Raw genomic sequence first — 55,613 nt, 5'->3', positions numbered from 1 at the left:
GTGCAGACCATCGATCTGCCGCAGGCGGTGCAGGAGGCCTGGCGCATCCATCCGATCATTCAGGACTTCGAGGCGCATCGCGCGCTCGCCTGGGAATTTTCCGAACGCCACGACGAGATCGCGCCGATGCTGCGCGCCAGTCTCGATGCGACGGTCGGTCTCACACCCAAGGACTATGACGACGCACGCCGGGTCAGCCGTCGCGGGCGCCGCGAGCTTGGCGAATTGTTCGAGCGGTTCGACGTGCTGCTGACCTATTCGGCGCCGGGCACGCCGCCGGCCAAGGAGCTCGCGAGCACCGGCGACCCCCGCTACAACAGGCTCTGGACGCTGATGGGCAACCCTTGCGTCAACGTGCCGGTGCTCAAGGCCAATGGCCTGCCGATCGGCGTGCAGGTGATTGCGCGCTTCGGCAACGACGCGCATGCGCTGGCGACGGCGTGGTTCCTGGAGCAGGCGCTGGCGAAATCAGGCTAGCACAGGTTCGAGGGCGACGATGCGCTGGCCGGATGCGGCCGGCGCTGCGCTGTGATCGGTACCTTGCTTGAGCCAGCGCCCGGCGGCCTCGCGGCCGCTCCGGTGCAGCGCGCGAATGAAGCCGCGGCCGAGATCGGTGGACGAGCGCTGCGCCAGGCCGTCGACGAAATCTTCCGCGGCGATCCTGGAGAGCCGCAACGACGATCCGGTCTGCGATTGCGCCCATTCCATCGCCGCGATCTCGGCATTGAGGGCGGCGTTGGCCGCGATCTGATCCAGCCTGCGGTCGATCGCGGCGAGCGTGATCGGCACGTAGCTGTCGCGCGCCGGCGTGACCTGGACGAGCAGGATTTCGGTGCTCGCCGTGTCCTGCACGAGCCGCAGCAGGGGCGGATTGCCGCCGAGGCCGCCGTCCCAATAAGCCTCGCCGTCGATCTCCACCGCGCAATGAACCAGCGGTGGACAGGTCGAGGCCAGCGCGACGTCTGCGGTGATCATGTCGTTGCGGAAGATCTGCTGCTGCCCGTCGCGGATCCGGGTCGCCGCGATCAGGAGCTTCGGGCAGCGCGGATCGCGCAAGGCGGAAAAGTTGATGTCGCGCGACAGCGCCTGCCGCAGCGGATCGAGATCGAACGGATCGAACTGGCCGGAGCGCAGCGTCGGACCGAACGCGACCGAGCTTCCCGCCGGCGAGAAGCCGCCGATCAGCATCAGCGATCGGAACGAGGCCTCGTGCATCAGCCGGATCCAGAACCGGTTGAGCCGCGCGCGCGCGCCTTCACGGCCGCCCTCGGCGAAACCGGAGGCGAGCAGCAGCGCGTTGATGGCGCCGGCGCTGGCGCCGCTGATGGTGTCGATCGCGATGGACGGCTCTTCCAGCAGCCGCTCCAGCACGCCCCAGGTGAAGGCGGCGAAGGTGCCGCCGCCCTGAAGCGCCAGCGACAGTTTTTGCGGCGGCCATTGCCCCGGCGCCCGATCCTGCGCGATGGGCGCTGCGACAGCTACAATTTCGACTGGTGTCCGCGCTTGCACGATCGGGTCGGGCTCGCGCGATGGTGGCGAGACGGAAGCAGCCTCCGGTGTGACAAGCGGGAAGGGCCCAGCGGACCAGATGTCCGTCGTCGAGAGCATCCGGCTTGCCGCAGTGCCCTGCAAGCCACCTTCAACATGCGCGCCGACAATCTTCTCGCTCATTCTGAGCAACCGCGTAGAGCCATGCCCACGATCAGGGCCAAGCCAGGAACCCGTTCGTCCATACAGCCGTGATTCGGCTGCAAGTTGCGAACACCATTTGGATATAATGCAGAAGGGGTGCCGCGGTATCCGTGGATTCCCGGCTTATGCCTTCTCGCCGATCCGGCTTTCCTTGCCCGATTGCAGTCGCTTGATGTTCTCGCGATGTGCGAAGAACAGCAGCAGCGTCAGCACTGCCGCCAGCGCCGCGAGTGCGGGTTGGCCGAACCACAGCAGGAACAGCGGGGTGATGAACGAGGCCACCAGGGCCGAGAGCGAGGAATAGCGGGCGGTAAAGGCAGTCGCCAACCAGAGCAGGCAGAACACCAGCGCGGCCGGCCAGAACAGCCCGAGCATGACGCCGATATAGACGGCGACACCCTTGCCGCCGCGGAACTTGAGCCAGACCGGGAAGAGATGGCCGAGGAAGGCGCCGAGTCCGGCCAGCATCGCGGCATTGGGACCGGCGATGTAGCCGGCGATCACCACCGCGACGGTGCCCTTGAGCGCGTCGAGCAGCAGGGTCCCCGCGGCAAGGCTCTTGCGTCCCGTGCGCAGCACGTTGGTGGCGCCGATGCTGCCGGAGCCGATCGAGCGGATATCCTGTGTGCCGCCGAGTCTCGTCAGGATCAATCCGAACGGAATCGAGCCGAGCAGGTAGCCGATGGCGAAAGCCACCGGCAGGAACAATTCAAGTGCCATGTCTGCAAATTCCCTGGCTGCAGCTCCGCACGTCAGACATGCTCGTACACGGTCCGTCCGCCGACAATGGTGCGCACCACGCGGCCTGTAAAGCGGGCCTCGTCGAACGGCGTGTTCTTGCAGGGCGATTTGAGGTCGGCGGGATCGACCACCCAGGGGACATCGGGGTCAATCACGATGACGTCGGCGGGGCTGCCCGGACGCAAGGTTCCGCCAGGCAATCCCAAAATCTCGGCCGGCCGGGTCGACATCGCCCGGATCAGCGTCTTGAGGCCCAGCTCGTCATTATGCACGAGCCGAAGGCCCGCCGGGAGCATGGTCTCCAGTCCGATCGCGCCGGGGGCTGCTTCCGCGAAAGGCAGGCGCTTGACCTCAACGTCCTGCGGATTGTGGTCGGACATGATGACGTCGACGAGGCCGGAGGCGACGGCGGCGACCAGCGCGCGGCGGTCGTCCTCGGTGCGCAGCGGCGGCGACAGCTTGAGGAATGAACGGTAAGGGCCGATGTCGTTCTCGTTCAGCGCAAGGTGGTTGATCGAGGCCGAGGCGGTCACGGCGAGGCCGGCGTCGCGGGCGCGCTTGAGCACGTCGAGCGACTCGATGCAGGTCAGCGACGCCGCGTGATAACGGCCGCCGGTGAGCGCGACCAGGCGCATGTCGCGCTCCAGCATCACGGCTTCCGCCGCGTTCGGGATGCCCATCAGGCCGAGCCGCGACGCGAACTCGCCCTCGTTCATCACGCCTTCGCCGACGAGATCGCGATCCTCGGTGTAGTGCACGATCAGCGCGTCGAAATCGCGCGCATAGGTCAAGGCGCGGCGCATCACCTGCGCATTGATCACGCTTTTGTCACAGTCGCTGAAGGCGATCGCGCCGGCTGCCTTGAGGAGGCCGAACTCGGTCATCTCCTCGCCGCGCATGCCCTTGGTCAGCGCCGCCATCGGCTGAATGTTGACGATGGCAGTGTCGCGGGCGCGACGCATCACGAAGTCCACCGTCGCCGAGTTGTCGATGACGGGCGAAGTGTCGGGCTGGCAGATGATGGTGGTGATGCCGCCGGTCGCAGCCGCCTGGCTTGCGGAGGCAAAGGTCTCGCGATGGCTGAAGCCGGGCTCTCCGACGAAGGCGCGCATGTCGATCAGGCCGGGCGCGACGATCTTGCCGGCGCAGTTGACGACGTCGGTGCCCTCGGGGACGCCGGCAGCGCCGATGCCGCGGCGGGTCTCCCGGATGATGCCGTCGGCAATCAGGACATCGCCGGGGCCATCAAAATCCCGGGAGGGGTCGACGACGCGGGCATTGGCAAGCAGGATGGGTCGGCGGTCGGTCAACATGAGCATCACGCGTTCGGCAGGTTGCGGGCGAGCGCTTCCAGCACCGCCATGCGCACGGCCACGCCCATTTCCACCTGTTCGCGGATCAGGGACTGGGCGCCGTCAGCGACCGCAGTGTCGATCTCGACGCCGCGGTTCATGGGGCCGGGATGCATGACGAGAGCGTCGGGCTTGGCGTAGGCGAGCTTCTTCTGGTCCAGCCCGAAATAATGGAAATACTCGGAGGTGGACGGCACGAAGGAGCCGTTCATGCGCTCGCGCTGGAGCCGCAACATCATGACGATGTCGGCGCCGTTGAGCCCCTCGCGCATGTCGCGCGCGACCTCGACGCCCATTCGCTCGATGCCGGGCGGCAGCAGCGTGGAGGGGCCGACGACGCGGACGCGGGCGCCCATCGCGTTGAGCAGGATGATGTTGGAGCGGGCGACGCGCGAATGCAGCACGTCGCCGCAGATCGCGACCACGAGGCCCTCGAGCCGGCCCTTGTTGCGGCGGATGGTCAGCGCGTCGAGCAGGGCCTGGGTCGGATGTTCATGCGCGCCGTCGCCGGCATTGATTACGGAACCGTCGACCTTGCGGGCCAGCAGTTCCACCGCGCCGGAGGCGTGATGGCGCACCACCAGGATATCCGGGTGCATGGCGTTGAGCGTCATTGCCGTGTCGACCAGCGTCTCGCCTTTTTTGATGGACGAGGAGGACACCGACATGTTCATGACGTCGGCGCCCAGCCGTTTGCCGGCGAGCTCGAACGAGGATTGGGTCCGGGTGGAAGCCTCGAAGAAGAGGTTCACCTGCGTCCGTCCACGCAGGACGGTGCGCTTCTTGTCAACCTGGCGGTTGAGCTCGACATATTCTTCGGACAGGTCGAGGAGGCCGGTGATGTCGGCCGCGGAAAGGCCCTCGATGCCCAGCAAATGCCGGTGGCCGAGGACGAAGGTCGATTTCGATGTCATTAAAGCGAGAGCTATAGGCGGGGATGGCCGGGGGGGCAAGGGCCAAAGCCCGGGCGGGGAGTTATCCCCCGATCTGTACCTTGTCGTCATTCCGGGGCGATGCGAAGCATCGAACCCGGAATCTCGAGATTCTCTGGTGCGGGAGCCCGCACCATAGTTCGGCTCTTCGAGCCGCCCCGGAATGACGCCGGAGGACGGGGAGGCATCGTGAAAACAGGTCTTACCGCATTTGTAGCAATCGGCTTCATCTCATCCGCCCATGCCCAGTCGCTTCCCGGCGGCTTCGTCTATCTGCGCGACATCGACCCCAGCATCGTCCAGGACATCCGCTACGCCACCTCGAACAATTTCGTCGGCCGTCCGCTCGCCGGCTACGGCGCTGGCGAATGCGTGGTGAAGCGGGAGGTGGGGCTGCGGCTGAAGGCGGTGCAGCAGGAACTGGCGGCGCAAAATCTCTCGCTGAAGATGTTCGACTGCTACCGGCCGGCGCGGGCCTCGCTCGATATGGTCAGGTGGTCGCAGAACGGCCACGAGACGGCCGCCGAGCGGCGCTACAATCCCAAAATTCCCAAGACCGAGTTGTTCCGCCTCGGCTACATCGCAAGCCGCTCGCAGCATTCGACGGGCGCCGCGCTCGATCTCACGCTGGTCGATCTCAAGGCCGACAATTCAGGCAAATACGACCCGTCAAAGGCCTACGCTGACTGTACCGCGCCGGTCGAGGCTCGCCCGCCAGAGGGCAGCGTCGACATGGGCACCGGCTATGACTGCACCGACGTGAAAGGGCACACCGCCGCACCGTCGATCAGTCCGGACCAGCGCGCCTGGCGCAAGCGGCTCGTGGCAGCGATGGCGAGGCAAGGCTTTGTGAACTATGCGAAGGAGTGGTGGCATTTTTCCCTGCCGGGGGCGGGCGGGGCGGCCTATGATTTCCCGATTCCGCCGCGGACGAAGTAGATCGCAATCCGACCAGCCCGGAATGCTCCCCAATGAAAGCGCCTTGATGGACTCGCTCAATCCCGATCATCCGCCGCTGACTGCGACGCCAGCGCACGAGGCGACGCGCGTCTGGAAATTCTGGGGCACGGCGATATGGGGCGTCGTCATTTTCGCTGCAATGTTCGTCGGACAGATCGGCGCCATCGTTCTGCTGGCGGTACAGCGTGGCCTGCCGATGGACCTCGCGTCGCTTCAGCTCGTCGGCGGCGAGCCGCAGGCGCTCGCGCTGTCGGTGATATTGGGCCTGCCGGCGACACTGGCCGCGGTGTGGCTTGCCATCCGCATCAAGAAGACCTCCTTCGTCGACTATCTCGCGCTGCATTGGCCGTCCTGGAAGCAACTCCTGTTTGGCGCCGTTGGCCTCATCCTGATCGTCGTGGCCTGGGAGACGATGTCGCGGAGCCTCGGCCGCGAGGCCACGCCGGGCTTCATGACCGATCTGTTGAAATCTGGCCGCGATAAGGGCGCAGCCTTCTTCCTGTTGTTCGCATTCAGCGTGGCAGCGCCGATGTCGGAAGAGATTTTGGCGCGCGGCTTCCTTTATCGCGGCTGGTCGGCGAGTTTCCTGCGCGTGCCCGGCGCGATCATCCTGTCGTCGCTGCTGTGGACGGTCGTGCACCTGCAATACGACCTGTACTTCCTCGCCGAGGTCTTCTCCATCGGCCTGTGGTTCGGCTACATGCGCTACCGCAGCAACTCGCTCTGGCTCACGATCGTGCTGCACGCGCTGAACAATCTGACGGCGGTGGTGCTGACGATGTGGCTGGGGAGCTGAGGTTTCATACTCCGTCATTGCGAGCGCAGCGAAGCAATCCAGACTTCTTCCACGGAGACAGTCTGGATTGCTTCGTCGCAAGAGCTCCTCGCAATGACGGAGGTCTAGGCCACCAGCGCGATCACGATCGGCATGGTGATCGCCGCCAAAATCGTCTGCAGCGTGATGATCTGCGCCAGCAGCGGGGCGTCGCCGCCCATCTGGCGGGCCAGCACATAGGCGCTGGTCGAGGTCGGCACTGCGGCGCAGATCGCGACGATGGCGAGGCTGTCGCCGGACAGTCCGAACCAGACGGCAAGCACCAGCGCGACCATCGGCATCAACACCAGCTTGAACACCACGCCGATAGCGGCGCCCGCGCTGGGGCGGAGCAGGCCTTTTAGATGCAGTCCGGCGCCGGTGACGAGCAGGCCGATGGCGAGGGAGGAGCGGCCGAGTGCGTCTGCCACCTCATGCCAGATCCTAGGCAGCGGCAGATGAATGACATTGATGACGAGGCCGATCGCGCAGGCCCAGATCAGGGGATTGCGGACAACAGTCATGACGATCGCGCGCGCGGATTGCTTCTCCGGCGCGGCGAAGTGCGCGAGCACCGCGACGCTGAGGACGTTGACCAGCGGAATGATCGCCACCATCGCGACCGAGGCGAGCGCCAGCCCGACCTCGCCGAACATGTTGGCGGAGACGGACAGCGCCACATAGGTCTGCCAGCGGATCGCGCCCTGGAAGATCGAGGTGAAGGCGGGACCGTCGATGTCGAGCCGTGCGAGAGCCGGGCGGAGCGCGAGGCAGAGCAGCGACATCGCGAGCGCCGACAGCAGCAGAGCGCCGCCGACGCCGGCGACCGGCACGCTGGACAGGTCGGCCTTTACCAGCGTCTGGACCAGCAGCATCGGAAACAGGACGAAATAAGTTAGCCGCTCCAGCCCGTTCCATTGCGTGTCGAGCCGCATCAGGGTGCGCCTCAGCACCACGCCGAGCACGATCAGGATGAAGACGGGGAGGAGCGCCGCGATCACGACGGCCATGGATCAGCCTGGCCCCGGAGCTGCGCGCAGATTGGCGAGGCGGTCGAGCGCGCCTTGCAGGATGAAGATCGCGGCGTGCTCGTCGATCACTTCGGCGCGCTTGGCGCGGCTGACGTCCATGCCGATCAGCTCGCGCTCGACCGCAGCGGTCGACAGGCGCTCGTCCCAGAGACCGATCGGCAGCACGGTCAGGCCGGCGAGGTTGCGGGCAAACGCCCGGGTCGATTGCGCGCGCGGGCCCTCGCTGCCGTCCATGTTGATGGGCAGGCCGAGCACGAAGCCGACGGCCTTGCGTTCACCGGCAATCGCGAGCAGCCGGGCGGCATCCTGCTTGAACGCCTTGCGCTGGATCGTCTCGACGCCGGTCGCTAACCGGCGGTCCGGATTGGACACGGCAACGCCAATGGTCTTGGTACCCAGATCAAGGCCGACCAACCCGCCGCGTTCGGGCCAGTGGATTGCAGCATCGACGAGAGGCAGGATAAGAGCCGGCATGGTGTTAGCGCATATCACGCGTCGCGCTGCGGAGTGAACCCGGAACATGGATGCGCTGACACTATTTGGCCTGTTCGCCGTGACGGCGATGCTGGTCACTTACGCCCTGGAAGACCGCAGCCACTGGTTCGTGCTGCTGTTCGCAATGTCCTGCGTGCTCGGTTCGGCCTACGGCTTCCTGCAAGGGGCCTGGCCGTTCGGCGTGGTCGAGGCGATCTGGGCCGTCGTGGCGCTGCGGCGCTGGCGTCTCAGGCCGTAGATCGTCCGGCGGCACCACGACGCGCGAAATCGTGATGCGCAGGTGCATCGACCATTTGTGGCAAATCTCACACGGGTGACGTCGCGGACGATGGCATGATGTCGCGTCTCCGGCCGCGCGCATCGATTGACGCTCTGGTTGCGGTAGATTAAATATATAGTCTAAAGTAGTGCGGGGCGAAGCCTCCGATTCCAGAACGATGGGCAGCACCCGACAGTCCGGCGGCGCTGCAACCTTCGCGCAAATTTTCAATGCGCTCCCGACAACGTCCAGATTCGTCCAGTCATTTTTGAGAGGTCATCATGCTCATCAAGCCAAGCCTGATCGCGGGCTCAGAAAGGCGATTTAAGCAGGCCGAGTTTTCACCTGAAGCCCTGAACCGAAATTTAGGCGATGGCCCGATCCAGATAAGCTCCGACAAGAAAATCCTGCGCCAGCGCCAGCTGTTCGCGGAGACGGGGAACGTGCAGGCGGCAGAGATTGGCCTGGAGCGGATCATCCAGGGCAATGATCTCGACAGCATCAACTATCTCGCCAAGGGCACCGCGGCCTCGCGCTCGGTGTGTCGCATTCAGCTCAGGGACATGAAGTCGAATCTGCTCGGCTATGGTTCGGGCTTTCTGATCGGGCCGGGCCTGCTGATGACGAACCATCACGTTTTCGGCAAGCCGGTCGACGCAGCCAATTCGATCGCCGATTTCGATTATGAGCTGGACATTTCGGGAGAAGAGCGGGTGCCGATCCGGTTCGGATTCGAACCGGCCAAATTCTTCTACACCAACGACAGACTCGATTTCTCAATCGTCGCGATGGCGCCGACCTCGCTGTCAGGTCACGAGGAGCTCGAGAATTGGGGTTGGTTGCCGCTCAGCGGTGCGCCCGGCAAGGCGGACCCCGGCGAGTACCTCACCATCATCCAGCATCCCAGCGGACAGATGAAGCAGGTCTGCGTCCGCGAGAACAAGCTGCTTAAATATGTCGGAGACTTCCTCTGGTATAACACCGATACGACGGCCGGGTCGTCTGGTTCGCCGGCGTTCAACCGCTTCTGGCAGGTGGTCGCGCTGCACCACAGCGGTATTCCAAAGAAAAATGCGCAGGGCCGCACTCTCACCAAGGACGGCAAGGTTTGGGATCCATCGATGGATGAAATCTCGATCGACTGGATCGCCAACGAAGGCATCCGGATCAGTGCAATCGTTGCCGATCTCAAGATTGCCGTTGGTTCCCATGCCCTGATCAGACCGGTTCTTGACGAGGTTGAGCCGCCGACCCGGCACGAGGTCCAGAGAGCCCAGCCGCCTTCGATCGTGACAGCGCCGTACGGCACCAACGTCTGGGTCGAGCAATCCGTCGACGGCACGTCGCTGGTGGTCCCGTTTCGCGTGCCGCTGCCCATGTTCAGGAAGGATGTTTCTTTGCCTCCGTTGGCTCGCCTGCCAGTCCCGGCCGGAGGCAACGGAGGGGCACCGAATGGCGGCAAGCAGAACGGCAGCAGGCCTTTGGTCGCTCCGCCGGTCGGCTTGTTGCCTCACATCAGCGCGAACAACGGTCTGCCCATGGAGGCAGTGCATATCGACCAGAGCACGCTTAAATCCCGTCCGGGATTCAAGGCTAATTTTCTCGGCAGCGGCAAATTCTCCGTCGCCTTGCCGAAGATTCCCGCTGAACTTAAACCCGAGATTGCGATGTTGAAGGGGAAGTCCAAACAGTTCGAGCTGAAGTATTTCAACTATAGCGTCGTCATGAACAAGCAGCGCAGGCTTGCCTTCTTCAGCTGCGTCAATATCGACGGCGGAAAGCAGCAGGACGTCGGCAAGCGCGAGGGTGATTCCTGGCTGCGCGATCCGCGCATCGACGAGGACGCCCAGATCGGCGACGAGTTCTACCGCAAGCAGGCCACTTTCGAGGCGGATCGCAGCAAGAATCCGTTCGACCGCGGGCATCTCGTGCGCCGCCTGGATGCGACCTGGGGCGATACGGTCGCCAAGGCCAAGCAACACGGCGACGATTCCTTCCATTTCACCAATTGCTCGCCGCAGTTCTTCTCGTTCAACCAGGGCAAGCAGCTTTGGGCAGGGTTGGAGGATTACACGCGTAATGTTCTGCTTGAAGGCAAGGAGAAGGGCATCGTGATGAACGGACCGGTCTTCAACGGAGCGGACGCCGATGGATCCAACCTGCCCAATCCGTCCGGTCGGCCGCACAAGGATCCGAGCTTCGGTGGTATCCAGATTCCGAAGTATTTCTGGAAGATACTGATCCGGCGCGACCGCGAAGACGATGTCCTCAAGGCGGCGGCATTCCTGATGAGCCAGAGAGAGCTGGTCATGGGGATCGACCGGATCGAGGAGGCGGATCTGCTCGAGCGCATGTCCGAGGAAGATGTCAGCGTATTTCAGGTCTCGATTGCGGATCTTGCGAAGCTGACCAAGCTCGGCTTCGGCAATCTTGCCGACGCGGACTCGCACGAGGAGACCTCGGTCGGCCCGCGTCTCATCGAGTCCTACGAGGAGATCCGAATCTAGGCGGACGCGGTCGGGTATGCTGCGGAGGGGTGTTGCGAGACCCCAGGCGATCCGGGCCGTCGTCGCGCTGCGGCGTAGGCATCTCAGGCCGCGATGACGGGCGGGACAAACGAAAAGCGGGCGAGGCGGCCTGCCGGGCGGCAGGCCATCCTCGCCCGTGATGGGCAGCTCCCGATCAACGGATCGCGATCGGGTTGATCATCGCCTGCACGCCGCCGGTCCAGCGCGGCTGGCCGAGCACGAACAGGAATTCGTAGCCCTTGTCCCGGGCGAGCGCGGCCGTGTCCATATTCTCGAGGATGTAGGTCCCGTTCATCGCGAGCAGGATCTGGTGCACCTCGAACACGTTCTTGGACTCGAACGGCAGCACCTCGAGCGCCCAGGTGTCGGCACCGATCGCGACGACGCCCTTGCTGGTCAGGTATTTTGCGCCTTCCACGCCGAGACCGGGCTCGCCTGCCGAATAACGCTTGTCGTCCTTGCCGATCAGGCTGAGCCAGCCGGTGTGGAAGATGACGACGTCGCCCTGTCGGATCTCGACGCCCTGCTTCTTGGCGACTTCGTCGATCTCCTTGGCGTTGAAGGCGGTGCCTTCCTTCACGATATCAGTGTTGTAATACGCCGCCATGTCGAGCAGCACGCCGCGGGTGACGATCGGAGGGACCTTCTCGATACCGAGCTTCTTCAACCCGGTGGGATCGGCGAAGTCGGCGAGCTTGTTGCCATTGTAGTAGACGTGCTCGACGCCGAGATGGCCGAGGCCGTCGAGCTGGCTGCCGATGCCGACCCATGTGTCCAGGATGTCGTCGTTATAGGTCGCCTTGTTCGGTCCGAGACCTGCGCTGCCCGCCTGTCCCGGCTGCACCACGGTGATCTTGAAGCTGCGCGGCGGATAGGCCGGCGTGCTGGACGTAACGGGAATGCCGAGTGCGTAGGTCTTTCCGGTCTTCACCAGAGATGCGGCCTTCAGCACGAGTTCGGGCGTCATGTAGTTGGCAGCACCGATCTCGTCGTTCGGCCCCCATTTCGATTTGGTCCAGTCTTGGGCGCTTGCTGTTTCGATCGTCGCAGACAACGCGGCGACACAGCACAACACGAGCGTATTGCGCATCAATAGTCCTCCCGATGTTTTTGCCGGTGTTTGGCTTCGTTATGATTTCGCGCTGGCCAGTCGCTCATCCTAACGTAGAAAAGCCGCGGGCTTCAAAACTTTTCGCGGTGCCATGCTGCGGCGGCTGAACGCAGCACTCGCTGCGCCCAGCGTCGATCGGATCAAGTGCGACAGATTTGTGACGGTGAATTTCGCGCGGTGGAACGCGCTGGCATCTCAGGCTGCGATGACTTCGTCGTCTTGCTTCAGGCAGCCGGCAAACCCGCTCAGCGCACTGGTTTGATGTCCGGCACGACGCTGGATGAAGAGCGTCTCGACCTGCGCGTGCGAATGGCTCAGTGCGTGGATCGACACGCTGCCGTTGATCGCGCTACGTTCGACGACGGCGCGCGGCAGCAGCGTCACGCCCATGTCGGCGGCGACACAGCCGATCATGCCGTCGAGCGTGCCGAGCTCGAAGCGTGCGGCTGACGGCCAGCCGAACTCGACAAAGATCTGTTCCAGCCGCTGCCGGTAGGTGCAGCCGGTGCGGAACGCCAGCGCGGTCGGGCCGGATTCCGGCGTGCCGGCGCGCAGCTCGGCCAGCGTGGCCCAGCGCCGCGCGCTGACCAGCACCAGCTCTTCGCGGAACGCGCTTGTCGCGATGAGATCGGCATGCGCGATCGGACCTGCGACGAAGGCGCCGTCGAGCGTGCCTTCGAGCACGGAAGCGACGAGGTCGGCGGTGGGCGCGGTGCGCAGGCTCAGCCGGACGGCTGGAAAGCGGTGATGAAAGTCCGCGAGCAATGGCGGCAGCCGTACCGCCGCGGTCGTTTCCATCGAGCCGATCGCGAGCGGTCCCTTGGGCTCGCCGTCGTCGCAGGCCGCGAGCACGGCCTCGCGCGCCAGTGCGGACATCCGTTGCGCGTAAGGTAACAGCCTTTTGCCCGCGCCGGTCAGGGTCATGCCGCGGCTATGGCGTTCGAACAGCGGCGTACCGATCTCCGCCTCCAGCGCCTTCACGCGCTGGGTCACGTTGGACTGCACCGTGTTGAGCTCTTCGGCCGCGCGGGTGATGCCCCCGGTACGGGCGACGGCGGCGAAGGTCTGGATGTCGTGGAGTTCCATAATATCGTTTCTCTTTTGAGATGGCAGCGTTCGCAAGATTTCAATTTTAGAGAATGGTATTCGCGCCTAGTCTCACTGTCCAGACCTGGGAGGTGCCATGCCGATCGCGACGTCGCTGACCACGCTATTGGAGATTGAGCATCCGATCCTGCTGGCGCCGATGGACGTCGTGGCAGGCAGCCGCCTCGTGGCGGCGGTAAGCCGCGCCGGCGGCTTCGGCATCCTGGGCGGCGGCTACGGCGAGAGGATTTGGCTGGAGCAGGAGATTGCCAAGCTCGCCGGCATGAAGGCGCCGTTCGGGATCGGCTTTATAACTTGGAGCCTCGCCAAGCGGCCCGAACTTCTCGACATTGCGCTCGCCGCAAACCCATCCGCGATCATGTTGTCGTTCGGCGATCCCGCACCCTTCGCGGCGAGCATCAAATGCGCCGGTGCACGCCTGATCTGCCAGGTGCAGGACGAGACGATGGCGCGGCAAGCGCTCGATGCGGGCGCTGATATCCTGATCGCACAGGGGACGGAGGCCGGCGGTCACGGCGCTTCGCGCACCACGATGGATCTCGTGCCGGCAATCGTCGATCTTGCCGCGGGTCGTGTGCCGGTGGTCGCGGCCGGCGGCATTGCCGATGGGCGGGGACTTGCGGCCATGATGATGCTCGGTGCAAGCGGCGTGCTGCTCGGCACGCGCTTCTACGCGAGCCAGGAGGCCGATGGTGCGGAAGAGGCCAAGCGGCGCATCTGCGCGGCAGATAGTGGCGCAACGGTGCGGGGAATCATTTTCGATCTCTCCCGCAACAATGTCTGGCCCGCGCCGTTTACCGGCCGGTGCCTTGTCAACGATCACGCCAGACGCTGGATCGGCCGCGAGGTCGAACTGATGCAGAATGTCGCCGCGGTCGGGGCCGACTATGCGGCCGCGAAGGCAGCCGGCAATTTCGACATCGCCGCGGTGATCGCGGGCGAGGCGGTCGGCCTGATCCATGATATTCCGTCTGCCGCCGAAATCGTCGAACGGATTGCGACCGAGGCCGAGCAACTGCTAACCGGTCGGCGCAATTCCAGCGTGTCCGCCTAAAGTGCGAGAGAACAACCATGTGGCCGAACCGTCGACTGATCGATCTCTTCAAGACCGAATTCCCGATCGTGCTGGCGCCGATGGCCGGCGTAATGGACGCGGAGTTGGTGATCGCCGTTGCGCAAGGCGGCGGGCTCGGCTCGCTGCCGAGCGCAATGCTGTCGCCGGAGAAGGCGCGCGAGCAGGTCAACATCATCCGGCAGCGCGTCTCCGCGCCGGTGAACATGAATTTCTTTTGCCACACACCGGTCGAGCTCACGGCCGAGGCGGAGGCGCGCTGGAAACAGCGCCTCGCGGGCTACTACAATGAGCATGGCCTCGATCCCGCCGCACCCATCAATGCCGCGAACCGCGCGCCGTTCGACGCCGGCTTCTGCGAGGTCGTGGAGGAGCTGAAGCCGGAGATCGTCAGCTTCCATTTCGGCTTGCCGGAGGACGCGCTGCTCAAGCGGGTCAAGGCGGCTGGATGTCTCGTCATCTCCTCGGCGACGACGGTGAAGGAAGCGGTCTGGCTCGAGCAGCACGGCGCTGATGCGGTGATCGCACAAGGTGCGGAGGCCGGCGGCCATCGTGGCATGTTCCTGACCGACAAGATCTCGGAACAGCCCGGCACCTTTGCGCTGGTACCGCAGGTGGTCGACGCGGTGAAGGTCCCGGTGATTGCGGCCGGCGGCCTTGCGGACGGCCGCGGCATCGCAGCCGCCTTCGCGCTCGGTGCGGCCGGCGTGCAGATCGGAAGTGCCTATCTGCGCTGTCCGGAATCCAAGGTCGGTGCGGCGGCACGCGCGGCGCTCGCCGAGGGGCGGGATGATTCAACCGTCATCACCAATGTCATGACCGGGCGGCCGGCGCGCGGCGTCCAGAACCGCCTGATGCGCGAGGCGGGCCCGATTTCGCCGGACGCGCCGCCATTTCCCCATGCCGCAACGGCGCTGGGACCGCTGAAGGCGGCTGCCGAAAAGCAGGGCAGGGTGGATTTCACCAATCTCTGGGCCGGGCAGGCGATCGCCCTGGGCCGCGAGGTCCCGGCAGCGGAATTGACGCGGGATCTCGCCAAATCGGCGCTTGCCCGGATGAAGGCCCTCGCCGGATAGGTCCCGCGGCCGGTTGCGGCGCAAAAGCGGCCTCTGCTATACGGCACATAGGTTTTGCCGTGAGAGGCCTTATATAATGTCCGTCGACGCCGCTACCGTCCGCCGCATCGCGCATCTGGCGCGCATTGCGGTTTCAGAGGGCGAGGTTCCGCATCTGCAGGGCGAGCTCAACGCCATGCTCGCTTTTGTCGAGCAGCTCTCGGAGGTCGATGTCGAGGGTGTGGAGCCCATGACCTCGGTCACCCCGATGCAGATGAAGAAGCGGCAGGATTTGGTCAATGACGGCGAGATCGCCGACGATATCGTTGCCAACGCGCCTGCGACCGAAGGTCACTTCTATCTTGTACCCAAGGTCGTCGAGTAATTTACATAGCGTTTTCGAGCGAAGTGGAAACCGGTTCGCATAAAGAAAACGCGTCAAACTAAAGAGTCTTAGGACGCTGTCGATGTGCATGCTTTGCGACGACGAGAAGGCCTATCAGGCCTACATGAACTATCTCGACAAGATGGAGCGGCAGGGCAAGGCTGCCGACCCCAACGTCGCCGTCAATGCCGTGCTCGACGAGATCGAGGCGGCTGCGAAAGCGGCCGCCAAGAAAGACGACCCGGCCAACGACAAGTCCCTGTCTCCGTTCTTCTGCAGCCCGATCAATAAATGACCGATTTGACATCGCTGACGCTCGCGGAGGCCCGCAAGGGCCTCGCGGCCAAGACTTTTACGTCCCTTGAGCTGACCGACGCGCATCTGAACGCGATCGAAGCCGCGCGCGTGCTCAATGCTTTCGTCATGGAGACGCCCGACCGCGCGCGTGACATGGCGAAGGCCGTCGACGAGAAGATCGCCAAGGGTGATGCGGGACCGCTCGCCGGCATTCCGCTCGGCATCAAGGACCTGTTTGCGACCAAGGGCGTCCGCACCACCGCGTGCTCGAAAATCCTCGGCAATTTCGTGCCGACTTACGAGTCCACCATCACCTCGCAGCTCTGGCGCGACGGCGCGGTGATGCTGGGCAAGCTCAACAATGACGAGTTCGCGATGGGCTCGGCGAACGAGACCTCGTGCTTCGGCCCCGTCGGCAATCCCTGGCGGCGTGATGGCTCCAACACGACGCTGGTGCCGGGCGGCTCGTCCGGCGGCTCGGCCTCGGCCGTTGCGGCGCTGCTGTGCATGGGTGCGACCGCGACCGATACTGGCGGCTCGATCCGTCAGCCGGCGGCGTTCACCGCGACCGTCGGCATCAAGCCGACCTACGGCCGCTGTTCGCGCTGGGGCATCGTCGCTTTTGCCTCCTCGCTCGACCAGGCCGGTCCGATCGCGCGCAGCACGCGCGATGCCGCGATACTGCTGCGCTCGATGGCCGGCCACGATCCGAAGGACACGACCTCGGTCGACATGCCCGTGCCGGATTACGAGGCTGCGATCGGCAAGTCCGTGAAGGGCATCCGGATCGGCATTCCCAAGGAGTATCGTCTCGACGGCATGCCGGCCGAGATCGAAAAGCTCTGGAGCGAGGGCGCGGCCTGGCTGAAAGCGGCCGGCGCCGAGCTCGTCGAGGTGTCGCTGCCGCACACCAAATACGCGTTGCCGGCCTATTACATTGTGGCGCCGGCGGAGGCGTCCTCCAACCTCGCCCGCTACGACGGCGTGCGCTTCGGCCTGCGCGAGCAGGGCCGAAACATCAACGAACTCTACGAGAACACCCGCGCAGAAGGTTTTGGCGCCGAGGTGAAGCGCCGCGTCATGATCGGCACCTACGTGCTCTCGGCCGGCTATTACGACGCCTATTATTTGCGTGCCCAGAAGGTGCGCACGCTGATCAAGAAGGACTTTGAGGATTGCTTCGCCAAGGGCGTCGACGCGATCCTGACGCCGGCGACGCCGTCGGCGGCGTTCGGCATCGGCGAGAAGGGCGGCGCGGACCCCGTCGAGATGTACCTCAACGACATCTTCACGGTGACCGTGAACATGGCGGGCCTGCCGGGCATCGCCGTGCCCGCCGGCAAGGATGCGCAGGGCCTGCCGCTCGGCCTGCAGCTGATCGGCCGGCCATTCGACGAGGAGACGCTGTTCTCGCTCGGCGAGGTGATCGAGCAGGCCGCCGGCCGCTTCACGCCGGCGAAATGGTGGTGAGCATGGCGGCGTATATCGCCAGCCTTGACGGCGCCGCGCCGCCGCCGGATCTCAGCGCGCCGCTCGCCGCACTGTGGTGGGCCGCCAAGGGTGACTGGGACCAGGCGCACAGAATCGTCCAGGACGAGAGCAGCCGCGAGGCCGCCTGGGTGCACGCCTATCTGCACCGGGTCGAGGGCGACCTCGGCAATGCCGGCTATTGGTACCGCCAGGCCGGCCAGCCCGTGGCAAGGGATTCATTACAAGCAGAGTGGGAGCGGATCGTCGCTGCCACGCTGCTCGGGAGCAAGACATGAGCACGGCCACGCACAAGCTTCTCAAGGGCTCAACCGGTGACTGGGAGATGGTCATCGGCCTGGAGGTCCACGCTCAGGTGACGTCGAACGCGAAGCTGTTCTCCGGTGCCTCCACCGCGTTCGGCGGCGAGCCGAACACGCATGTGTCGCTGGTCGACGCGGCGATGCCGGGCATGCTGCCGGTCATCAACGAGGAATGCGTCAGGCAGGCTGTCCGGACCGGACTCGGGCTGAACGCCCAGATCAATCTGCGCTCGGTGTTCGACCGCAAGAACTATTTCTATCCGGACTCGCCGCAGGGCTACCAGATCAGCCAGTACAAGTCGCCGATCGTCGGCGAGGGCGAGGTCGTGGTCGAACTGGACGGCGGCAAGACCGCCACGATCGGCATCGAGCGGCTGCATCTGGAACAGGATGCCGGCAAATTGCTGCACGATCAGTCGCCGACCATGTCCTATGTCGACCTCAACCGCTGCGGCGTGGCGCTGATGGAGATCGTGTCGAAACCCGACATCCGCGATGCCGAGCAGGCCAAGGCCTATGTGACCAAGCTGCGCTCGATCCTGCGCTATCTCGGCACCTGCGACGGCGACATGGAGAAGGGATCCTTGCGCGCCGACGTCAACGTCTCCGTGCGCAAGCCCGGCGCGCCGCTCGGCACCCGCTGCGAGATCAAGAACATGAACTCGATCACCTTCATCGGCCAGGCGATCGAGTACGAGGCCCGGCGCCAGATCGAAATCCTCGAGGAGGGCGGCGCGATCGACCAGGAGACCCGGCTCTACGACCCCAACAAGGGCGAGACGCGGTCGATGCGGTCCAAGGAAGAGGCGCACGACTACCGCTACTTCCCCGATCCCGACCTGCTGCCGCTGGAGTTCTCGCAAAGCTTCGTCGACGAACTGAAGGCTGGGCTGCCCGAGCTGCCGGACCAGAAGAAGACGCGCTTCGTCGCGGATCTCGGCCTGTCGGCCTACGACGCCGGCGTGCTGGTCGCCGAGCGCGAGAGCGCGGTGTTCTACGAGACCGTGCTGGAGAAGCTCGCCAACCGCGCGCGCGACGGCAAGGTCGCCGCCAACTGGGTGATCAACGAGCTGTTCGGTCGTCTCAACAAGGAAGGCCGGGACATTACGGACTCTCCGGTCGATGCCGCACAGCTCTCGGGCATCATCGACCTGATCGGCGAGGGTACGATCTCCGGCAAGATCGCCAAGGATCTGTTCGAGATCGTCTGGCAGGAGGGCGGCGATCCCCGCGCGCTGGTCGAAAGCCGCGGCATGAAGCAGGTCACGGATCTTTCGGCGATCGAAAAGGTTGTCGACGACATCATCGCAGCCAATCCCGACAAGGCGGCGCAGGTCAAGGACAAGCCGCAGTCACTCGGCTGGTTCGTCGGCCAAGTGATGAAGGCATCCGGCGGCAAGGCCAACCCGCAGAGCGTCAACGAGCTGCTCAAGTCCAAGCTCGGCATCTGACCTCGCGCGTTCGAACGAGGTGACGGACAGGCGTCGTCACCTCGCTTTCGGTTCGCGATGCGACGCTCGCGCGCATCCTCGGCGACGAACTTCATCCCGATCGAACGCGATACGCCGACCGAATCGCCGTCACGCGATTCGCGCAAAACGGCGACTTGCACACGCTCCGACGAGCCCGCGCGCCGTTAATCATGAAAATATTTTCGTTGCCAAAAGTCGCGACTCAGAGTCCGCGAAGCGCCTTCGCGAGGCGCTCGCGCGATCGGCGCGATAGGTCATGACATCGATCGCGCGCGATGTGCGCGTGCAAGAAAATACTTGCTGCATAGTGTTTTTCTGCAGTCGTATCTTTTGCAAACGTCGATGCCGCGGGCACTCTCTGCGATCGCAAGCACAACTCATGCAGTCCGCTTGCATCGCGTTCGCCAGCGCAGGCGCGTTTCGCCGTCAACACTTCTTTAAGCGAGACGCTGTTTTTTTCGTTGTGTTGGTGTATTCGGGATGAGTGTGCACTCGATCCCCGACTGCATGCAGCGATTAAGCCATCTCACACATCGGAGGGCAACATGGCCAAGAAAGCTAAGAAGGCAAAGAAGGCGAAGAAGGCGAAGAGCGCAGTGAAGAAGACTGCGAAGAAGACCCGCAAGGTCGCCAAGAAGAAGTAACTTCGCTTTTTGAAGTTGCCGGCTCCTAGAGAGCCGGCACGTCATCAGCGCCTCTCAAAAGGTTCTGGTCGACGATAGAGGGTGTCGGCGAGACATCAGGTCAACGGTCGGATCGTTCTCTTCGCGGGTTCGCTCGCTAAGCGCGGTCCGGCAGAAGAAACAGGTTTTCTTCGTTCGGTGCGGTTCTCCGTAAGGGGCTCCGCAATTTCACAAGCGGCCTTCGGGCCAACGTGGAATCTGGTCCTGACGTGTTCGCCGACGCCCTCGTTCTCTTGAGGCCGGGGTATTGCCGGCATTCCCATCTCCCGACATTGCTGGTCTGACCGCGACGTGGCTGTGCTGCCTTGAGCAGGCCGGGCTCTCGCATATGACGTCTCGGCGACGCCTGAGCGAGCGCCTCGTCTTGAGACGAACGCTTCGCGGCCTCCTCAGGATAAGGCTCGGCTGCGTCCATCTGCGTTGATGCTGCCGCATACTCATCCCCCATCCTGACGGCCCGCCGCAGGCGGGCGTCTCGAAGGATGGCCGCAGTCGAGCTTCCAGCCATATGTTTCTTCATATGCGCGCGCTTCTTGAGCAGGGAGGCTGCGGCGCTGTTGCACGCTGTTCACGCGCCGCTTCTCCATTCGCCGTGTCGTCGCCTGGCTCCGACCTGGCGATCCAGTTCGCCGCGGCTTCTCCTGGGACCATTGCTGTCTCTGGAATACCGGTGACGACAGCGGGCGGGGACACCACAGGACACGCGTCACCGTGCGCGATGGTTATCGTTCTCCCAAAATCCCAAGGTAAACCGAATCTGACGAATTGCAGAAGTGCCTGCAAAACCGGGACTTCTTGCATTTGTTGTGCGCCCCTGGGGCGGGCGCGTTTACGTCTGCTTCATCGCGATACTTAAACTGCCATTCAAATTTGCCCGCCATCATTACCTCCAACAAGCCGGCAAACGGCACGGGCAAGAAGCCCCGGGGATGAGTTGAACAGTTGATTGGACGGGAGCCGCGCTCGGGGGACGAGGCGGCATAAGAAAAAAGGGGATGCGTTATGTTTCAGGGTACTTTCGATCTGGAGACGGCGACGCCGATCGACGCAGGCGCGCTGTCGGACGTGCTGTTCGAGCGCGGCCTCTATTGGGCGAGCGGACGATCCGGTCTCGTCGATCTCGTCGCCGCGCACAAATGGTTCAACCTCGCCGCGCTCAAGGGCCGCAAGGACGCCGTGACGCTGCGCCAGGAAGTCGCCGGACAGATGTCGGACGCCGATATCTCGGCCGCGCAGCGCGACGCGAGGGCGTGGGTCTCCGCCCACTGAGCGGAGAATCAGGTCCCGGACGTCGTTTCGGAGGTGAACCTGGCTTTCGCTGAATCAGGTTCCCTTGTGGTCCTCCATCCGGTTCGGAGCGGCATGAGACCGCCGTCGGGTGTCAGGTGAAGGAACGCACAGATCTCAGATTCTGCTGAGGAGTGGCGGAGAGGGAGGGATTCGAACCCTCGATACAGCTTGAGACCGTATGACGCTTTAGCAAAGCGTTGCCTTCAGCCACTCGGCCACCTCTCCGGTGCGAGCCTTATGCATCTAATTACTTGGGCTGGTCAATTTGGAAGCGTGTGTTTTTGCTCGAATATTCCCAGCGAATTCCGAAACCAAGCGGTTTGCTCCCGGGGCGAGAACGTAACGCCGCGATAACGGACACAAAGCTGGAGGTTCTGGCGCCTGTATGATGAGCGGTTTTGGCGCGGACAAAGGCTCCCTTTATCCACGTAAACGACTGATTTTGCTATCAAATTAGATCGGATCACTCGCGCGGGGGACGACTGCCTTCGTCGCCGATCGCCTCTGTCGAGTGATGCATTTGCAAGTGATTGATTTGATTGCCTCTTTCCCCGATTCGCCACAAGCTGAGGAGCGGTGATCGCTCTCGGATCGGCCGACGGGTCCCGTGTCAGGCTGCGGGAAAGGCGCTCTCACTATTATAGTCGGGATAACTCGCTCGCCGGCCGAGGGAGCCGCCCGTCGCGCCAGGCGCCGCCGCAATGAAGGCCAATAGTTCTCCCTTTGCTTTGCCGCCAACGGACATCGCGAGAAAGCCCGCCTGACGATCGCACCCCAGCTCTTCGTCGGTGGCTCAAGTCCTGGCGACGATGGCCCCCGCCGCCAACGGACTCACCGCAGCGCGTCGAGGGAGGATGATCGCTACTCCACGCTGCCGGCGCCGCGGCGCAAATCGGCTTCGATCTGCAACCGCGTGCCGCCGCCGAAGCGGGCGCGGTAGACCTGAAGGTTCTCCATGATCCGCTGCACGTAGTTGCGCGTCTCGGAGAACGGGATCAGCTCGACCCAGTCGACCGCGTCGACCTTGGGGTCGCGCGGATCGCCGTAGCGATCGATCCACTTCTTCACACTGCCGCGGCCGGCATTGTAGGCGGCGAAGGTCATGATGTAGGAGCCGCGATAGTCCTCGAGCAGCCCACCGAGCTCGGCCGAGCCGAGCGTGGCGTTGTAGGCCGAATCGTTCTTCAGACGCCCCAGATCGTAGGTCCCCCCGTGCCGCTTGCAGACATAGCGCGCAGCGTCCGGCGTCACCTGCATCAGCCCATAGGCCTGCGCCGGCGAGACGACCGAAGGATTGAAGGCGCTCTCCTGCCGCGCAATGGCGTAGATGATGCTGCGTTCGACCTCGGGGCCGATCGGCGTGAACTGCGGAATGCCGTTGACGGGATAGGCATAGAAATCGAACGGCAGCCCGCGATTGAGCGCGGCCTTGCCGAGCAGCAGCATGCCGCGCGCGTCGCTGTAGCGCTGGGTGAGCTCGCCGAGGCCGGCAAGCGCTTCGGGATCGCCGTTCTCGCCCATGTCGGCGAGAACAGGTATCGCCATCTCACGCTCGTCGAGCTCGTAGAGCAGCTGCGCGGCGCGGACGATCTCCAGCCGTTCGGCACCGCGGCTGCGCGGCTGCGCGTTGAGCTCGATCTGCGGCAGGCCGAGCTTGGCGCGTGCGAGCTGGCCGTAATAGCTGGTGGATTGCTCGGCTGCTCGCGCGTAGGCGTTGCGCGCCTCCTGCTGGCGGCCCGCAGCTTCGGCGGCGCGGCCCTGCCAATAGCCGGCGCGCGCCAGCGCCGTCGGATTGACGCTGCCGATCCCGATGCGGGCAAAATGCTGGGTGGCGGCCGCGGGATCGTTGAGGAAGCGCAGCGCGATCCAGCCGGCGGTGAACTCCTGCTCGGTCTTGTAGATGTCGCGCGAGGGCAGGGCCGCATCGCGCGCGATCAGATAGGCGCTGCGAAATTCCTCGGTGTCGATCATCTTGCGCGCCAGGAGGCGCCGCTCGATCCACCATTCGTCGAGATTGTGGAGCCGGCCCGGATCCTTCGGTGCCGACAGCATGAGCTGGGCGGCTTCGGCAAATTTCTCCTCGCGGCGCAGCAGCTGGATCTTGCTGAAGATGAAGCCGGGATCGCCGTGCAGCTCGCGCGGCACGGCGTCGAGCAGCGCACGAGCGTTCGGCGCTTTCTTGAGGGAGGCGATGCGGGCCTTGGCGAGTGCGACATAGCCGGCCCCGAGGCGCTTCGCAGCACGCAGTGCGGCCTCGTTCTCGCTGCCGTAGAGCAGCGTGTCCATCCGCGCCTTCTGATCGCCGGGTGTCAGCAGCGCGCCGAACTGGTCGAGTGCGTTGTTCTCGGTGTCTTCCGACATCGGGTCGCTGCGCCAGGCATCGCGCACCAGACGTTCGGCGTTGGCGCGGTCGCCGCGCGCCAGCATCGCCTTGGCGAGCGTGAAGCGGCCCTTGGCGGACACGGGGGATTCGTTCTCGAACCACGACCACGCGACCTGGTCGTCGCGCCTGTCGTCCCACATCGCGGCTTCCAGGCGCCGGCGGAGGAAGGTCTGCGACGGCCAGCTCGGATTGGCGGATAGGAAGGCGCGGTAGCGCTCCACAGTCGCGCCATTGTCCTCGCTGCGAAGGATGATCCATTCCGCCAGTTTTCGCGCGACGGGATCGGAGATCGTAGCCGCGGCACTGCTGGCGTCGCCCGCCTTGCGCTTGCGCACGAGCTCGATCACGGTCTCCAGCGTGTCCTTGTCGGCTTGCGACGTCGAGGAGGTCGCGGCAACCGCAGCCGGTGTGACCGGCTTGCGCGGGGCGGCATGCTGGCGGGTCGCCGGGGCCAGGACAGGAGCCGCGAGGGGCTTGGCGGGGGCCGGGGCGGTCGGTCTGACGGTGGCCGTCGCAGCCGGCGCGGGTGCGGTCTTCGGGACCGAGCCGCCAGCGGTCGGCGTTGACTTTGGCGCGGCCGCCGTAGGCTTCAGCTTCTCCTTCGCAGGTTCCTTGCCTGCGTTCTTGCCAGCATCCTTGCCAGTATCCTTGGCAGGCTTCTTCGCGGCATCCTTGGCGGGGGCACTGGTCGCGCCGTTGGTTGCGCCCTTCGAAGTTTCCTTGCCGGTTCCCTTGGACGCCCCCTTCGTAGTGTCCTTGGCGGCTGGTTTGGCCGACGGTTTCGCGGTTTCCTTGACGGTCTCCGCGGTTGTCTCGTTGGATTTGGCCCAGGCGGCGCAGCCGGCCGACAGCCCTGCCATCAGGCACACGATCAGAGTAGTGGATCGCCATGCGGCGCGCGGAAAGGAGATCACGGCGTTTCGTCGCCCCGAATCAGTCAATTGGCTCAAGACCCAGCTGTACAAGATCTGGCTGTATTTGATTGAATATGCGGACAAAATACCAACAGCCGCTTACCTTTGCCGGGTTTGCACCACCACCGCGGCAAAATCGCGGCCTAAACGGTGCGTCACGCCGAGGCGGGTCTTTTACCGGCGGGATAGACCCGATATGAATGCGGCTTGCTCAAGATTGCCGCGTACGGAGGAAGTCCATGGCAGCCAAGACGAAATTCCGGGGATCGTTCACTGCCTTGGTCACGCCGTTCAAGAACGGCTCGCTGGACGAGGCGGCGTTCCGCTCCCTGGTCAACTGGCAGATTTCAGAGGGCACCAACGGCCTGGTCCCGGTCGGCACCACCGGCGAGAGCCCGACGCTGAGCCATGACGAGCACAAGAAGGTCGTCGAATGGTGCATCGAGGAAGCGAAAGGCCGCGTGCCTGTCGTCGCCGGCGCCGGCTCCAACTCGACCAAGGAGGCGATCGAGCTCGCCCAGCACGCCGAGAAGGCGGGCGCGAACGCGGTTCTGGTCGTGACGCCCTACTACAACAAGCCGACCCAGGAAGGCATGTACCAGCACTTCAAGGCGATCAACGACGCGATCGGGATTCCGATCATCATCTACAACATCCCGCCGCGCTCGGTGATCGACATGTCGGTCGACACCATGGCGCGGCTGTGGGAGCTGAAGAACATCGCCGGCGTCAAGGACGCCACCGCCAGCATGGTCCGCGTCTCGCAGCAACGCGCGGCGATGGGCGAGGACTTCAACCAGCTCTCGGGCGAGGATGCGACCATCCTCGGTTACATGGCCCATGGCGGCCATGGCTGCATCTCGGTCACCTCGAACGTCGCGCCGCGGCTGTGCTCCGAGTTCCAGGCCGCCTGGGCGAAGGGCGATCATGCCACCGCGCTGAAGCTGCACGACAAGCTGATGCCGCTGCACAACAACCTTTTCATCGAGAGCAATCCGGCGCCGATCAAGTACGCGCTGTCGCTGCTCGGCAAGCTGGACGAGACGTTGCGGCTGCCGATGGTGCCGGTCACCGAGCCGACCCGCGTTGCCGTGCGCAGCGCGATGGTTCATGCCGGCCTCATCAACTGACGCGCTAGCCGATCGGGGAGCTTTCATGGCGATTGAGGCAAGAGGCACGCGGATGCTCACGGAGTTCCGCGAGTTCGCCATGAAGGGCAACGTCGTCGACCTCGCAGTCGGCGTCATCATCGGCGCGGCCTTCGGCGCCATCGTGACGTCACTGGTGGGCGACGTGATCATGCCGATCATCGGCGCAGCGACCGGCGGCCTCGATTTCTCGAACTACTTCACGCCGCTTTCGGGCAAGGTCACCGCCGCAAATCTCGCGGACGCGAAAAAGCAGGGCGCCGTTTTGGCTTGGGGCAACTTCCTCACGCTGACAATCAACTTCATCATCATTGCCTTCGTGCTGTTCCTGGTGATCCGTGCCATGAACAAGTTGAAGCGCAAGGACGAGGCGCAGCCTGCCGCTCCACCAAAGCCGTCGGCCGAGGTCGAGCTGCTGACCGAGATCCGCGATCTCCTCAAGAAGTCTTGACGCGCGCGCTTCATCCAAACTGTTAGCGTCCTCGCGCATCCCGATCAGGTTTGTCATCCATGGCCGACAAGAACGAACGTCCGATCAAGGTCATGGCGGAAAACCGTAAGGCCCGCTTCAACTATGCGATCGAGGATACGATCGAGGTCGGCATTGCGTTGACCGGCACCGAGGTCAAGTCGATCCGCGGCGGCAAGAGCACCATCGCGGAATCCTACGCCGATTCCAAGGACGGCGAGATCTGGCTGATCAACGCCACCATTCCCGAATATCTCCAGGGCAACCGCTTCAATCACGAGCCCAAGCGGCCGCGAAAACTGCTGCTGCATCGCAAGCAGATCAACAAGCTGATGGGTGCGGTCGACCGCGAAGGCATGACGCTGATCCCGCTCAAGCTTTACTTCAACGAGCGTGGTCGCGCCAAATTGCAGCTCGCGGTTGCAAAAGGCAAGAAGCTGCACGACAAGCGCGAGTCCGAGAAGAAGCGCGACTGGAGCCGGGAGAAGGGCCGCCTGATGCGGGCGAGGGGATAGCGGGATGACTCAGAGAAACCTGCTCGAGGTTGATTGGACCCGGATTCCCGCACCAGCGGACGACGGCGGAGCCGCGCACCTGAAAGGAATGACGCTGCCGCCGGTCAGCCTGCTCGCCACCGACGACACGTCAGTCGCGCTGTCGGCGCTGCGTGGCCGGACCGTGGTGTTCGCCTATCCGCGTACCGGCGAGCCCGGCAAGATCGCGCTGGTCGATGATTGGGACATGATCCCGGGCGCGCGCGGCTGCACGCCGCAGACTTGCGCATTTCGCGATCTGTTCGCCGAGCTGAAGGCCGCCGGCGCCGCGCAGGTGTACGGCCTCTCGACCCAAAGCAACGCGTACCAGACCGAGATGGCCTCGCGGCTGCATCTGCCGTTCCCGGTGCTCTCGGACGAGAAGCTGGCGCTTACGAGCGCCCTGAATTTGCCGACGATGGACGTCGCGGGCCTGACGCTGATCAAGCGCCTTGCGCTGATCGTCGACGACGCCAGGATCACGCATGTGTTCTATCCGGTGTTTCCGCCCGACCGGAACGCCGGCGATGTCCTGGACTGGCTGAAGGCCAATCCGGCCAAGGGCTTGTCTAAGGATTAGTCGAGGTCGGCCTTCACCTTCGCGAACACGGAGCGGAACATGTCCGGCGTCAGCACGCGGGTGTTCGTGTTGTAGCGGGAGCAGTGATAGCTGTCGTAGAGCCTGAATGCGCCGGCCTGATGCACGGCGCCGTGGCCGAAGGGGGCTTGCGATCCCTTCAGGTTCAGCGGCTTGAGCACGGTATCGTGCGCAATGCGCCCGAGGGCGACGATCGCGCGCAGGTTCGGCATCGTTGCGAGATTCGCCGCGAGAAACTTCCGGCAGGTGTTGATCTCGATCGGCAGCGGCTTGTTCTGCGGCGGCACGCAATGCACCGCATTGGCGATCCGACAGTCGACCAGCTTCAGGCCGTCGTCGGGACGCGCCTGATATTGGCCCTTGGCGAAGCCGTATTCGAGCAGCGTGGCGTAGAGCAGGTCGCCGGCATAATCGCCGGTGAAGGGACGGCCGGTGCGGTTGGCGCCCTGCATCCCCGGCGCAAGGCCGACGATCAGCAGGCGCGCCTTGATGTCGCCGAAAGGCGCAACCGGTGCATTGTGCCACAAGGGCTCGCGCGCGCGGTTCGCCTCGCGAAAGGCGACCAGGCGCGGACAGAGCGGACAGTCACGGTCGGGGACGAGGCTGAGAGGCTGGCGGCTTGACCGGGCCGCCTCACTCCTCGAAGTCGTCATCGCCCCTCGCCGGCGCCATCGTGGTCGCGCGCTGGAGGAACTGCGGGGCGTGGTGGCGCGCCTCGCGGTCGCCGCGGTCACGAGGGGCGGGGCGTTCGGACGGGTCGCGGCCGAGCTTGGACTGCAGCTCGACGAGGTCGGTGAAGACGTCGGCCTGGCGGCGCAGCTCGTCGGCGATCATCGGCGGCTGGCTTGCGATTGTGGAAATCACGGTGACCCGCACGCCGCGGCGCTGAACGGCTTCGACCAAGGAGCGGAAGTCGCCGTCACCCGAGAACAGCACCATCTGGTCGATGTGCTCGGCGAGCTCCATGGCGTTCACGGCGAGCTCGATGTCCATGTTGCCCTTGACCTTGCGGCGGCCGGAGGCGTCGATGAACTCCTTGGTCGCCTTGGTGACCACGGTGTAGCCGTTGTAGTCGAGCCAGTCGATCAGCGGCCGGATCGAGGAGTACTCCTGATCCTCGATGATCGCGGTGTAGTAGAACGCCCTAAGTAGCGTCCCGCGGCTCTGAAACTCCTTCAGCAGGCGCTTGTAATCGATGTCGAAGCCCAGAGTTTTCGCCGTCGCGTAGAGATTGGCTCCATCGATGAAGAGCGCGATCTTGTCGGTAGAGGAAGGTGACATTCAGTTTGCTCGCGTAGAGTTCGTGATTGATCGTTTATTGTTGGCGCGGCGACAGCAAGCCGCGCACTTCTAAAGTCCCGCCGAAACCCGTCGAAACCGCAAATCCGGAGAAGTCGGGGCAATCAAGGTATAGTTATGGCCAACTTGCATAGACCCGGCGCTGCCGTCGCCAACAACCCGGGAAACCACCCATCCCAGCCCCAATGTGGGGGTAGCAGAGCCGTTTGGCGAGGCCAAATCACAAATTGGCCTTGCGAAACCCTCCCGGCCCCTATAACTAGCGGCATTCATCCACATATTTCGTCCCACCCACAACGGAGCGACAGTCGATGGCTCGCGTCACCGTAGAAGATTGTATCGACAAGGTCGACAACCGGTTTGACCTGGTCCTGCTGGCCGCCCACCGTGCCCGCATGATTTCGTCTGGTTCACAACTAACGGTTGACCGCGATAACGACAAGAACCCTGTTGTGTCTTTGCGCGAAATTGCAGAGACCACCATTTCGCCGGAGGACCTCCGCGAGGAGCTGGTGCATTCGCTGCAGAAGTTCGTCGAGGTCGACGAGCCCGAGCCGGACACTGTGCCGCTGATCGGTTCCGCCGGTGCAAGCGTGGATGCAGACGATACCGAAGTCGCCGTGGAGCGCATGACGGAAGAAGAGCTCCTGAAGGGTCTCGAAGGCCTCGCGCCGCCCGAGGAGCAGCCCGAGGAAGACGAGTAAATCGTCCCGTCGCGCTCATCGACTTCTTTGTGATCTGATAAGGCCCGAACCGTCGTTCGGGCCTTTGCTTTTGTTGGCGTTTTCGTGGTTACCATAGCGTCGTCGGTTCGCGCCTGTCCCTGTCACTGAATTGATCGGACACGCGCGCGATCGGAGCTAAGATGTATACAACGGGCTGTGTCGTGGCCCGTTTGAAGGCAGGACGGCATGGTATATCGACGCCGCACACCAGCGCAGATGCAGGCCGCAACCGAATCGGTTGCCGTGGCCCCGACTGCGCCGGTGGCACGCCCGGCGAAGCCTCGCGCCCGCATGATGCGTCAATATGACCTCGTCGAGCGCGTCAGGTCCTACAATCCCAACACCGACGAAGATTTGCTGAACCGCGCCTATGTCTACGCCATGAAAGCGCATGGCTCGCAGACCCGCGCCTCGGGCGACCCGTACTTCTCCCATCCGCTCGAAGTGGCGGCGATTCTGACCGACCTGAAGCTCGACGACGCCACCATCGTGGCTGCGCTGCTCCACGACACGATCGAGGACACCGAAGCGACGCGGGCCGAGATCGACCAGATCTTCGGGCCCGAGATCGGCGCGCTGGTCGAGGGCCTGACCAAGCTGAAGCGGCTGGAGCTGGTGTCGCGGGAGGCCAAGCAGGCCGAAAATCTGCGCAAATTGTTGCTGGCGATTGCCGACGACGTTCGCGTGCTCCTGGTGAAGCTCGCCGATCGCCTGCACAACATGCGCACGCTGGACTTCGTGCCGACGGAATCGCGACGGCGCATTGCCGAGGAGACGCTGGACATCTATGCGCCGCTGGCAGGGCGCATGGGCATGCAGGAGATGCGCGAGGAGCTGGAGGACCTGTCGTTCCGGACCCTCGACCCGGAAGCCTATTCGGTGGTGATGCAGCGGCTCGATGCGCTGGCGGAGCGCAACCGCAATCTGATCGGCGAAATCGAGGACCAGCTCTCCAACAATCTGCGCCACCGGGGTCTTGGGGCGCGGGTCTATGGCCGCCGCAAGAAGCCATTTTCGATCTGGACCAAGATGGAGCGCAAGTCGGTCGGCTTCGAGCAATTGTCCGACATCTTCGGCTTCCGCGTCGTCGTCAACGATATCGAAGCCTGCTATCGCGCGCTCGGCATCGTCCACACCAACTGGCCGGTCGTGCCCGGGCGGTTCAAGGACTACATCTCGACGCCGAAGCAGAACGATTATCGCTCGATCCACACCACCGTGATCGGCCCCGGCAACCAGCGCGTCGAGTTGCAGATCCGCACCGAGGCGATGGACCAGATCGCCGAGCGCGGCATCGCCGCGCACGTGTTCTACAAGGAAGGCGTGGGCTCGCCGACCGAATTCCTCAAGCGCGAGTCCAATGCGTTCGCCTGGTTGCGCCACACCATCGGCATCCTCTCGGAGAGCGCCAACCCCGAGGAATTCCTCGAGCACACCAAGCTCGAGCTGTTTCACGACCAGGTGTTCTGCTTTACCCCGAAGGGCAAGCTGATCGCGCTGCCGCGCCACGCCAACGTGATCGACTTCGCCTATGCCGTACACACCGACGTCGGCAACAGCGCGGTCGGCTGCAAGATCAACGGCCAGTTTGCGCCGCTGTCATCGGAGCTCCAGAACGGCGACGAAGTCGAGGTGCTGACCTCGGAAGCGCAAGCGGCGCCGCCGTCCGCATGGGAAACACTCGCGGTCACCGGAAAGGCGCGCGCCGCGATCCGCCGCGCCACCAGGACCGCGGTGCGCGATCAATATGTCGGTCTCGGCCGACGGATCGTCGAGCGCCTGTTCGAGCGCGCCAAGATCGAATATGCCGACGACAAGCTCAAGGGCGCGCTGCCGCGGCTCGCGCGGACCTCGATCGAGGACGTGATGGCGGCTGTGGGGCGCGGCGAGATCAAGGCCTCTCACGTCGCGCGTGCGATGTATCCCGACTACAAGGAGGAGCGCATCGCGCGCTACGGCGTCAAGAAGGGGCTTGCCGCCAAGCTCAAGGAGAAGTCGTCCGAACCGCCGCGCAGCCCGGTCGCGATCCCGATCCGCGGCATCAATTCCGACCTGCCGGTGAAGTTCGCGCCGAACGGCGGCGCGGTGCCCGGTGACCGCATCGTCGGCATCGTCACGCCGGGCGAGGGCATCACCATCTACCCGATCCAGGCGCCGGCCCTGAAGGATTTCGAGGAGGAGCCGGAGCGCTGGCTCGACGTGCGCTGGGACATCGAGGACTCCGCGCCGCAGCGCTTTCCGGCCCGTATCAAGGTCGAGAACGTCAACGAGCCCGGCGCGCTGGCGCAGATCGCGACCGTGATCGCCGAGCACGACGGCAACATCGACAACATCAGCATGCAGCGCCGCTCACCGGATTTCACGGAGACGACGATCGATCTCGAAGTCTACGATCTCAAGCATTTGAGCGCGATCCTGGCCCAGCTGCGCGCGAAGGCGGTCGTCGCCCGCGCCGAACGTGTTAATGGATAGACGCCTCCCGTCTTGGTCTATTCCTATGATTCCGTGAGTCCTGAAATGCCTGCACCTCCGCTCCGCCTCGGCGTCAATGTCGACCATGTCGCGACCCTGCGTAACGCGCGCGGCGGCCGCAACCCCGATCCGGTGCGCGCGGCGCTGCTGGCGATCGAGGCCGGTGCCGACGGCATCACCGCTCATTTGCGTGAGGATCGCCGGCACATCGGCGACGAGGACATGGCGCGGCTGAAAGCCGAGATCTCCAAGCCGCTCAATTTCGAGATGGCGGCGACCGACGACATGATGCGCATTTCGCTCGCCACTAGACCGCACGCGGTGTGCCTCGTGCCGGAGCGCCGCCAGGAGGTGACGACCGAAGGCGGGCTCGACGCCGTCGGCCAGCACAATGCGCTGGCGCCCTATATCGCGCGGCTGAACGATGCCGGCATCCGGGTGTCGCTGTTCATTGCTGCCGATCCCGCCCAGATCGAAATGGCGGCGCGGCTGCGCGCGCCCGTGATCGAGATCCACACCGGCGCCTGGTGCGACGCTGTCGTCGACGGCCCCGCCGACAAGGCCGAGGCCGAATGGCGGCGGATCGTGGCGGGGGCGAAGCTGGCGAAGGAAGCGGGGCTGGAGGTTCACGCCGGACACGGGCTGGACTACGCGACGGCGGAGACGATCGCAGCCTTGTCTGAGATCATGGAGCTCAACATCGGGTACTACATGATCGGCGAAGCCCTGTTCGTCGGTCTCGCCGAGACGGTGCGCAGCATGCGCGCGGCGATGGACCGCGGCCGGAGCCGGGCATGATCATCGGCATCGGCTCCGATCTGATCGACATCACCCGGGTCGGCAAGGTGATCGACCGCCATGGCGAGCGCTTCCTCGACCGCATCTTCACGGCGGCCGAGCGGGCCAAGGCGGAGCGGCGCGCCAAGAACGAGAAGATGGTGGTGGCAACCTACGCCAAACGCTTCGCCGCCAAGGAGGCCTGCTCCAAGGCACTCGGCACCGGCATAAGGCGCGGCGTGTGGTGGCGCGACATGGGGGTGGTCAACCTGCCGGGAGGGCGGCCAACCATGCAATTGACGGGCGGGGCGCTGGCCCGGCTCCAGGCCCTGACGCCCGAGGGGTTCGCGGCGCAGATCGACCTGTCGATCACCGATGACTGGCCGTTGGCACAGGCCTTCGTCATCATTTCCGCCGTGCCGCTGGCCAAACCCTGAAGGCGCACCGATCATTTTATAATTCGCATTCAAAATCAATCGCTTATGCAGTTTTGATGCGATCCTTGATTGCGTGGCCTCCGACAACCGTCTAAAAGTCCGCGGACGCAAATCAGGCTGGGCGAATTCGGCTTTACGCCGGAATTGGCCCTCATTATCAGAATCAGGACAATCTCCTTGGGCCGCGAGCGATGGGCTGTTCGCGGGAGGAGGGCGCGCTGTGACCGCCCGCCGGAATTGAGAGAGCAATGAGCGTGACTTCAGGAACGAAAACTGAGAGCGGCGTCGGCGAAACGATCCGGGTCGTCATCCACGCTCTCCTGATCGCGCTGGTGATCCGCACCTTCCTGTTTCAGCCGTTCAACATCCCATCCGGCTCGATGAAGGCGACACTGCTGGTCGGCGACTATCTGTTCGTCTCGAAATATTCCTACGGCTACAGCCACTACTCGATCCCGTTCTCGCCGCCGCTGTTCTCGGGGCGAATCTGGGGCTCGGACCCGAACCGCGGCGACATCGTCGTATTCCGCCTGCCGAAGGACGATTCCACCGACTACATCAAGCGCGTGATCGGCCTTCCCGGCGACCGCATCCAGATGCGGGACGGTCTGCTCTACATCAACGACGCGCCGGTCGAGCGGCAGCGCATGAGCGAATTTGTCGGCGAGGACCCCTGCGGCGCTGAAGGCAGCGGCGTCTCTCGGGTGAAGCGCTGGAAGGAAACGCTCCCTAACGGCGTGTCCTACGAGACGCTGGACTGCGCCGATAACGGCTACGTCGACAACACCAACGTCTACACCGTGCCGACCGGCCACTTCTTCATGATGGGCGACAACCGCGACAACTCCACCGACAGCCGCTTCCTCGGTCAGGTCGGCTACGTGCCCCAGGAGAATTTGATCGGGCGCGCCCAGATGATCTTCTTCTCGATCGCCGAAGGCGAGCATGCCTGGATGTTCTGGCGCTGGCCCTGGGCGGTGCGCTGGAATCGCTTCTTCAAAATCGTCCGATGAAAGACGAAGCCAAGGACATCGCGACCCTGCCGACCGAGGCGCAAGCGGGCCCCGACGGCGAAGCTGCGACCAAGAGTCTTGAGAACAAGACCCTTGAGATCAAGACTCCTGAAAACAAGGCGCCTGCAAAGAAGAAGCGGGTGCGGAGCAGCAAGGCCAGGGGCTCGGATGCGAATGCGGGGCTCGAGGCACGCATCGGCTACAGCTTTGCCGATCCGAACCTCTTGATGCAAGGCATCACGCATGTCTCCGCGCTGAAGTCCGGGCGCAAGCGCGGCGACAGCTATCAGCGGCTGGAATTCCTCGGCGACCACGTGCTCGGGCTCGTCGTCTCCGACATGCTCTATCACACCTTCCCGAACGCCGACGAAGGCGAGCTGTCCAAGCGACTTGCCGAACTGGTGCGCAAAGAGAGCTGCGCCGATGTCGCCAAGTCGCTCGGTCTGCTCGACGACATCAAGCTCGGCTCGGTCGGCTCCAGCGCCGACGCGCGCCTGCGCAAGAGCGTGCTCGGCGACATCTGCGAGGCTGTCATCGGCGCCGTCTTCCTCGACGGCGGCTACGCGGCGGCGGCCGACTTCGTCAAGCGCAACTGGACCGAGCGCATGCACAAGCCGCGGCGTCCGTTGCGCGATCCCAAGACCGTTCTCCAGGAATGGGCGCAGGGCAAGGGATTGCCGACGCCGGTTTACCGCGAGGTCGAGCGCACCGGCCCGCATCACGATCCGCAATTCCGCGTCGCGGTCGACCTGCCGGGACTCGCTCCGGCGGAAGGCATTGGCGGCAGCAAGCGCGCGGCAGAGAAGGTGGCAGCTTCAGTGATGATCGAACGTGAAGGCGTTGGCGGCGGCAATGACGGTTGAAGCAAGCGGCGAGGCGCCCACTGCGACGCGCTGCGGCTTCGTCGCGCTGATCGGCGCGCCCAACGTCGGCAAATCCACGCTGGTCAACGCGCTGGTCGGGGCCAAGGTCACGATCGTGTCGCGCAAGGTGCAGACCACGCGCGCGCTGATCCGCGGCATCGTGATCGAGAACAACGCGCAGATCATCCTGGTCGATACGCCCGGCATCTTCCTGCCCAAGCGCCGGCTCGACCGCGCCATGGTCTCGACCGCCTGGAGCGGCGCGCATGATGCCGATCTCGTCTGCGTGCTGCTGGATGCCAAGGCCGGCATCGACGAGGAAGCCGAGGCGATCCTCACCAAGGTCGCCAGCGTCAAGCACGAGAAGATTTTGGTCATCAACAAGGTCGACCTGGTGCAGCGCGAGAAGCTGCTGGCGCTGGCGCAGGCCGCCAACGAGCGCATGGCGTTCGCAAAGACCTTTATGATCGCGGCGATCTCCGGCGACGGCGTCGACGACCTCAGGCATACACTGGCCGAGATCGTGCCGCCGGGTCCGTTCCTCTATCCCGAAGACCAGATGTCGGACGCGCCGATGCGGCAGCTTGCGGCCGAGATCACCCGCGAGAAGATCTTTCGCAAGCTGCACCAGGAATTGCCCTACCAGTCCACCGTCGAGACCGATAAGTGGGAGGAGCGCAAGGACAAGTCAGTGCGCATCGAGCAGACGATTTTCGTCGAGCGCGAAAGCCAGCGCAAGATCGTGCTCGGCGCGGGCGGCGCCACCATCAAGTCGATCGGCGCGGACTCGCGCAAGGAGATCGGCGAGATCCTGGGCGTGCCGGTGCACCTGTTCCTGTTCGTCAAGGTGCGCGAGAACTGGAGCGACGATCCTGATCGCTACCGCGAGATGGGCCTGGAATTTCCCAAAGAATAACCAAGAAAAGATCGGTCAGCGATGAGCGTACCCAGCAACGTACGGCGCTTCGAAGCGTTGCTCTATGCATCGTTGATGCTTGATGCCCTGTCGGTGGCGGTGCAGGACCGCACGCCCACTGCCGAGATGACCGAGCAGATGATCATGACGTCGATGCTGTTTGCCGGCGGCATGATCCTGCTGCTGGTCTATTTCGTCAGGCTGGCCGCGCACGGGCGCAAGAACTGGCCGCGCTGGGTGCTGGCGGCAGCGCTCGTGCTGTCGGTGATCTCGCTCGGCCAGATCATCGGCCAGAAGGGCATGGAACTCGACAGCGCCATCGAGATCGTCTCCTGCGTGCTGACGGCGATGGGGCTGTATTTCTCGTTTCGCGGCGACGCGCAGGGTTGGTTCAATGCGTAAGGCCGCGTTGGGTCGATTGGCGGCGCGTAATCCGCCATCCAGGAGTGCACGCGCGATTGGCGAATGACGCCTTCGGCCAATCCGCCCTACGATTGACGACCGGAATCCGCTAGACTTCACCCATGGAATGGACCGACGAAGGCATCGTGCTGGGGGTGCGGCGGCATGGCGAGAGCAGCGCTATCGTCGAGCTGCTGACCCGCGCGCACGGCCGCCATCTCGGTCTTGTCCGCGGCGGCGCCGGCTCGCGGATGCGGCCGCTGCTGCAGCCCGGCAACAGCCTCAGCGTGGTGTGGCGGGCGCGGCTCGACGAACATCTCGGCACCTATGCCATCGAGGGCCTCAAGCTGCGGGCGGCGACGCTGCTGGGATCATCCCACGGCGTCTACGGCATCACCCATCTCGCCTCGATTGCGCGGTTGCTGCCGGAGCGCGATCCGCACGAAAACCTCCTGGCGCTGCTCGAACATTCGCTGGACGATTTCGACGACATCGGCAGCGCCGCCGTACACGTGATCCATTTCGAGCTGGCGATGCTTACCGAGCTCGGCTTCGGGCTGGCGCTGGAAAACTGCGCCGTGACCGGAGAAACCAACGACCTGATCTACGTCTCGCCCAAATCCGGCGGAGCGGTGTCGCGCGGGGCGGGCGAACCGTGGCGCGACCGCCTGTTGCGGCTGCCGCCATTCCTGCGCCAGGGCGAGGTGCACGGCGACCTCACCGACGAGGATCTCCAGGACGGCTTTCGACTGACCGGCCTTTTCCTGCTGCGCCACGTGCTGGAGCCGCGCGGGCAGGGCCATTCCGACGCGCGGGCAGGCTTCATCAACGCGCTGATTCGACAGCAGGCAAAGGCCACAATGCCCGCGCCATGAGCCTGACGCCGCTCTGCATTGTCGCAATATGTCGGTCCGCCGTGGAACGAAACCGGGTTTCCCTGACTTGCCCCCCGGGTTCCAACCGGGGATATCCTGATGCTGATCAAGGGACTTGTGATATCGGCAGCGCTGATCGCGCTGGCGCCGGACGCCCTCGCGGGTGAGCAGCCGGGCGTCTTTCGCCGTGCCTCCTGTACCGTCGTCAGATTCTATGTGGCCAAATATTCCGCTGCAGCCGCAGAGGCATGGGCGAGGTCCAAGGGCGCGACGGAGGCCGAGATCGAAACGGCCCGGCGGTGCCTGACCAATGCCCCGGCCACCACGCAGGCTAAAGCCGCGCCACCCACCCAGACCTTCACCGCAGGCTGGGCCGGCCAGTAGGCCGCCTACAGGGAACCAATCGATCCTTGCCCGATTCGCTTCCACGGTTTAACCGGGCGGCATGGGAAAACGATTGATTCCGCCGGAGGAACCGGCCGAAATTCACGAGGTGCCGCTGCGTGAGGCGCTGGAAGAGCGCTATCTTGCGTACGCGCTCTCCACCATCATGCACCGCGCGCTGCCCGATGCGCGCGACGGCCTGAAGCCGGTGCACCGGCGCATCCTCTACGGCATGCGCCTGCTCCGGCTCGATCCAGGCACGGCGTTCAAGAAATCCGCCAAAATCGTCGGCGACGTGATGGGCTCGTTCCATCCGCACGGCGACCAGGCGATCTACGACGCCATGGTGCGCCTGGCGCAGGATTTCTCCTCGCGATACCCGCTGGTCGACGGCCAGGGCAATTTCGGCAATATCGACGGCGATAATCCCGCCGCCTACCGCTACACCGAAGCGCGCATGACCGACGTCGCGCGGCTTCTGCTCGACGGCATCGATGAGGACGGGGTCGAATTCCGCCCCAATTACGATGGCCAGTCGAAAGAGCCGATCGTCCTGCCCGGTGGCTTCCCGAACCTGCTCGCCAATGGTGCGCAAGGTATCGCAGTCGGCATGGCGACATCGATCCCGCCGCACAACGCCGCCGAGCTCTGCGACGCCGCGCTGCATCTGATCGAGAAGCCCGACGCAAAATCCAAGGCGCTGCTGAAATGGGTCAAAGGTCCGGATTTCCCGACCGGCGGGATCTGCGTCGATTCCAAGCAGGCGATCGCTGAAGCCTACACCACCGGCCGCGGCTCGTTCCGCGTCCGCTCCCGATGGGAGCAAGAAGAGGGCGCGCGCGGCACCTGGGTCGTCGTCGTCACGGAGATACCCTTTCTGGTGCAGAAGTCGCGGTTGATCGAGAAGATTGCCGAGCTGCTGGACCAGAAGAAGCTGCCGCTGGTCGGCGATATCAGGGACGAGTCGGCCGAAGACGTCCGTATCGTGATCGAGCCGAAGTCGAAGAACGTCGATCCCGCGCTGATGATGGAATCGCTGTTCCGGCTGACCGAGCTCGAAAACAAGATTCCGCTGAACCTCAACGTGCTGATCAAGGGCCGCATTCCCAAGGTCGTGGGGCTCGCGGAATGCTTGCGCGAATGGCTCGACCATCTGCGCGACGTGCTGATCCGTCGCACCAATCATCGCAAGGCCGAAATCGAGCGCCGTCTGGAGATTCTCGGCGGCTTGCTGATTGCCTATCTGAACATCGACGAGGTGATCAGGATCATCCGCAATGAGGACGAGCCGAAGCCGGCGCTGATCAAGGCGTTCAAGCTCACCGAGGTGCAGGCCGAAGCCATCCTCAACATGCGGCTGCGAAGCCTGCGCAAGCTCGAGGAGATGGAGATCCGCAGCGAGGACAAGGATCTTCGCAAGGAGCTGAAGGGCATCGAGGGACTGCTGGCGTCCGAGCCCGAGCAGTGGAAGAAGGTCGGCGAGCAGGTCGGCAAGGTCCGCGACATGTTCGGACCGAAGACCCCGCTCGGCAAGCGCCGCACCACCTTTGCCGACGCGCCCGAACACGATCTCGCCGCGATCGAGGAGGCCCTGGTCGAGCGCGAGCCGGTGACGGTCGTGGTCTCCGACAAGGGCTGGATCCGCACCCTCAAGGGCCACGTCGAGGATCTCTCGGGGCTGGCTTTCAAGCAGGACGACAAGCTCGGGTTCGCGTTCTTCGCGGAAACGACCTCGAAGCTGCTGCTGTTCGCCACCAACGGAAAGTTCTACTCGCTCGATGTCGCAAAACTTCCGGGCGGCCGCGGTCATGGCGAGCCGATCCGCCAGTTCATCGATCTCGAGCCGGAGGCCGCGCCGGTCACGCTGTTCGTCAACAAGGGCGGACGCAAATTCCTGGTCGCCAGCCACGAGGGCCAGGGCTTTGTGGTCAACGAGGACGATTGCGTCGGTACCACCAAGAAGGGCAAGCAGGTCCTCAACGTCGACATGCCGAACGAGGCGCGCACGGTCACCGAAGTGCTCGGCGATACCGTCGCGGTCATCGGCGAGAACCGCAAGATGCTTGTGTTCCCGCTCGACCAGGTACCGGAGATGGCCCGCGGCCGCGGCGTTCGCTTGCAGAAGTACAAGGACGGCGGCCTCTCCGACATTGCCGTGTTCGACGCAAAAACGGGCCTGACCTGGAAAGACTCCGCAGGACGCGAATTCTCTGCGACCATGAAGGAGCTCGCCGAGTGGAAAGGCTCCCGCGCCGACGCCGGCCGTCTGCCGCCGAAGGGATTCCCGAAGTCGAACAAGTTCGGCAGGGTGATCGGGTAGTCCGCGGGCCGTTGCCATATCGATAGTGTCATGCCCCGCGTAGGCGGGGCATCCAGTACGCCGCGACTTCTCGGCTCAATCATAGCTTTTTCTGGAATACTGGATCGCCCGGTCAAGCCGGGCGATGACAGTGAGGGTGTGGCGCGCAAACGCGCGGCAGATAGCCGTGTGCGCATGAGTGCTTTCATCGAACGGGCACGAACATTGCTTTTTCCTGGCGACTGCAAACGTTTCAGTCAAAACGGCAAAGGCACCAATGTCCAAACTGAAGGCTTTCATTCCAGCGCTGCTCGCCTTGGCGCTGACCGCGGCGCAGGCGCATGCGGCAGGCAATCTCGTCGCGGTGCTCGAGGCGGAGATCGTCACGCTCGATCCGCATTTCTCCACGGCCTATATTTCGCGCACGTTCGGCTACATGGTGTTCGACACGCTGTTTGCGAAGGATTCCAAAGGCGAGATCAAGCCGCAGATGGTGCAGGACTGGAAGGTCTCCGCCGACGGTTTGACCTACAGTTTCACGCTGCGCGATGGCCTGAAATGGCATGACGTCCAGCCGGTCACCGCCGCCGATTGCGTCGCTTCGCTGCGGCGCTGGGGCACCCGCAGTGCGCTCGGCCGCCGCATCTTCGCGATCACGGCCTCGCTCGAACCGACCGACGCAAAAACCTTCGTGCTGACGCTGAAGGAGCCGTCTGGTCTCGTCATCGACGCACTCGGCAATCCCGTCAGCCCGGTCGCCTTCATGATGCCTGAGCGCATTGCCAAAACGCCCGGCGACCAGCGCATCACCGAGATCGTCGGCTCCGGCCCGTTCGTCTACAGCAAGGCCGGTCACCGCACCGGCGATCGCATGGTCCTGAAGAAGTTCGCCGACTATGTGCCGCGTCCCGAGCCTGCCGACTTCCTCGCCGGCGGCAAGCGCGTCAACCTCGATACGCTCGAGATCCGCGTCATTCCAGATGGCGCGACTGCAGCCTCCGCGCTGCAGGCCGGCGAAGTCGATTTCATGCAATACGCGCCGTTCGATCTGCTGCCGACCATGGAGAAGAACTCACGGGTGAAGCTGGTCAATTTCACCGGCGGCAACATGTTCGCCGGAGCTTATCGCCTCAATGCCGCATCAAAGCCGTTCGACGATCCCGCGATCAGACGCGTGTTGTGGAAGCTGGTCGATCAGCGCGAAGTGCTGGACGCACTCGGCCTGGACGCCAAATACGCGGCACCTTGCGCGACGTACTTCACCTGCGGCACCACCTATGACAGCAAGGCCGGGACTGACGCCGCGGTCAGTCCATCGATCGAGGCGGCAAGGGCCGCGCTGAAGGCGACGAAATACGCCGGTGAGCCTGTCGTGGTGATGGAGGCCAACGATCTTGAAGCTCCGCGCGTCTCGGCGCAGGTGCTGGCGGAGCGGCTGAAGCAGGCCGGCTTCACCGTCGATCTCCAGGTGATGGACTGGGCGAGCGTGCTGGCGCGCCGCGCCAAGAAGGAGGGCTGGAGCGTCTATGGCGTCCATGCCGGCGGTTTCGATCTCGGTTCGCCCTTGACCAACGTCATGGTCGCCTTCAATTGCGCCGACTTCACCGGCTGGCAGTGCGACGCGCGCATCACGCCGCTGATGGAGGCCTTTGCCAAGGCGCCCGCCGAGGAGGATCGCAAGAAGATAGCAGGCGAGATCCAGGCCGTCATGTACGATCAGGCACCCGCTATACCGTGGGGCCAGTTCGCACAGCCTGCCGCCTCTCGCGCCAGTTTGCGCGGTCTGATACCGTCCGCCATCCCGGTGTTCTGGAACGTTGAGAAGTAGCCCGATGTACGATGTCATTGTTGTCGGCGGCGGCTCCGCCGGCGCCGCCGTTGCGGCACGGCTCTCGGAAGATCCCGCACGCCGCGTCCTGCTGCTGGAGGCCGGTCTGGACTGGCGCGCCGACGAGGCGCCCTGGGAGGTGAGGACGCCAAATCCCATCCCGATCATCCACAAGCGCGAGTACCAGGAGAAATGGCAATGGCCTGATCTGCTGACGCGCCGTGTGGCCGGCCAGGAGCCGCGCTTCTACTGGCGCGGCAAGGGGCTCGGCGGCTCGTCGATGATGAACGGCCAGATCGCCATCCGCGGCGTCGCCGATGCGTTCGACGAATGGGCGGCCAATGGCTGCACCGGCTGGTCGGCGAAGGACGTGATGCCGTTGTTCTCGGTGATCGAGGATGATCTGGAATTCGGCGACGCCGCCGGCCACGGACGCGGCGGACCGCTGCCGGTCTATCGCGCGCCGCCGGAAAAATGGGGGCCGATCGATCGCGGCTTGCGCGATGCAGCGCTGGCGAGCGGCTATCCCTGGTGCGCCGACGTCAACGGTGCTGACGGCGAGGGCGTCGCCTGCTATCCCATCAACAGCCGCGACAGCCGCCGCATCACCACCAATGAGGGCTACCTGGAGCCCGCGCGCGGCCGCGCCAATCTGGACATTCGCGGGCGTGCGTTGGTCGATCGCGTGCTGATCAGCGACGGCCGGGCGACCGGCCTCCGTGTTCACATCGAGGGGCAGGGCACCAGTGAGATCAGCGCGCGCCAGATCGTGCTGTGCGCCGGCGCCATCCACAGTCCGGCAATCCTGCTGCGCTCGGGCATCGGCCCCGCCGATGAGCTGAAGGCGATGGGGATCGCGGTCGAGCGCGACCTGCCGGTCGGCAAGCACTTCTTCGACCATCCGCTGTTTCGCGCCACGATCCAGCTCCATGAAAACCTGCGGCCGACCGATCCGGACACCCGCCACACCAATTGCTGCGTGACCTATTCCTCGGGCCTCGCCGACGGAGGCAAGCGCGACATGATCCTGATCGCCTTCAACCACCGCGGCATCGGTGTGCCAGGGGCGATCGGCGCCGGGCTGTTCAACGCCTATTCGCGTGGCACGCTCAAGCTGGCCTCGACCGCCCCTGCGATCGATCCTGTCGTCGAGGAGAACATGCTGGCCGATCCCCGCGACATGCTGCGCATGATGGACGCGGTGAGGCGGCTCGCCGTGATCACCTCCCAGCCGGAGCTATCAGGCATCGCCGACTGGATCCGGCTCGCCGACACCGATCTGACGCTGCCGCAAGCTGCGGCCTTGCCGGATCACAAGCTCGACGCGCTGCTGCGCCGTGAGACCGGCGACATCCAGCATGCCGCCGGAAGCTGCCGCATGACCGGCTTTGAGAACGCCGAGGGCGTGGTCAATCCTGATGGTACGGTGAAGGGCATCGCGGGCTTACGCGTCGCCGACGCCTCGATCATGCCATCGGATTGCCGGGCCAACACCCACTTCACGACGGTGGTGATTGGCGAGGCGATCGCGCGAATGATGATGCGCTAGACGGCAGCATCGCCGGCGCGCAGACGAAGACCTATCGCTCGACGGCCAGGCCGAACAGCGGTCGGAGGTGTGTTCCCAGAATGTTGCCGACGAAAGCCGCGACCAGCCAGCACCAGCCATGCAGGCTGCCCGATGCGATCCCGCTGAAATAAGCGCCGATATTGCAGCCATAGGCGAGCCGGGCGCCATAGCCGAGCAGCAGGCCGCCGATAATGGCAGCGAGGAGCGAGGATGCGGAGATGCGCCATGTCGGATGGAATTTTCCGGCGAGACCTGCGGCCAGCAACGCTCCCAGGATGATGCCGAAATCCATCACGGAGGTGATGTCGGCGAAGACGCTTTGGTGCAGCGATGCGGCACGAGCGCCCTGCCAATAGGGCCATGACGCGACGTCGACACCGAGGCTCATCAGTATCTTCGATCCCCAGAGCGCGAAAGCGGAGGTGATGCCCCAGGGCCGTCCTGCAAGATACAAAGTGGCGAAATTTCCGATCGCGAGCAGGATCGCGCCCCATAGGAGCGGCCACGGCCCCTGCATGAAGCGGCGGGCGCCACGCAGCTTCGTCCGCGCTCCCGGCTCGAGTTCGCCGTGCCGGCCGATCTCGGCCCTGATGGTGATGAGATAGGTCGCAGCCATGACGGCCCAGCAGAGCCCGAGCGCCGGCAACCATCCGAGCCGTTCGATCAACGAGACGGCGCCGATGTTCGGCAGCCCGCTCCACCACGGCAGATGCAATGCACCGAGCGTCGATCCGGCGATGAAGGCCGCCAGGGTCACCAGCATGCGGGTGTTGCCGCCGCCGGCGGTATAAAGCGTTCCCGACGCGCAGCCGCCGCCAAGCTGCATTCCAAGGCCGAACAGGAAGGCCCCGGTCAGCATGCCCACGCCCACCGCGCCGAGTTCGCCATGCACGGCAACGCCGAACAGCGTGCCTTGCGCCAGGGCCGGAAAGAACAGGGCCGTCGCCAGCGCAAGCATGACCATTTGCGCACGGAGGCCGGCACCTCTTCGCGCGACAATGAAGACGCGCCAGGCCGAGGTGAACCCGAACAGCGCATGATACAGCGTCAGGCCAAGTGCGCCTCCGAGAAGAAACAACAATCCCTGTTGCCAGGAGATCGTGCCTGACAAGGCTGCCGCGCCCGCCAGAAGAATTGCCGCCGCGACAGCGACGACCGTGAGATTGGCGCCGTGGCGGTCATTGTCAGGGGCAAGCAGCCGTGCATCGATGGATAGATCGGTCATGGCTCATCCAAAAAGAGGATTTCTTCGGCAGTGGGAGCTAACCAGGGCGAATTCTCCCCGTTCCAATCTTCCAGCTTGGAACTGATGCGATGGCGCTAGGAAAAGGCTGTCATGCCCCGGGTCGACCGGGGCATCCAGTACGCCGCGGCTTCTCTTCTCGATCATGATCGTCTCGGAGTACTGGGTCGCCCGGTCAAGCCGGGCGACGACACCGAGGGTGAGGTTCGCCCAGCCACCGCTCCGTTCCACGTTTCAAACAGCGGACGAGCGTTCGCGATCTCGCGGCGCGTTCCGCCCGAGTTTTGCTTCGTCGCATCGCCCTTAGTGAGACAAGGGCGCAGGGAAGGCCGGGCGCCGGCTGGCACCCGCAGGTCCGTGCGCGATAGAAATGCACACGGGGTGGACCACAGGTTCGCCGGATCGCCCGGCCTTCCCTGCGCGATGGTTTTAACGTGTCCTTCGTGCTCTCCCCGGGGAGCGATGCACTATTGCCCCCGTCGCCATGCAGATGACTGATGCGCGCGCCCGGTTGGACCGCCACATCACCGCAGGACTTGACGCACAGACCCCGGGCGTCAGGACCACACGACTTGTTCGTCCGCGCACGTCTTCGCTGAGACTTCGAGTGCTGGCGTGTGCTCACACCCGAAACCATGCGAAGACGCTGTCGGCGCCGTGTCGTAGGCGCGAAAGCCATTGCTCACAGCCGAAGCCGCCCTGCAATGCCGATCGTACTCGACGCCGTCGCGTCCATCGCACCCCAGCCCGCGGTTCGTGACGATCGCGATCCGCCCCTTGTCTCGGGCCAGGGTGCGTCACTTGTACGTCAAAACCGAATTTCGGTAAAGTGGAATATTGTGTGAAGTGGGGCTTGACAAGCGGGGTGCCGGAAGTGGTCGCGTCTGTTTTGCCCGACGGGACGTGATGCCGAGCTTGCTCATCCACGGTTCATGACCCCATGCGGACTTTCCGTTCGATAACTTTGCCTGTATCCATCCGGATCATAGGGACGTTCTTAACCGGCTCATTCATTTTCGTCGGACTCGCTGTGGCAGCATTTTGCCTTGGGCAAGGGGCCAGACGGCGTTTCCCAAAGACCTATGCGAGCGTGGATAGAGTCTTATCCAGCATCGACCTAGTGTTGTTAGTAGCGGTGCTTTTTGTATTGTTTTACATGACGTGTTGAATAAGTGCGCGACCGCCTAACAAGGTTCGACCTCATTCAACTCCGCGACTGGCCCAAGGCCACCATGCTGCCCAGTCGGATTCAACGTTCCTTTCGATAGAAGCTGGACGCAACGAACCAATTAGTTCGCGTCCTAGATCACCCCCGCCAACCGCAGCGCCACGCCGGCGACGCAGCTGCCCGCCAGCACCGTCAACATCCCCAGCTTGAACCGGAAGATCGCGGTTGCGGCCGCGATCGACAGCAGCAGCGCCGGCACATCGACGCTGGTCAGCACCGGCATGTCGAAGGCAAACGGGAAGCTGTGCACCGGCACAGTCTCGCGGAACAGCGTGTGCAGCGCGAACCAGATCGAGAGGTTGAGGATCACGCCGACGACGGCGGCCGTGATCGCACTGAGCGCACCGCCGAGGCCCTTGTTGCCGCGCAGCCGTTCGACGTAGGGGGCGCCTACGAAAATCCAGAGGAAGCAGGGCGTGAAGGTGACCCAGGTCGCGAGCAATCCGCCGAGCGTGGCCGCAAGCATCGGCGACAGGCCGCTGGCGTCGCGGTAGGCGGCCATGAAGCCCACGAACTGGAGCACCATGATCAGCGGGCCCGGCGTGGTCTCGGCCATGCCAAGACCGTCGAGCATCTCGTGCGGCTTCAGCCAGTGATAGTGCTCGACCGCCTGCTGGGCGACATAGGCCAGCACTGCGTAGGCGCCACCGAAGGTGACCAGCGCCATCTTCGAGAAGAACAGCGCAATGTGGCTGAAGACGTTGTCTTGTCCGACAGTGAGCACCAGCGCGATCACCGGCACCAGCCAGAGCGCCAGCCACAACGCGCCGACCCGGATCGCGCGCGCGGTGTTGGGGCGTACATGCTCGGGCACAGCGTCGCCGAGCATGCTGTCGATCACGGCGCTGCTGCCGCCAGGGCCGTGACCGGCCGGCGCGAATTCCGGACGGCCCTGTTTGGCGCCGATATATCCGATGATGCCTGCGGCGATGATGATGACCGGGAAGGGGATCGCGAAGAAGAAAATCGCGACGAAGGCAATCGCGGCGAGCGCGATCATGATGCGGTTCTTCAGCGCGCGCTTGCCGACGCGGACCACCGCCTCGACGACGATGGCGAGCACGGCGGCTTTCAAGCCGAAGAACAGCGCCTCGACGAAGCTGACATTGCCGTAGGCGGCATAGACGTAGCTCAGTCCCATGATGGCGATGATGCCGGGCAGGATGAATAGCCCGCCCGCCATCAGCCCGCCGGCGGTGCGATGCATCAGCCAGCCGACATAGGTCGCGAGCTGCTGTGCCTCCGGCCCCGGCAGCAGCATGCAGTAATTGAGCGCGTGGAGGAAACGGGCTTCCGAAATCCAGTTCTTCTCCTCGACCAGGATGCGATGCATGACCGCGATCTGGCCCGCGGGCCCGCCAAAACTCAGGCAGGCGACACGGAGCCAGACGCGAAAGGCTTCACTGAAGCTGACGCCGTGACCGGCATCAGCTCCTGTTTCGGTCGTACGGGTATCCATCAAGCCTTTGCCTTGTTGGTCGGCCAGTTGTGGGTCTCAGACGTGGCGTCGCGGCACCAGCGATAGAAGGCGTCGTAGAGCAGCATGCCGGCCTCGAGTTGTTCGAGGTCGTCATCATACATCCGCGACAGCCCGAGCGAAGCTGCGAGCAGGCCGGGGGCCTCCGGCGCAAGGTCGGGCCGCGCGGTGTCGGCGCCGCGCACCAGCGTTGCGAGCCGGAGCAGCGCCGGCGCGGCAATCCCGAACTCCTCGATCATCACGTCGAAGGTGCAGAGCTCGCCACGGTGGCTCCAGAACACGTTCTCGATGTCGAACGGGGCTGCCTTGAAGCGTTCGCCGACGGCAACCACTTCGGACGGAGCCACGAACAGGAACACCGCGTTTGGATCGACGAAGCGTCGGATCAGCCAGGGGCAGGCGATGCGGTCGACCTTGGGCCGCGCCCGCGTCACCCAGACGGTTCGGCCCTTGGCGTCGCGCGGCGGCAGCTTGCGGGTATCCAGCAGCGGCAGCTTTGCGTCCTTCCATCCCTCGAAGCCGCCTTCCAGCGTCTCGGCCTGGACCCCGAGCTGCCTGAGCCAGGCCGCCGTGCCCTGCGCCAGCTTTGCGCCGCGCAGGCAGGAGACGATCGCGGTGCGGCCGGCGAATTCGGCACCCCATTCCGGAACATTGTCGTGGCTGAGCTTGATCGAACCCGGGATCAACCGCCGGTCGGCGGCAAAATCCTCGTCGGTGCGCACGTCGATCAGGGCAGGGGCATTCGCCGTGCCGATCAACCGTGCCAGTTTGTCAGATGATATCGTGGTGTAGGAAGACATGATGCGCCCTCGTGAAAAACAACGGGACGCGATACTTGGGCATGTCGCCTCGTGGGGAGATCGCTCAAATCCCCATGCACTTCATTACATCGAAACGGCACCTATCTGTCAATCGGCTCGTTTCGCCGGATTTTGTCCGGGACCCCCGCAGGTCTATATTGCGGGTCAACGGGCCGGACCTTTCGGAGACTTTGTGATGCATTCCCATTCCATCGAACAATGGACCCATGACCACGCCTTTTTGGGCGAAAAGCACGACGAGAACGAGCGGCGCACCTGGCTCGTCGTCGTCCTGACGCTGGTCATGATGGTCGGCGAGATCGTCGCCGGCTCGCTGTTCGGCTCGATGGCGCTGCTCGCCGACGGCTGGCACATGGGCACGCATGCGGCGGCGCTGGGGATTGCCGCATTCGCGTATCGTTTTGCGCGGCGGCATCTGGGGAGCTCGCATTTCAGCTTCGGCACAGGCAAATTCGGCGATCTCGCCGCCTTCGCCAGCGCGATCATCCTCGGACTGATCGCGGTCGAGATCGCCTATGAGAGCGTGCTGCGGCTGATCACGCCGGTGCCGATCGTCTATGGCGAGGCGATCGCGGTCGCTGCCCTCGGCCTCTGCGTCAATCTCGCCAGTGCCTGGCTGCTCCGCGGCAGCCACGATCACCACCATCACGGTCAGGCGCATGATGATCATGATGATCATGACCACGATCATCATCACCACCACCACCACCACGACAACAATCTCCGCGCCGCCTATGTCCACGTCATGGCCGATGCGGCGACCTCGGTGCTGGCGATCGCCGCGCTCGTGGTCGCCATGTATTCGGGATGGGCCTGGGCCGATCCGGCCGTCGGCCTGATCGGCAGTGCCGTAATCGCAAGCTGGGCGTTCGGCCTGATCAAGACGTCAGGCGCGGTGCTGCTCGACGTGCGCGCGGACGAGAAGCTGGAGCGTGTGATCCGGGCGCGCATGGAGATCGGCGACGACCGCGTCACCGATCTGCATCTGTGGCAGGTCGGCCCCGGCCATTGCGCCGTGCTGCTCTCGGTGGTCTCGGACCAGCCGAAGCAGCCGGCCGTCTACAAGAGGCGGCTCGCCGGGCTCAAGGGGCTGAGCCACATCACGGTCGAGGTCGAGACCTGCCCGCATTGAGCTGCCTGCGGGAATTCTGCGAACTGACCGGGGTTGACCCTCGGTCACAGCCGACAATGGCTGCAAGGGAGGAACGAATGACGCCAAAGATCACGCTCGCTCTCGCCGTCGCTGCACTCGTTCTGTCCGGTCATGCGGCGCTTGCGCAATCCGAAAAGACCGGTGTCGAAAAGCTCTACGTCCTCAATTGCGGGGAGGGCACCGCCGGCGACATCTCGCGCTGGACGCCCGGCCTCAACGAGGGCAAGACCATGGACTTCGTCGACAGCTGCTATCTCGTCAAGCACGCCAAGAGCTGGTTCCTGTGGGACACCGGCATCGCTGACGCAGTCGCCGCGATGCCGAACGGACTCGCGCCCGCCGATCCCAAGGCGGTGACCTGGCGCCGGCCGAAGACGCTTGCCGCCCAGCTCGAACAGCTCGGCCTCAAGCCGGACGACGTCAAGATGATGGCGGTCTCGCACACCCATCCCGACCACACCGGCAATGTCGAGCTGTTCCCGCAGGCCACGCTCTACGTGCAGAAGGCCGAGTATGATTGGCCCGGCGCCAACAACGAGCCGCGATTCAAGCCGTCGCATCCGGTCGAGCTGCTTGCGGGCGACAAGGACGTGTTCGGCGACGGCAGCGTGACCATCCTGTCGACGCCCGGCCATACGCCGGGACATCAATCGCTGCTGGTGAAGCTGCCGAAGACCGGCGCCGTCGTGCTGTCGGGCGACGCCGTGCATTTCAAGGATAATTGGGACAACCGCCGTGTGCCCAGCATGAACGCCAACAAGGACCAGAGCGCGGCCTCGATGCAGAAGATCGCCGACACGCTCGGCAAGGAGAAGGCGCAGCTCTGGATCAACCACGACAAGTCCCAGCGCGACAGCCAGAAGATGTCGCCTGAGTTTTACGACTGAGGCAGCTAGCCTTTCGGTGCAGTCACGGCGGGCGGGCTCGCTTCAGGCATCTTCTTCGGCTTCAGCGAGCCGGCGTAGAAGGAGATCAGCCAGACCAGGATGATGGCGAGGAGATAGACACCCCAGGCCTGCGGCGGCGTGGTCGCCCAGCGCAGGAGGCCTTTGAATGTGCGGGGCGGGCGCGTGTCTTCGGTCATGCTCCGCTTGTGCGCGAAAGCTTCCGCCCGGTCAATCCGGCCGCGCTTGCGCGCGGATCATGAATAGCGCGGCCAACGCCGAGAGGCTGAGCGCGGACGAGACGATCAGCACCTTGGCCCCCATGACGTCGATGAGCAGGCCAAAGGCCAGCGGCGCCACAGCCTGCGCCATCCGTGCCGGCGCGCCGATGATGCCGAGGCGATAGCCGAAATCCTTGGGGCCGAAGATCGACAGCGGCAGCGTGCCGCGCGCGATGGTCAGAATGCCGTTGCCGGAGCCGTGGAACAGTGCAAACGCACTGGCTGCGGCGCCGCCGAAGATCGCCACGACCACCGCGCCGATCGGGTGGGTGAGGCAGGCGAGCCTCGTCGACCACAGCGGATGAAAGCGGCTGAGAAAGCCTGCTTCCAGAACCCGTGCGGCCACTTGCGCGGGGCCGATCAGCGCACCGGCCGCGATCGCCTCGACCGGCGTCGCGCCTGTGGTCTCCAGGATGCGCGGGAAATGCGCAGCCATCGCGCCGGTGACGGTCCAGACCGCGGCGAAAACGAAGGCGAGCAGGATCATGGTGCGGTCGAGCGGCAGATGCGGCTTCTCTGCGGTGGCCGCGGCCTGCCTCGCGCCCTTGATCGTCGGCAGCATGAAGAAATTCAGGGGCAGGCCGATCAGGATATTGGCAGCGGCCCAGGCAAAGCACGTCTCGCGCCAGCCGAAATGCGACAGGCCCCAGGCGGTGAGCGGCCAGCCGACGGTCGATGCAAAGCCGGCCATCAGGGTGATGCCGGTGATCGGCCTGCGCGCCTCGGTGCCGTAGATGCGGCCGAGCGCGGCGAAGGCGGCGTCGTAGAGGCCCATTGCCATGCCGATGCCGAGCACGAGCCAGGCCATCGCCATCACCGCCACCGATTGCGAGAGGCCGAGCAGAATGAGGCCGGCGGCGATCGTCAGGTTCGACACCGAGAGCACCTGCCGGCCGCCGACGAGATCGATCTGTCGCCCGATGCGTGGCCCGAGCAGCGCCGAGATCACCAGCGAGGCCGAGAACGCGCCAAAGACCCAGTTGGAGGAGATGCCGAGATCGCGCGCCATGGGATCGGCAAGCAGCGCCGGCAGATAGTAGCTCGAGGCCCAGGCCAGGGTCTGCGTGGTACCGAGTGCCAGGATGATCGGAAGCTGGCGCTGGCTCATATCCCCGTATTTCTGATCGGCGGTGTCATCATTCGCATTTGCAGCCCGAGGCGAGAGCGCGTCAACAGCGTCCGCGACATATGCGACCTGCCGCGGGCGGGAGCCTTGGCCGTGAGCGGAGCTTTGGCGACGCAAGGTCCGCGCGCCGCCTTTCGCTCGTCACGAATGCACGGCATAATGGCGCATGCAATTGACCTCGCGCCTTGCGCTGATGAACTGGTTGGCCGGCCAGGGGCTCACCGGACTGCCCGAACCCGAACTGCTGCGCGGCTTCTGCGAGCGCTGCCGCGCCGAAGGGCTGGAGCTCTCGCGTGGGCTTGTCGTCATTGATACGCTGCACCCGATCTATGAGGGTCGCGCCTTCCGCTGGAGCGATACGCCGACCAACGAGAGCGACGTCGTCGAATACGGCTCGACGGCCGAGGGCGACGCGGCCAACAATTGGCGCCGGTCGGTGTTCTATCATTTGCTCGAGCATGGTCACGACGAGATGGTGATCGACCTCGCCGACGCGCCCTCGCTCGATTTTTCGCAGATCGGCGAGCTCGCCGAAACGGGTCACCGCCATTTCCTGGCCTTTGTGCACCGCTTCGGGGAGACCGGAGCGCTCGGGCAGATGGATTGCCTCTACTCCTCCTGGACAACCCGACGCGACAGCGGCTTCGCCGAAGGCGAGCTCGCGGCCTTGCGCGATCTCGTGCCGGTGCTGGGGCTCGCGATCAAGTCGGCGCAGCAGGTCGACATCGCGCGCACGCTCGGCCGCGTCTATCTCGGACGCGATGCGTCAGAGCAGGTCTTGAGCGGACGCATCTCGCGCGGCGTCACCGAGCGCATCAACGCCGTGCTCTGGTATTCGGATCTGCGCGGCTCGACGGGAATCAGCGAGAGCATCGGCCCCGACGAGATCATCCCGTTCCTCAACGACTATGCGCAGGCCGTGATCGATGCGATCCACGAAGCCGGCGGCGACGTCTTGAAGCTGATCGGCGACGGCGTGCTCGCGATGTTTACCGGCGAGGACATGGCGCACGCTCGGCGCGCGGCGCTGCGGGCGGAGCATCTGTTCCGCAAGAACGTGGCAGCGCTGAACCTGCGGCGGGGCGCCGAGGGCCGGCCCACCACGTCCGCCTATATCGGCCTGCATGTCGGCGAGGTCTTCTACGGCAATATCGGCAGCGAGGACCGGCTCGACTTCACTGTGGTCGGTCCGACCGTGAACGAGGTCAGCCGCATCGCCTCGATGAGCCGTTCGGTCGATCGCGAGCTGCTGGCCTCGGCGGAGTTCTACAAGGGCCTCGACGCCGCCGGCCGCCGCTACCTCGTCTCCACCGGCCGCTACGCGCTGCGCGGCATCGGCCGCGCGCAGGATCTCTACACGCTTGATCCGGAGGTGGACGCGAGCGAGCCGGTGACGGGGAGCTACGAGCGGTATTTGGCGAACTAGGCTAGCTGCTCCAACAAACTCCGTCATTGCGAGGAGCGCTTGCGACGAAGCAATCCAGACTGTTCCCGCGGAGAGATTCTGGATTGCTTCGGTTCGCTCGCAATGACGGAAGACGCTAACACCGCGCCACCGCCTCATCGCCCACCATGTCCGGCTGCCGGTCCAGCGCTACCGCGGGCGAGAGCCAGATCACCAGGGCCTGCACGCCGAACACGGCGGCGGCGAGATAAAGGCACGCTTCCGCGCTCCAGAGGCCGCCGACGATCGCTCCCAGTGCCGAGCCGACCGGGCGGGCGCCATAGCTCATGATGTTGATGGCGGAGACGCGGCCCAGGAGGCGCGGCGGCGTCACCGACTGGCGCAACGTCGTGGTCGAGATCACCCACAGGATCGGTCCGACGCCGAGCAGGAAGAAGCTCAAGGCCGCAAGCCAGGGCGAGGGGACCAGCACCGTCAGCGCCATCACCATTGCGGCAACGAAGCCGGTCACGGGGCCGAGGCCGACAACCGTGCCGAACGCGATGCGCTTCATCACGCGCGTGGCGAACAGCGCGCCGATCACCATGCCGACACCGTACATCGTCAGCACGACGCCGATGCCGGCGGCGGTCAGGCCGAGGTGACGCACGGCGTAGGGCACGAACACCGCGATCTGCAGGAACCATCCGGTGTTGAAGATGAACTGGGTGATGAAGACCGGCCGCAGCAGCGGATGGTGAAACACGAAGGCCGCGCCCTCGCGGATGTCCTGAAACGGATGCCGCCGTGGAGCCGGCGTGCGGGCGGGCTCGTAAATGCCGGAGAGCAGCACGACGGCGATCGCGGACAGCGCGGCCGCAAAGCCGAAGGCCGGGCTCGCGCCCCACCACCCCACCAGCGCGCCGCCGAGTGCAGGGCCGCTGGCGAAGGCGATGGTGCGTGCGAGCTCGATCCGCGCATTGGCTGCCGGCAACAGGTCCGAACTCACCAACGAGGGCACCAGCGCCGGCGCGGCCACGCTGTAGACGACGGTGCCGCACACGGCGGCAAAGCCGAGCAGCGCCAGCAGCGACAGATTGAGCGCGCCGAGCGCGAGCAGCAGCACGATCGCTGCAAGGGCCGCGGCCCGCAGCGCCTCGGCGCCCGCCATCAGCGAGCGGCGGGAGATGCGGTCGGCCAGCAGGCCGGCCGGAATGGCGAAGAGGACGAAGGGCAGGGTCAGCGCGGTCTGGAGCAGGCCGGTCTGGCCCTCGGCGACGCCGAGCGTCAGCACCGCGACGATGGGGGCCGCAGCCAGCGCGATCTGTTCGGCCGACTGTGCAGCCAAATTGGACCAGGCGAGGCGGTTGAATGTCTCGGGGAGGCGCGGCGGATTTGACATGGCTCATTTCCTGCAAAGTCGGGTTGGCGCCAGTATCCGCCTCCCGAGGGCGCCAAACCCACCCGCTTCCCGACAGGGGCGACACATATCGACCGCCGAGGCAACGATGCGGCTAGATGCAGTTGCAAATGAGTTGCAATAAGGCTCGACTTCGGTATTCTCGCCCCATGGATGCTCGCTCTCCCGATCTGACCCAAGACGCCGCCGGCTGGCGCTCCGACGCGCCTGCCACCAAGAGCCTGGCCGAGGTGAATGCCACGGTGGCGATCCCGATCGCGGGGGTGTGGTGGCGGCGCCTGCTCGCCTTCGTCGGCCCGGGCTATCTGGTCTCGGTCGGCTACATGGACCCCGGCAATTGGGCGACCGACCTCGCCGGTGGGTCCAAGTTCGGCTACACGCTGCTCTCCGTCATCCTGCTCTCGAATTTGATGGCGATCCTGCTGCAATCGCTGGCGGCGCGGCTCGGCATCGTCACCGACCGTGACCTCGCGCAGGCCTGCCGCGCGACCTATTCGCCGGCGGTGAACTTCATGCTGTGGCTCGCCTGCGAGGCGGCGATCATCGCCTGCGATCTCGCCGAGGTCATCGGCACGGCGATTGCGCTCAAACTCTTGTTCGGCATTCCCCTGATCGGCGGCGCGCTGATCGCTGCGCTGGATGCCTTTTTGCTGCTCATCCTGATGAACCGTGGCTTCCGTTTCCTCGAAGCTTTCGTCATCGCACTGCTCGTCGTGATCGCTGTCTGCTTCACGGTTCAGCTTGCCGCGGCCGCACCGCCGGTGGCCGAGATGCTGAGGGGATTTGTGCCGAAGACCGAGATCTTCACCAACCCCGAAATGCTCTATATCGCGATCGGCATCATCGGCGCAACCGTGATGCCGCATAATCTCTATCTGCATTCCTCGATCGTGCAGACGCGCGCCTATGAGCGCAACGACACCGGCCGGCGCGAGGCGATCAAATGGGCGACAACGGACTCGACCATCGCCCTGATGCTGGCGCTGTTCATCAATGCCGCGATCCTCGTGGTGGCGGCGGCAACCTTCCACAAGAGCGGCCATGCCGACGTCGCCGAGATCGGCCAGGCCTTCGAGCTGCTGTCACCGCTGCTCGGTCTTGGCATCGCCTCGACGCTGTTCGCGGTGGCGCTGCTCGCCTCGGGCCTGAATTCAACGGTGACGGCGACACTCGCCGGCCAGATCGTGATGGAAGGCTTTCTCGATTTACGCCTGCCGAGCTGGGCGCGCCGGTTGCTGACGCGCGGCATCGCGATCGTTCCCGTGATCGTCGTCACCGCGATCTACGGCGAGCGCGGCACGGCGGATCTCCTGGTATTCAGCCAGGTGGTGCTGTCGATGCAGCTGCCTTTCGCCGTGATCCCGCTGGTGCGGTTCGTCTCGGACCGCCGCAAGATGGGCAAGTTCGTAATCCCGGCGTGGGTCGCGGCGATCGCTTGGATCGTTGCCGGCATCATCGTGGTTTTGAACCTGAAGCTGCTCGCGGATACGCTGTTCGGATCGTGATTGTTGCGCGCCCCTGCCCATCAAGTGCTGAGGCCGCAATCACGCACTTGGCTTCTGGCCAAGCGGGCGTCGCGGCCGGTAAGGACTGAGGGGATTGACGTCGAGATCGACAACCTTGAC

The 55,613-nt window shown here is 64.5% G+C and carries 53 protein-coding genes and 1 tRNA gene (2 of these 54 running past the window's edge); 34 read left to right on the top strand and 20 right to left on the bottom strand.

Annotation, left to right across the window (positions count from 1 at the left end; translation table 11 throughout):
* A protein-coding gene (locus GWG67_RS04290; RefSeq protein WP_275167907.1) for an amidase crosses the window boundary here: on the top strand, positions 1-477 show its 3' portion. 768 nt of this gene lie to the left of the window's left edge; only the last 477 of its 1,245 coding nucleotides appear in the window; its start codon lies beyond the left edge, outside the window; its stop codon occupies positions 475-477.
* On the opposite strand, the gene GWG67_RS04285 is transcribed toward GWG67_RS04290, so the two are convergent.
* The 4 genes from GWG67_RS04285 to GWG67_RS04270 form a co-directional block, all read right to left on the bottom strand.
* Positions 469-1,671: a patatin-like phospholipase family protein gene (locus GWG67_RS04285; RefSeq protein ID WP_275167906.1), complete on the bottom strand. Its 1,203-nt coding sequence runs from the start codon at positions 1,669-1,671 to the stop codon at positions 469-471. The two genes, GWG67_RS04290 and GWG67_RS04285, sit on opposite strands and share 9 nt — an antisense overlap.
* A gap of 144 nt (positions 1,672-1,815) precedes the next feature.
* Positions 1,816-2,412, bottom strand: a complete 597-nt coding sequence (gene plsY / locus GWG67_RS04280; protein WP_275167905.1) for a glycerol-3-phosphate 1-O-acyltransferase PlsY — start codon at positions 2,410-2,412, stop codon at positions 1,816-1,818.
* Between the two features lie 32 nt (positions 2,413-2,444).
* Positions 2,445-3,746: a dihydroorotase gene (locus tag GWG67_RS04275; RefSeq protein WP_275168399.1), complete on the bottom strand. Its 1,302-nt coding sequence runs from the start codon at positions 3,744-3,746 to the stop codon at positions 2,445-2,447.
* Positions 3,747-3,751: 5 nt separating this feature from the next.
* Positions 3,752-4,699: an aspartate carbamoyltransferase catalytic subunit gene (locus GWG67_RS04270; RefSeq protein ID WP_007603315.1), complete on the bottom strand. Its 948-nt coding sequence runs from the start codon at positions 4,697-4,699 to the stop codon at positions 3,752-3,754.
* A gap of 207 nt (positions 4,700-4,906) precedes the next feature.
* On the opposite strand from GWG67_RS04270, the gene GWG67_RS04265 reads away from it, so the two are divergent.
* Together GWG67_RS04265 and GWG67_RS04260 are read left to right on the top strand one after the other, a co-directional pair.
* Positions 4,907-5,656: a M15 family metallopeptidase gene (locus GWG67_RS04265; RefSeq protein ID WP_275167904.1), complete on the top strand. Its 750-nt coding sequence runs from the start codon at positions 4,907-4,909 to the stop codon at positions 5,654-5,656.
* Positions 5,657-5,702: 46 nt separating this feature from the next.
* Positions 5,703-6,473 (top strand): CPBP family intramembrane glutamic endopeptidase, encoded by a 771-nt coding sequence (locus GWG67_RS04260; RefSeq protein ID WP_275168398.1) that lies wholly within the window; start codon positions 5,703-5,705, stop codon positions 6,471-6,473.
* A 104-nt stretch (positions 6,474-6,577) separates the two neighbouring features.
* Here the strand turns inward: GWG67_RS04260 and GWG67_RS04255 are convergent, their stop codons facing one another.
* Positions 6,578-7,501: an AEC family transporter gene (locus GWG67_RS04255; RefSeq protein ID WP_275167903.1), complete on the bottom strand. Its 924-nt coding sequence runs from the start codon at positions 7,499-7,501 to the stop codon at positions 6,578-6,580.
* A gap of 3 nt (positions 7,502-7,504) precedes the next feature.
* Entirely contained in the window at positions 7,505-7,996 is a 492-nt protein-coding gene (gene ruvX / locus GWG67_RS04250) for a Holliday junction resolvase RuvX (RefSeq protein WP_275167902.1), read from the bottom strand.
* A 46-nt stretch (positions 7,997-8,042) separates the two neighbouring features.
* Between ruvX and GWG67_RS04245 the strand changes: the two genes are divergently transcribed.
* A complete protein-coding gene (locus GWG67_RS04245; protein ID WP_275167901.1) occupies positions 8,043-8,255 on the top strand; it encodes a hypothetical protein in 213 nt (70 codons plus the stop codon).
* Between the two features lie 302 nt (positions 8,256-8,557).
* A complete protein-coding gene (locus tag GWG67_RS04240; RefSeq protein WP_275167900.1) occupies positions 8,558-10,783 on the top strand; it encodes a DNA/RNA non-specific endonuclease in 2,226 nt (741 codons plus the stop codon).
* Positions 10,784-10,958: 175 nt separating this feature from the next.
* On the opposite strand, the gene GWG67_RS04235 is transcribed toward GWG67_RS04240, so the two are convergent.
* A complete protein-coding gene (locus GWG67_RS04235) occupies positions 10,959-11,894 on the bottom strand; it encodes a cyclase family protein (RefSeq protein ID WP_275167899.1) in 936 nt (311 codons plus the stop codon).
* Positions 11,895-12,110: 216 nt separating this feature from the next.
* Complete coding sequence (locus GWG67_RS04230) at positions 12,111-13,001, bottom strand: LysR family transcriptional regulator (RefSeq protein WP_275167898.1); 891 nt, start codon at positions 12,999-13,001, stop codon at positions 12,111-12,113.
* A gap of 97 nt (positions 13,002-13,098) precedes the next feature.
* Between GWG67_RS04230 and GWG67_RS04225 the strand changes: the two genes are divergently transcribed.
* The 8 genes from GWG67_RS04225 (at position 13,099) to GWG67_RS04190 (ending at position 21,045) form a co-directional block, all read left to right on the top strand.
* Positions 13,099-14,076 carry a nitronate monooxygenase family protein gene (locus GWG67_RS04225; RefSeq protein ID WP_275167897.1) on the top strand — a complete coding sequence of 326 codons (978 nt, stop codon included), beginning with the start codon at positions 13,099-13,101 and terminating at the stop codon, positions 14,074-14,076.
* Positions 14,077-14,093: 17 nt separating this feature from the next.
* A complete protein-coding gene (locus GWG67_RS04220; protein WP_275167896.1) occupies positions 14,094-15,170 on the top strand; it encodes a nitronate monooxygenase family protein in 1,077 nt (358 codons plus the stop codon).
* A gap of 76 nt (positions 15,171-15,246) precedes the next feature.
* Positions 15,247-15,534, top strand: a complete 288-nt coding sequence (gene gatC / locus GWG67_RS04215; protein ID WP_275167895.1) for an Asp-tRNA(Asn)/Glu-tRNA(Gln) amidotransferase subunit GatC — start codon at positions 15,247-15,249, stop codon at positions 15,532-15,534.
* A gap of 82 nt (positions 15,535-15,616) precedes the next feature.
* Entirely contained in the window at positions 15,617-15,829 is a 213-nt protein-coding gene (locus GWG67_RS04210; protein ID WP_007611210.1) for a hypothetical protein, read from the top strand.
* The gene (gatA, locus tag GWG67_RS04205; RefSeq protein WP_275167894.1) at positions 15,826-17,301 is read left to right on the top strand and encodes an Asp-tRNA(Asn)/Glu-tRNA(Gln) amidotransferase subunit GatA; all 1,476 of its coding nucleotides are present in this window, start codon (positions 15,826-15,828) and stop codon (positions 17,299-17,301) included. The genes GWG67_RS04210 and gatA overlap by 4 nt, the downstream gene beginning before the upstream one ends.
* Positions 17,292-17,597 (top strand): hypothetical protein, encoded by a 306-nt coding sequence (locus GWG67_RS04200; protein ID WP_275167893.1) that lies wholly within the window; start codon positions 17,292-17,294, stop codon positions 17,595-17,597. Before gatA ends, GWG67_RS04200 begins: the two co-directional genes overlap by 10 nt.
* Positions 17,594-19,072, top strand: a complete 1,479-nt coding sequence (gene gatB, locus GWG67_RS04195) for an Asp-tRNA(Asn)/Glu-tRNA(Gln) amidotransferase subunit GatB (RefSeq protein WP_275167892.1) — start codon at positions 17,594-17,596, stop codon at positions 19,070-19,072. The genes GWG67_RS04200 and gatB overlap by 4 nt, the downstream gene beginning before the upstream one ends.
* A gap of 1,706 nt (positions 19,073-20,778) precedes the next feature.
* Positions 20,779-21,045, top strand: coding sequence for a hypothetical protein (locus tag GWG67_RS04190; protein WP_275167891.1), 267 nt, complete (start codon positions 20,779-20,781; stop codon positions 21,043-21,045).
* Between the two features lie 153 nt (positions 21,046-21,198).
* On the opposite strand, the gene GWG67_RS04185 is transcribed toward GWG67_RS04190, so the two are convergent.
* Together GWG67_RS04185 and GWG67_RS04180 are read right to left on the bottom strand one after the other, a co-directional pair.
* Positions 21,199-21,291, bottom strand: a tRNA-Ser gene (locus tag GWG67_RS04185).
* Between the two features lie 636 nt (positions 21,292-21,927).
* Complete coding sequence (locus tag GWG67_RS04180; RefSeq protein WP_275167890.1) at positions 21,928-24,309, bottom strand: lytic transglycosylase domain-containing protein; 2,382 nt, start codon at positions 24,307-24,309, stop codon at positions 21,928-21,930.
* Positions 24,310-24,602: 293 nt separating this feature from the next.
* Between GWG67_RS04180 and dapA the strand changes: the two genes are divergently transcribed.
* Genes dapA through GWG67_RS04160 form a run of 4 tightly spaced genes read left to right on the top strand, consistent with a single transcriptional unit; the run spans position 24,603 to position 27,093 of the window.
* Entirely contained in the window at positions 24,603-25,493 is an 891-nt protein-coding gene (gene dapA, locus GWG67_RS04175; protein WP_007603384.1) for a 4-hydroxy-tetrahydrodipicolinate synthase, read from the top strand.
* A gap of 25 nt (positions 25,494-25,518) precedes the next feature.
* Complete coding sequence (mscL, locus tag GWG67_RS04170; RefSeq protein ID WP_275167889.1) at positions 25,519-25,962, top strand: large conductance mechanosensitive channel protein MscL; 444 nt, start codon at positions 25,519-25,521, stop codon at positions 25,960-25,962.
* Positions 25,963-26,021: 59 nt separating this feature from the next.
* Positions 26,022-26,495, top strand: coding sequence for an SsrA-binding protein SmpB (gene smpB, locus GWG67_RS04165; protein ID WP_275167888.1), 474 nt, complete (start codon positions 26,022-26,024; stop codon positions 26,493-26,495).
* Positions 26,496-26,499: 4 nt separating this feature from the next.
* A complete protein-coding gene (locus GWG67_RS04160) occupies positions 26,500-27,093 on the top strand; it encodes a peroxiredoxin (RefSeq protein WP_275167887.1) in 594 nt (197 codons plus the stop codon).
* On the opposite strand, the gene GWG67_RS04155 is transcribed toward GWG67_RS04160, so the two are convergent.
* Both GWG67_RS04155 and GWG67_RS04150 read right to left on the bottom strand, forming a co-directional pair.
* Positions 27,090-27,764: a uracil-DNA glycosylase gene (locus tag GWG67_RS04155; RefSeq protein ID WP_275167886.1), complete on the bottom strand. Its 675-nt coding sequence runs from the start codon at positions 27,762-27,764 to the stop codon at positions 27,090-27,092. The genes GWG67_RS04160 and GWG67_RS04155 overlap by 4 nt on opposite strands.
* The gene (locus GWG67_RS04150) at positions 27,745-28,392 is read right to left on the bottom strand and encodes an NYN domain-containing protein (protein WP_007603390.1); all 648 of its coding nucleotides are present in this window, start codon (positions 28,390-28,392) and stop codon (positions 27,745-27,747) included. The genes GWG67_RS04155 and GWG67_RS04150 overlap by 20 nt, the downstream gene beginning before the upstream one ends.
* A gap of 329 nt (positions 28,393-28,721) precedes the next feature.
* On the opposite strand from GWG67_RS04150, the gene rpoZ reads away from it, so the two are divergent.
* The 11 genes from rpoZ to parC all read left to right on the top strand — a co-directional run bounded on the left by rpoZ (position 28,722) and on the right by parC (position 39,594).
* On the top strand, positions 28,722-29,114 hold the full coding sequence (gene rpoZ / locus GWG67_RS04145; protein WP_007603391.1) for a DNA-directed RNA polymerase subunit omega: 393 nt from the start codon (positions 28,722-28,724) through the stop codon (positions 29,112-29,114).
* Between the two features lie 207 nt (positions 29,115-29,321).
* Complete coding sequence (locus GWG67_RS04140) at positions 29,322-31,607, top strand: bifunctional (p)ppGpp synthetase/guanosine-3',5'-bis(diphosphate) 3'-pyrophosphohydrolase (protein ID WP_275167885.1); 2,286 nt, start codon at positions 29,322-29,324, stop codon at positions 31,605-31,607.
* 45 nt (positions 31,608-31,652) lie between these two features.
* A complete protein-coding gene (locus GWG67_RS04135) occupies positions 31,653-32,405 on the top strand; it encodes a pyridoxine 5'-phosphate synthase (RefSeq protein ID WP_275167884.1) in 753 nt (250 codons plus the stop codon).
* Entirely contained in the window at positions 32,402-32,821 is a 420-nt protein-coding gene (gene acpS / locus GWG67_RS04130; RefSeq protein ID WP_007611179.1) for a holo-ACP synthase, read from the top strand. The genes GWG67_RS04135 and acpS overlap by 4 nt, the downstream gene beginning before the upstream one ends.
* Positions 32,822-33,069: 248 nt before the next feature.
* The gene (gene lepB / locus GWG67_RS04125) at positions 33,070-33,834 is read left to right on the top strand and encodes a signal peptidase I (RefSeq protein WP_275167883.1); all 765 of its coding nucleotides are present in this window, start codon (positions 33,070-33,072) and stop codon (positions 33,832-33,834) included.
* Positions 33,831-34,697 carry a ribonuclease III gene (gene rnc / locus GWG67_RS04120; RefSeq protein ID WP_275167882.1) on the top strand — a complete coding sequence of 289 codons (867 nt, stop codon included), beginning with the start codon at positions 33,831-33,833 and terminating at the stop codon, positions 34,695-34,697. Before lepB ends, rnc begins: the two co-directional genes overlap by 4 nt.
* The gene (era, locus tag GWG67_RS04115; protein WP_007611165.1) at positions 34,687-35,613 is read left to right on the top strand and encodes a GTPase Era; all 927 of its coding nucleotides are present in this window, start codon (positions 34,687-34,689) and stop codon (positions 35,611-35,613) included. The genes rnc and era overlap by 11 nt, the downstream gene beginning before the upstream one ends.
* Before the next feature lie 21 nt (positions 35,614-35,634).
* The gene (locus tag GWG67_RS04110; protein WP_275167881.1) at positions 35,635-36,015 is read left to right on the top strand and encodes a hypothetical protein; all 381 of its coding nucleotides are present in this window, start codon (positions 35,635-35,637) and stop codon (positions 36,013-36,015) included.
* 122 nt (positions 36,016-36,137) lie between these two features.
* Entirely contained in the window at positions 36,138-36,890 is a 753-nt protein-coding gene (gene recO / locus GWG67_RS04105) for a DNA repair protein RecO (RefSeq protein WP_275167880.1), read from the top strand.
* Between the two features lie 99 nt (positions 36,891-36,989).
* Entirely contained in the window at positions 36,990-37,274 is a 285-nt protein-coding gene (locus GWG67_RS04100) for a hypothetical protein (RefSeq protein ID WP_275167879.1), read from the top strand.
* Between the two features lie 61 nt (positions 37,275-37,335).
* On the top strand, positions 37,336-39,594 hold the full coding sequence (parC, locus tag GWG67_RS04095; RefSeq protein WP_275167878.1) for a DNA topoisomerase IV subunit A: 2,259 nt from the start codon (positions 37,336-37,338) through the stop codon (positions 39,592-39,594).
* Between the two features lie 75 nt (positions 39,595-39,669).
* On the opposite strand, the gene GWG67_RS04090 is transcribed toward parC, so the two are convergent.
* Positions 39,670-39,873: a hypothetical protein gene (locus GWG67_RS04090; protein WP_275167877.1), complete on the bottom strand. Its 204-nt coding sequence runs from the start codon at positions 39,871-39,873 to the stop codon at positions 39,670-39,672.
* Here GWG67_RS04090 and GWG67_RS04085 point away from each other — a divergent pair.
* Together GWG67_RS04085 and GWG67_RS04080 are read left to right on the top strand one after the other, a co-directional pair.
* A complete protein-coding gene (locus GWG67_RS04085) occupies positions 39,851-41,401 on the top strand; it encodes an ABC transporter substrate-binding protein (protein WP_275167876.1) in 1,551 nt (516 codons plus the stop codon). The two genes, GWG67_RS04090 and GWG67_RS04085, sit on opposite strands and share 23 nt — an antisense overlap.
* A 4-nt stretch (positions 41,402-41,405) precedes the next feature.
* Positions 41,406-42,950 (top strand): GMC family oxidoreductase, encoded by a 1,545-nt coding sequence (locus tag GWG67_RS04080; protein ID WP_275167875.1) that lies wholly within the window; start codon positions 41,406-41,408, stop codon positions 42,948-42,950.
* Positions 42,951-42,981: 31 nt separating this feature from the next.
* On the opposite strand, the gene GWG67_RS04075 is transcribed toward GWG67_RS04080, so the two are convergent.
* The 3 genes from GWG67_RS04075 to GWG67_RS04065 form a co-directional block, all read right to left on the bottom strand.
* On the bottom strand, positions 42,982-44,196 hold the full coding sequence (locus tag GWG67_RS04075) for a YeeE/YedE family protein (RefSeq protein WP_275167874.1): 1,215 nt from the start codon (positions 44,194-44,196) through the stop codon (positions 42,982-42,984).
* A 1,319-nt stretch (positions 44,197-45,515) separates the two neighbouring features.
* Entirely contained in the window at positions 45,516-46,901 is a 1,386-nt protein-coding gene (gene chrA / locus GWG67_RS04070; protein ID WP_275167873.1) for a chromate efflux transporter, read from the bottom strand.
* On the bottom strand, positions 46,901-47,719 hold the full coding sequence (locus tag GWG67_RS04065) for a chromate resistance protein ChrB domain-containing protein (protein WP_247298211.1): 819 nt from the start codon (positions 47,717-47,719) through the stop codon (positions 46,901-46,903). The genes chrA and GWG67_RS04065 overlap by 1 nt, the downstream gene beginning before the upstream one ends.
* A 196-nt stretch (positions 47,720-47,915) precedes the next feature.
* Between GWG67_RS04065 and dmeF the strand changes: the two genes are divergently transcribed.
* Together dmeF and GWG67_RS04055 are read left to right on the top strand one after the other, a co-directional pair.
* Positions 47,916-48,872: a CDF family Co(II)/Ni(II) efflux transporter DmeF gene (gene dmeF, locus GWG67_RS04060; protein WP_275167872.1), complete on the top strand. Its 957-nt coding sequence runs from the start codon at positions 47,916-47,918 to the stop codon at positions 48,870-48,872.
* A gap of 77 nt (positions 48,873-48,949) precedes the next feature.
* Positions 48,950-49,780, top strand: a complete 831-nt coding sequence (locus GWG67_RS04055) for an N-acyl homoserine lactonase family protein (protein ID WP_275167871.1) — start codon at positions 48,950-48,952, stop codon at positions 49,778-49,780.
* A 5-nt stretch (positions 49,781-49,785) separates the two neighbouring features.
* On the opposite strand, the gene GWG67_RS04050 is transcribed toward GWG67_RS04055, so the two are convergent.
* Together GWG67_RS04050 and GWG67_RS04045 are read right to left on the bottom strand one after the other, a co-directional pair.
* Positions 49,786-49,977: a hypothetical protein gene (locus tag GWG67_RS04050; RefSeq protein WP_275167870.1), complete on the bottom strand. Its 192-nt coding sequence runs from the start codon at positions 49,975-49,977 to the stop codon at positions 49,786-49,788.
* Positions 49,978-50,008: 31 nt separating this feature from the next.
* The gene (locus GWG67_RS04045; RefSeq protein WP_275167869.1) at positions 50,009-51,166 is read right to left on the bottom strand and encodes an MFS transporter; all 1,158 of its coding nucleotides are present in this window, start codon (positions 51,164-51,166) and stop codon (positions 50,009-50,011) included.
* Between the two features lie 184 nt (positions 51,167-51,350).
* On the opposite strand from GWG67_RS04045, the gene GWG67_RS04040 reads away from it, so the two are divergent.
* Positions 51,351-52,610 carry an adenylate/guanylate cyclase domain-containing protein gene (locus GWG67_RS04040; RefSeq protein WP_275167868.1) on the top strand — a complete coding sequence of 420 codons (1,260 nt, stop codon included), beginning with the start codon at positions 51,351-51,353 and terminating at the stop codon, positions 52,608-52,610.
* Between the two features lie 115 nt (positions 52,611-52,725).
* Here the strand turns inward: GWG67_RS04040 and GWG67_RS04035 are convergent, their stop codons facing one another.
* Entirely contained in the window at positions 52,726-53,970 is a 1,245-nt protein-coding gene (locus tag GWG67_RS04035; protein WP_275167867.1) for an MFS transporter, read from the bottom strand.
* 167 nt (positions 53,971-54,137) lie between these two features.
* Here GWG67_RS04035 and GWG67_RS04030 point away from each other — a divergent pair, with 167 nt between their 5' ends.
* Entirely contained in the window at positions 54,138-55,493 is a 1,356-nt protein-coding gene (locus GWG67_RS04030; RefSeq protein ID WP_275167866.1) for an Nramp family divalent metal transporter, read from the top strand.
* A gap of 39 nt (positions 55,494-55,532) precedes the next feature.
* Here the strand turns inward: GWG67_RS04030 and GWG67_RS04025 are convergent, their stop codons facing one another.
* Positions 55,533-55,613: the end of a hypothetical protein gene (locus GWG67_RS04025; RefSeq protein ID WP_275167865.1), read on the bottom strand. It continues 276 nt past the right edge of the window; the window shows 81 of its 357 coding nt (coding positions 277-357); its start codon lies off the right edge, out of view — the gene reads right to left on this strand; it ends in the stop codon at positions 55,533-55,535.

This window comes from Bradyrhizobium sp. CSS354, assembly GCF_029051725.1.
In the GTDB taxonomy this organism is placed as follows: Bacteria; Pseudomonadota; Alphaproteobacteria; order Rhizobiales; family Xanthobacteraceae; genus Bradyrhizobium.
Note: the sequence above shows the minus strand (reverse complement) of the source record. Positions and strands in the feature narration are given on the sequence as shown.

Bases quoted from the DNA above. Each gene is read 5' to 3' on its own strand.
- GWG67_RS04285 (WP_275167906.1), bottom strand. From the start codon at position 1,671: ATGAGCGAGAAGATTGTCGGCGCGCATGTTGAAGGTGGCTTGCAGGGC.
- plsY (WP_275167905.1), bottom strand. From the start codon at position 2,412: ATGGCACTTGAATTGTTCCTGCCGGTGGCTTTCGCCATCGGCTACCTG.
- GWG67_RS04275 (WP_275168399.1), bottom strand. From the start codon at position 3,746: ATGTTGACCGACCGCCGACCCATCCTGCTTGCCAATGCCCGCGTCGTC.
- GWG67_RS04270 (WP_007603315.1), bottom strand. From the start codon at position 4,699: ATGACATCGAAATCGACCTTCGTCCTCGGCCACCGGCATTTGCTGGGC.
- GWG67_RS04260 (WP_275168398.1), top strand. From the start codon at position 5,703: ATGGACTCGCTCAATCCCGATCATCCGCCGCTGACTGCGACGCCAGCG.
- GWG67_RS04255 (WP_275167903.1), bottom strand. From the start codon at position 7,501: ATGGCCGTCGTGATCGCGGCGCTCCTCCCCGTCTTCATCCTGATCGTG.
- ruvX (WP_275167902.1), bottom strand. From the start codon at position 7,996: ATGCCGGCTCTTATCCTGCCTCTCGTCGATGCTGCAATCCACTGGCCC.
- GWG67_RS04245 (WP_275167901.1), top strand. From the start codon at position 8,043: ATGGATGCGCTGACACTATTTGGCCTGTTCGCCGTGACGGCGATGCTG.
- GWG67_RS04240 (WP_275167900.1), top strand. From the start codon at position 8,558: ATGCTCATCAAGCCAAGCCTGATCGCGGGCTCAGAAAGGCGATTTAAG.
- GWG67_RS04235 (WP_275167899.1), bottom strand. From the start codon at position 11,894: ATGCGCAATACGCTCGTGTTGTGCTGTGTCGCCGCGTTGTCTGCGACG.
- GWG67_RS04230 (WP_275167898.1), bottom strand. From the start codon at position 13,001: ATGGAACTCCACGACATCCAGACCTTCGCCGCCGTCGCCCGTACCGGG.
- GWG67_RS04225 (WP_275167897.1), top strand. From the start codon at position 13,099: ATGCCGATCGCGACGTCGCTGACCACGCTATTGGAGATTGAGCATCCG.
- GWG67_RS04220 (WP_275167896.1), top strand. From the start codon at position 14,094: ATGTGGCCGAACCGTCGACTGATCGATCTCTTCAAGACCGAATTCCCG.
- gatC (WP_275167895.1), top strand. From the start codon at position 15,247: ATGTCCGTCGACGCCGCTACCGTCCGCCGCATCGCGCATCTGGCGCGC.
- GWG67_RS04210 (WP_007611210.1), top strand. From the start codon at position 15,617: ATGTGCATGCTTTGCGACGACGAGAAGGCCTATCAGGCCTACATGAAC.
- gatA (WP_275167894.1), top strand. From the start codon at position 15,826: ATGACCGATTTGACATCGCTGACGCTCGCGGAGGCCCGCAAGGGCCTC.
- GWG67_RS04200 (WP_275167893.1), top strand. From the start codon at position 17,292: ATGGTGGTGAGCATGGCGGCGTATATCGCCAGCCTTGACGGCGCCGCG.
- gatB (WP_275167892.1), top strand. From the start codon at position 17,594: ATGAGCACGGCCACGCACAAGCTTCTCAAGGGCTCAACCGGTGACTGG.
- GWG67_RS04190 (WP_275167891.1), top strand. From the start codon at position 20,779: ATGTTTCAGGGTACTTTCGATCTGGAGACGGCGACGCCGATCGACGCA.
- GWG67_RS04180 (WP_275167890.1), bottom strand. From the start codon at position 24,309: ATGGCAGGGCTGTCGGCCGGCTGCGCCGCCTGGGCCAAATCCAACGAG.
- dapA (WP_007603384.1), top strand. From the start codon at position 24,603: ATGGCAGCCAAGACGAAATTCCGGGGATCGTTCACTGCCTTGGTCACG.
- mscL (WP_275167889.1), top strand. From the start codon at position 25,519: ATGGCGATTGAGGCAAGAGGCACGCGGATGCTCACGGAGTTCCGCGAG.
- smpB (WP_275167888.1), top strand. From the start codon at position 26,022: ATGGCCGACAAGAACGAACGTCCGATCAAGGTCATGGCGGAAAACCGT.
- GWG67_RS04160 (WP_275167887.1), top strand. From the start codon at position 26,500: ATGACTCAGAGAAACCTGCTCGAGGTTGATTGGACCCGGATTCCCGCA.
- GWG67_RS04155 (WP_275167886.1), bottom strand. From the start codon at position 27,764: ATGACGACTTCGAGGAGTGAGGCGGCCCGGTCAAGCCGCCAGCCTCTC.
- GWG67_RS04150 (WP_007603390.1), bottom strand. From the start codon at position 28,392: ATGTCACCTTCCTCTACCGACAAGATCGCGCTCTTCATCGATGGAGCC.
- rpoZ (WP_007603391.1), top strand. From the start codon at position 28,722: ATGGCTCGCGTCACCGTAGAAGATTGTATCGACAAGGTCGACAACCGG.
- GWG67_RS04140 (WP_275167885.1), top strand. From the start codon at position 29,322: ATGGTATATCGACGCCGCACACCAGCGCAGATGCAGGCCGCAACCGAA.
- GWG67_RS04135 (WP_275167884.1), top strand. From the start codon at position 31,653: ATGCCTGCACCTCCGCTCCGCCTCGGCGTCAATGTCGACCATGTCGCG.
- acpS (WP_007611179.1), top strand. From the start codon at position 32,402: ATGATCATCGGCATCGGCTCCGATCTGATCGACATCACCCGGGTCGGC.
- lepB (WP_275167883.1), top strand. From the start codon at position 33,070: ATGAGCGTGACTTCAGGAACGAAAACTGAGAGCGGCGTCGGCGAAACG.
- rnc (WP_275167882.1), top strand. From the start codon at position 33,831: ATGAAAGACGAAGCCAAGGACATCGCGACCCTGCCGACCGAGGCGCAA.
- era (WP_007611165.1), top strand. From the start codon at position 34,687: ATGACGGTTGAAGCAAGCGGCGAGGCGCCCACTGCGACGCGCTGCGGC.
- GWG67_RS04110 (WP_275167881.1), top strand. From the start codon at position 35,635: ATGAGCGTACCCAGCAACGTACGGCGCTTCGAAGCGTTGCTCTATGCA.
- recO (WP_275167880.1), top strand. From the start codon at position 36,138: ATGGAATGGACCGACGAAGGCATCGTGCTGGGGGTGCGGCGGCATGGC.
- GWG67_RS04100 (WP_275167879.1), top strand. From the start codon at position 36,990: ATGCTGATCAAGGGACTTGTGATATCGGCAGCGCTGATCGCGCTGGCG.
- parC (WP_275167878.1), top strand. From the start codon at position 37,336: ATGGGAAAACGATTGATTCCGCCGGAGGAACCGGCCGAAATTCACGAG.
- GWG67_RS04085 (WP_275167876.1), top strand. From the start codon at position 39,851: ATGTCCAAACTGAAGGCTTTCATTCCAGCGCTGCTCGCCTTGGCGCTG.
- GWG67_RS04090 (WP_275167877.1), bottom strand. From the start codon at position 39,873: ATGAAAGCCTTCAGTTTGGACATTGGTGCCTTTGCCGTTTTGACTGAA.
- GWG67_RS04080 (WP_275167875.1), top strand. From the start codon at position 41,406: ATGTACGATGTCATTGTTGTCGGCGGCGGCTCCGCCGGCGCCGCCGTT.
- GWG67_RS04075 (WP_275167874.1), bottom strand. From the start codon at position 44,196: ATGACCGATCTATCCATCGATGCACGGCTGCTTGCCCCTGACAATGAC.
- chrA (WP_275167873.1), bottom strand. From the start codon at position 46,901: ATGGATACCCGTACGACCGAAACAGGAGCTGATGCCGGTCACGGCGTC.
- GWG67_RS04065 (WP_247298211.1), bottom strand. From the start codon at position 47,719: ATGTCTTCCTACACCACGATATCATCTGACAAACTGGCACGGTTGATC.
- dmeF (WP_275167872.1), top strand. From the start codon at position 47,916: ATGCATTCCCATTCCATCGAACAATGGACCCATGACCACGCCTTTTTG.
- GWG67_RS04055 (WP_275167871.1), top strand. From the start codon at position 48,950: ATGACGCCAAAGATCACGCTCGCTCTCGCCGTCGCTGCACTCGTTCTG.
- GWG67_RS04050 (WP_275167870.1), bottom strand. From the start codon at position 49,977: ATGACCGAAGACACGCGCCCGCCCCGCACATTCAAAGGCCTCCTGCGC.
- GWG67_RS04045 (WP_275167869.1), bottom strand. From the start codon at position 51,166: ATGAGCCAGCGCCAGCTTCCGATCATCCTGGCACTCGGTACCACGCAG.
- GWG67_RS04040 (WP_275167868.1), top strand. From the start codon at position 51,351: ATGCAATTGACCTCGCGCCTTGCGCTGATGAACTGGTTGGCCGGCCAG.
- GWG67_RS04035 (WP_275167867.1), bottom strand. From the start codon at position 53,970: ATGTCAAATCCGCCGCGCCTCCCCGAGACATTCAACCGCCTCGCCTGG.
- GWG67_RS04030 (WP_275167866.1), top strand. From the start codon at position 54,138: ATGGATGCTCGCTCTCCCGATCTGACCCAAGACGCCGCCGGCTGGCGC.